This window comes from Metapseudomonas resinovorans (assembly GCF_002003485.1).
Taxonomy (GTDB): Bacteria; Pseudomonadota; Gammaproteobacteria; order Pseudomonadales; family Pseudomonadaceae; genus Metapseudomonas; species Metapseudomonas resinovorans_D.
Map to the genome: position 1 here is coordinate 1 of NZ_BDMA01000021.1, position 57,671 is coordinate 57,671.

46 protein-coding genes and 1 pseudogene (1 of these 47 running past the window's edge) are annotated in these 57,671 nt (G+C 64.4%); 33 read left to right on the forward strand and 14 right to left on the reverse strand.

The window, feature by feature from the left end; translation table 11 throughout:
- The first annotated feature begins 110 nt into the window (after positions 1-110).
- Positions 111-1,676, forward strand: coding sequence for a methyl-accepting chemotaxis protein (locus tag MnOB_RS07245; RefSeq protein ID WP_077523514.1), 1,566 nt, complete (start codon positions 111-113; stop codon positions 1,674-1,676).
- Positions 1,677-1,715: 39 nt separating this feature from the next.
- Here MnOB_RS07245 and MnOB_RS07250 read toward each other — a convergent pair whose 3' ends face one another.
- A complete protein-coding gene (locus tag MnOB_RS07250; protein WP_077523516.1) occupies positions 1,716-2,345 on the reverse strand; it encodes an alpha/beta family hydrolase in 630 nt (209 codons plus the stop codon).
- 107 nt (positions 2,346-2,452) lie between these two features.
- Here MnOB_RS07250 and ccoN (MnOB_RS07255) point away from each other — a divergent pair, with 107 nt between their 5' ends.
- The 14 genes from ccoN (MnOB_RS07255) to hemN all read left to right on the forward strand — a co-directional run bounded on the left by ccoN (MnOB_RS07255) (position 2,453) and on the right by hemN (position 16,170).
- Positions 2,453-3,889, forward strand: a complete 1,437-nt coding sequence (gene ccoN / locus MnOB_RS07255) for a cytochrome-c oxidase, cbb3-type subunit I (RefSeq protein WP_077523518.1) — start codon at positions 2,453-2,455, stop codon at positions 3,887-3,889.
- Positions 3,889-4,500: a cytochrome-c oxidase, cbb3-type subunit II gene (ccoO, locus tag MnOB_RS07260; RefSeq protein ID WP_077523520.1), complete on the forward strand. Its 612-nt coding sequence runs from the start codon at positions 3,889-3,891 to the stop codon at positions 4,498-4,500. The genes ccoN (MnOB_RS07255) and ccoO (MnOB_RS07260) overlap by 1 nt, the downstream gene beginning before the upstream one ends.
- Positions 4,501-4,504: 4 nt before the next feature.
- Positions 4,505-4,672 (forward strand): cbb3-type cytochrome oxidase subunit 3, encoded by a 168-nt coding sequence (locus tag MnOB_RS07265; RefSeq protein ID WP_077523522.1) that lies wholly within the window; start codon positions 4,505-4,507, stop codon positions 4,670-4,672.
- On the forward strand, positions 4,669-5,604 hold the full coding sequence (gene ccoP / locus MnOB_RS07270; RefSeq protein WP_077523524.1) for a cytochrome-c oxidase, cbb3-type subunit III: 936 nt from the start codon (positions 4,669-4,671) through the stop codon (positions 5,602-5,604). The genes MnOB_RS07265 and ccoP (MnOB_RS07270) overlap by 4 nt, the downstream gene beginning before the upstream one ends.
- 436 nt (positions 5,605-6,040) lie before the next feature.
- Positions 6,041-7,480 (forward strand): cytochrome-c oxidase, cbb3-type subunit I, encoded by a 1,440-nt coding sequence (ccoN, locus tag MnOB_RS07275; protein ID WP_077523526.1) that lies wholly within the window; start codon positions 6,041-6,043, stop codon positions 7,478-7,480.
- Positions 7,480-8,091: a cytochrome-c oxidase, cbb3-type subunit II gene (ccoO, locus tag MnOB_RS07280; RefSeq protein WP_077523529.1), complete on the forward strand. Its 612-nt coding sequence runs from the start codon at positions 7,480-7,482 to the stop codon at positions 8,089-8,091. Before ccoN (MnOB_RS07275) ends, ccoO (MnOB_RS07280) begins: the two co-directional genes overlap by 1 nt.
- A 6-nt stretch (positions 8,092-8,097) precedes the next feature.
- Positions 8,098-8,286 (forward strand): cbb3-type cytochrome oxidase subunit 3, encoded by a 189-nt coding sequence (locus MnOB_RS07285; protein ID WP_077523531.1) that lies wholly within the window; start codon positions 8,098-8,100, stop codon positions 8,284-8,286.
- Positions 8,283-9,257, forward strand: a complete 975-nt coding sequence (gene ccoP, locus MnOB_RS07290; RefSeq protein ID WP_077523533.1) for a cytochrome-c oxidase, cbb3-type subunit III — start codon at positions 8,283-8,285, stop codon at positions 9,255-9,257. Before MnOB_RS07285 ends, ccoP (MnOB_RS07290) begins: the two co-directional genes overlap by 4 nt.
- 135 nt (positions 9,258-9,392) lie before the next feature.
- A complete protein-coding gene (gene ccoG / locus MnOB_RS07295) occupies positions 9,393-10,808 on the forward strand; it encodes a cytochrome c oxidase accessory protein CcoG (RefSeq protein ID WP_077523535.1) in 1,416 nt (471 codons plus the stop codon).
- A gap of 14 nt (positions 10,809-10,822) precedes the next feature.
- Positions 10,823-11,320, forward strand: a complete 498-nt coding sequence (locus tag MnOB_RS07300; RefSeq protein ID WP_077523537.1) for a FixH family protein — start codon at positions 10,823-10,825, stop codon at positions 11,318-11,320.
- Between the two features lie 4 nt (positions 11,321-11,324).
- A complete protein-coding gene (locus tag MnOB_RS07305) occupies positions 11,325-13,724 on the forward strand; it encodes a heavy metal translocating P-type ATPase (RefSeq protein ID WP_077523539.1) in 2,400 nt (799 codons plus the stop codon).
- 27 nt (positions 13,725-13,751) lie between these two features.
- Positions 13,752-13,973 carry a cbb3-type cytochrome oxidase assembly protein CcoS gene (gene ccoS, locus MnOB_RS07310; RefSeq protein ID WP_077523541.1) on the forward strand — a complete coding sequence of 74 codons (222 nt, stop codon included), beginning with the start codon at positions 13,752-13,754 and terminating at the stop codon, positions 13,971-13,973.
- The gene (locus tag MnOB_RS07315; protein ID WP_077523543.1) at positions 13,966-14,706 is read left to right on the forward strand and encodes a sulfite exporter TauE/SafE family protein; all 741 of its coding nucleotides are present in this window, start codon (positions 13,966-13,968) and stop codon (positions 14,704-14,706) included. Before ccoS ends, MnOB_RS07315 begins: the two co-directional genes overlap by 8 nt.
- An 81-nt stretch (positions 14,707-14,787) precedes the next feature.
- On the forward strand, positions 14,788-16,170 hold the full coding sequence (gene hemN / locus MnOB_RS07320; RefSeq protein WP_077523545.1) for an oxygen-independent coproporphyrinogen III oxidase: 1,383 nt from the start codon (positions 14,788-14,790) through the stop codon (positions 16,168-16,170).
- Between the two features lie 4 nt (positions 16,171-16,174).
- Here hemN and MnOB_RS07325 read toward each other — a convergent pair whose 3' ends face one another.
- The gene (locus MnOB_RS07325) at positions 16,175-16,624 is read right to left on the reverse strand and encodes a hypothetical protein (RefSeq protein ID WP_234358213.1); all 450 of its coding nucleotides are present in this window, start codon (positions 16,622-16,624) and stop codon (positions 16,175-16,177) included.
- A 147-nt stretch (positions 16,625-16,771) separates the two neighbouring features.
- On the opposite strand from MnOB_RS07325, the gene fnr reads away from it, so the two are divergent.
- From fnr to MnOB_RS07340, 3 genes are all read left to right on the forward strand, one after another.
- Positions 16,772-17,506, forward strand: coding sequence for a fumarate/nitrate reduction transcriptional regulator Fnr (fnr, locus tag MnOB_RS07330; protein ID WP_077523547.1), 735 nt, complete (start codon positions 16,772-16,774; stop codon positions 17,504-17,506).
- A gap of 66 nt (positions 17,507-17,572) precedes the next feature.
- Positions 17,573-18,121 (forward strand): adenine phosphoribosyltransferase, encoded by a 549-nt coding sequence (locus tag MnOB_RS07335; protein WP_028630914.1) that lies wholly within the window; start codon positions 17,573-17,575, stop codon positions 18,119-18,121.
- Positions 18,122-18,365: 244 nt separating this feature from the next.
- Complete coding sequence (locus MnOB_RS07340; RefSeq protein ID WP_077523549.1) at positions 18,366-19,202, forward strand: metal-dependent hydrolase; 837 nt, start codon at positions 18,366-18,368, stop codon at positions 19,200-19,202.
- Positions 19,203-19,321: 119 nt separating this feature from the next.
- Here the strand turns inward: MnOB_RS07340 and MnOB_RS07345 are convergent, their stop codons facing one another.
- Complete coding sequence (locus MnOB_RS07345; RefSeq protein ID WP_077523551.1) at positions 19,322-20,026, reverse strand: DUF6901 family protein; 705 nt, start codon at positions 20,024-20,026, stop codon at positions 19,322-19,324.
- A 168-nt stretch (positions 20,027-20,194) separates the two neighbouring features.
- Between MnOB_RS07345 and MnOB_RS07350 the strand changes: the two genes are divergently transcribed.
- The 4 genes from MnOB_RS07350 to MnOB_RS29410 are packed head-to-tail and all read left to right on the forward strand — an operon-like array spanning position 20,195 to position 29,099.
- A complete protein-coding gene (locus tag MnOB_RS07350) occupies positions 20,195-21,469 on the forward strand; it encodes an ATP-binding protein (RefSeq protein ID WP_077523553.1) in 1,275 nt (424 codons plus the stop codon).
- Complete coding sequence (gene nosR / locus MnOB_RS07355) at positions 21,466-22,812, forward strand: response regulator c-di-GMP phosphodiesterase, NosR family (RefSeq protein ID WP_077523555.1); 1,347 nt, start codon at positions 21,466-21,468, stop codon at positions 22,810-22,812. The genes MnOB_RS07350 and nosR overlap by 4 nt, the downstream gene beginning before the upstream one ends.
- On the forward strand, positions 22,809-23,345 hold the full coding sequence (locus MnOB_RS07360; RefSeq protein WP_077523557.1) for a response regulator: 537 nt from the start codon (positions 22,809-22,811) through the stop codon (positions 23,343-23,345). Before nosR ends, MnOB_RS07360 begins: the two co-directional genes overlap by 4 nt.
- Positions 23,346-23,390: 45 nt before the next feature.
- Positions 23,391-29,099 (forward strand): EAL domain-containing protein, encoded by a 5,709-nt coding sequence (locus MnOB_RS29410; protein ID WP_077523559.1) that lies wholly within the window; start codon positions 23,391-23,393, stop codon positions 29,097-29,099.
- A gap of 430 nt (positions 29,100-29,529) precedes the next feature.
- On the opposite strand, the pseudogene MnOB_RS07370 reads toward MnOB_RS29410, so the two are convergent.
- The 10 genes and pseudogenes from MnOB_RS07370 to MnOB_RS07410 all read right to left on the reverse strand — a co-directional run.
- Positions 29,530-29,844 (reverse strand): annotated as a pseudogene (locus MnOB_RS07370) (type VI secretion system ImpA family N-terminal domain-containing protein); the annotation flags it as partial.
- Positions 29,841-33,185: an ImcF-related family protein gene (locus MnOB_RS07375; RefSeq protein ID WP_077523563.1), complete on the reverse strand. Its 3,345-nt coding sequence runs from the start codon at positions 33,183-33,185 to the stop codon at positions 29,841-29,843. The pseudogene MnOB_RS07370 and the gene MnOB_RS07375, both read right to left, overlap by 4 nt.
- A gap of 10 nt (positions 33,186-33,195) precedes the next feature.
- Complete coding sequence (locus MnOB_RS07380) at positions 33,196-34,449, reverse strand: hypothetical protein (RefSeq protein WP_077523565.1); 1,254 nt, start codon at positions 34,447-34,449, stop codon at positions 33,196-33,198.
- A 2-nt stretch (positions 34,450-34,451) separates the two neighbouring features.
- Positions 34,452-34,715, reverse strand: a complete 264-nt coding sequence (locus tag MnOB_RS07385) for a PAAR domain-containing protein (protein WP_077523567.1) — start codon at positions 34,713-34,715, stop codon at positions 34,452-34,454.
- Positions 34,716-34,800: 85 nt separating this feature from the next.
- Positions 34,801-35,394: a T6SS immunity protein Tli4 family protein gene (locus tag MnOB_RS28775; RefSeq protein ID WP_234358214.1), complete on the reverse strand. Its 594-nt coding sequence runs from the start codon at positions 35,392-35,394 to the stop codon at positions 34,801-34,803.
- A gap of 77 nt (positions 35,395-35,471) precedes the next feature.
- The gene (locus MnOB_RS29185) at positions 35,472-35,939 is read right to left on the reverse strand and encodes a hypothetical protein (RefSeq protein ID WP_234358215.1); all 468 of its coding nucleotides are present in this window, start codon (positions 35,937-35,939) and stop codon (positions 35,472-35,474) included.
- Complete coding sequence (locus MnOB_RS28780) at positions 35,936-37,069, reverse strand: T6SS immunity protein Tli4 family protein (protein ID WP_158713777.1); 1,134 nt, start codon at positions 37,067-37,069, stop codon at positions 35,936-35,938. The genes MnOB_RS29185 and MnOB_RS28780 overlap by 4 nt, the downstream gene beginning before the upstream one ends.
- Entirely contained in the window at positions 37,066-40,335 is a 3,270-nt protein-coding gene (locus tag MnOB_RS07400; protein WP_077523569.1) for a phospholipase D-like domain-containing protein, read from the reverse strand. Before MnOB_RS07400 ends, MnOB_RS28780 begins: the two co-directional genes overlap by 4 nt.
- Before the next feature lie 5 nt (positions 40,336-40,340).
- Positions 40,341-43,097 carry a type VI secretion system Vgr family protein gene (locus tag MnOB_RS07405; protein ID WP_077523571.1) on the reverse strand — a complete coding sequence of 919 codons (2,757 nt, stop codon included), beginning with the start codon at positions 43,095-43,097 and terminating at the stop codon, positions 40,341-40,343.
- A gap of 234 nt (positions 43,098-43,331) precedes the next feature.
- Entirely contained in the window at positions 43,332-44,039 is a 708-nt protein-coding gene (locus MnOB_RS07410) for a TetR family transcriptional regulator (protein ID WP_077523573.1), read from the reverse strand.
- Positions 44,040-44,154: 115 nt separating this feature from the next.
- On the opposite strand from MnOB_RS07410, the gene MnOB_RS07415 reads away from it, so the two are divergent.
- The 10 genes from MnOB_RS07415 to MnOB_RS07460 all read left to right on the forward strand — a co-directional run bounded on the left by MnOB_RS07415 (position 44,155) and on the right by MnOB_RS07460 (position 56,181).
- On the forward strand, positions 44,155-45,699 hold the full coding sequence (locus MnOB_RS07415; RefSeq protein WP_077523575.1) for a flavin-containing monooxygenase: 1,545 nt from the start codon (positions 44,155-44,157) through the stop codon (positions 45,697-45,699).
- Positions 45,696-46,580 (forward strand): SDR family NAD(P)-dependent oxidoreductase, encoded by an 885-nt coding sequence (locus MnOB_RS07420; protein ID WP_077523577.1) that lies wholly within the window; start codon positions 45,696-45,698, stop codon positions 46,578-46,580. The genes MnOB_RS07415 and MnOB_RS07420 overlap by 4 nt, the downstream gene beginning before the upstream one ends.
- Before the next feature lie 586 nt (positions 46,581-47,166).
- Positions 47,167-48,075: a glutamate/aspartate ABC transporter substrate-binding protein gene (locus MnOB_RS07425; RefSeq protein WP_077523579.1), complete on the forward strand. Its 909-nt coding sequence runs from the start codon at positions 47,167-47,169 to the stop codon at positions 48,073-48,075.
- 206 nt (positions 48,076-48,281) lie between these two features.
- The gene (locus MnOB_RS07430) at positions 48,282-49,028 is read left to right on the forward strand and encodes an amino acid ABC transporter permease (protein ID WP_077523581.1); all 747 of its coding nucleotides are present in this window, start codon (positions 48,282-48,284) and stop codon (positions 49,026-49,028) included.
- Positions 49,025-49,693, forward strand: a complete 669-nt coding sequence (locus MnOB_RS07435) for an amino acid ABC transporter permease (protein ID WP_199824492.1) — start codon at positions 49,025-49,027, stop codon at positions 49,691-49,693. Before MnOB_RS07430 ends, MnOB_RS07435 begins: the two co-directional genes overlap by 4 nt.
- A complete protein-coding gene (locus MnOB_RS07440; protein ID WP_077523585.1) occupies positions 49,690-50,424 on the forward strand; it encodes an amino acid ABC transporter ATP-binding protein in 735 nt (244 codons plus the stop codon). Before MnOB_RS07435 ends, MnOB_RS07440 begins: the two co-directional genes overlap by 4 nt.
- Before the next feature lie 127 nt (positions 50,425-50,551).
- Positions 50,552-52,462: a sensor histidine kinase gene (locus MnOB_RS07445; protein ID WP_077523609.1), complete on the forward strand. Its 1,911-nt coding sequence runs from the start codon at positions 50,552-50,554 to the stop codon at positions 52,460-52,462.
- Complete coding sequence (aauR, locus tag MnOB_RS07450; RefSeq protein WP_077523587.1) at positions 52,459-53,781, forward strand: two-component response regulator AauR; 1,323 nt, start codon at positions 52,459-52,461, stop codon at positions 53,779-53,781. Before MnOB_RS07445 ends, aauR begins: the two co-directional genes overlap by 4 nt.
- A 196-nt stretch (positions 53,782-53,977) precedes the next feature.
- Entirely contained in the window at positions 53,978-55,261 is a 1,284-nt protein-coding gene (locus tag MnOB_RS07455; RefSeq protein ID WP_077523588.1) for an NTP/NDP exchange transporter, read from the forward strand.
- Positions 55,258-56,181: an aldo/keto reductase gene (locus MnOB_RS07460; protein ID WP_077523589.1), complete on the forward strand. Its 924-nt coding sequence runs from the start codon at positions 55,258-55,260 to the stop codon at positions 56,179-56,181. The genes MnOB_RS07455 and MnOB_RS07460 overlap by 4 nt, the downstream gene beginning before the upstream one ends.
- Positions 56,182-56,328: 147 nt before the next feature.
- Here MnOB_RS07460 and MnOB_RS07465 read toward each other — a convergent pair whose 3' ends face one another.
- Positions 56,329-57,078: a 3-oxoacyl-ACP reductase family protein gene (locus MnOB_RS07465; RefSeq protein WP_077523590.1), complete on the reverse strand. Its 750-nt coding sequence runs from the start codon at positions 57,076-57,078 to the stop codon at positions 56,329-56,331.
- 118 nt (positions 57,079-57,196) lie between these two features.
- On the opposite strand from MnOB_RS07465, the gene MnOB_RS07470 reads away from it, so the two are divergent.
- Positions 57,197-57,671 carry the 5' portion of a LysR family transcriptional regulator gene (locus MnOB_RS07470; protein WP_077523591.1) on the forward strand. Its footprint extends 458 nt past the window's final position, so only the first 475 of its 933 coding nucleotides appear in the window; it begins with the start codon at positions 57,197-57,199; the stop codon falls past the right edge of the window.

Consider the following 57,671-nt stretch of genomic DNA (forward strand, 5'->3'; position numbering starts at 1 on the left):
ATCGCCGTTCTTTTTTCATGGCTCCCCGGAAATCCGCGAAGAACCAAAGAAAAGGCTCAACCTTAGGGCGTGGATGCCGATAGAAGCTGTAAGCCTTGCGGAAGGAAACCATGAGAAACAATCAACCCATCACCCAGCGGGAACGCAGTTTCCCCGCCGAGCAGCGCCTGATCTCCACTACGGACAGCAAGGGCGTCATCACCTATGCCAACGATGCGTTCGTCGAGATCAGCGGATACAGCCGCGACGAACTGCTTCGTTCCCCGCACAACCTGGTGCGTCACCCGGACGTTCCCCCCGCCGTATTCGCCCACATGTGGACCACCCTGAAGAAGGGTCGCCCGTGGATGGGAGTCGTGAAGAATCGCTCCAAGAACGGCGACCACTACTGGGTGAATGCTTACGTCACCCCCATATTCGAAGGCAACCAGGTCACTGGCTACGAGTCCGTGCGGATCAGGCCCACCGCCGAACAGGTGCGCCGTGCCGAAGCCCTCTACCAGCGCCTGAACACCGGCAAGGCGGCCATCCCCAGCCGCGACAAGTGGCTGCCGGTCCTCCAGGATTGGCTGCCCTTCATCCTCATCAGCCAGATCGGTTTCCTGATCGGCGCCTGGCTGGACTCCCACTGGGGCTTCGTCCTGGCCGCGCTGGTCTCGGTGCCGCTGGGCCTGGTCGGACTCGCCTGGCAGAACCGCGGCATCAAGCGCCTGTTGCACCTGGCCGAGCAGACCACCTCAGACCCGCTGATCGCTCAGATGTATACCGACAGCCGGGGCGTCCAGGCGCGCCTGGAAATGGCCATGCTCAGCCAGGAAGCCCGCCTGAAGACCTGCCTGACCCGCCTGCAGGACACCGCGGAACACCTCACCCAGCAGGCCCGCCAAGCCGACGCCCTGGCCCACAACAGCTCAGAAGGGCTGGAGCGCCAGCGCGTGGAAACCGAGCAGGTGGCTACCGCGGTGAACCAGATGGCCGCCACCACCCAGGAAGTGGCCAACAATGTGCAGCGCACCGCCGATGCCACCCAGGAAGCCAACCGCCTGACCAGCCAGGGCCGCAACATCGCCGCCGAAACCCGCGAAGCCATCCAGCGCCTCTCGCAATCGGTGGGCGAGACCGGCGAAACAGTCACGCGCCTGGCCCAGGACAGCAACGAAATCGGTGGCGTGGTGGATGTGATCAAAGGCATCGCCGACCAGACCAACCTGTTGGCCCTCAACGCCGCAATCGAGGCCGCACGGGCAGGTGAAATGGGCCGTGGCTTTGCCGTCGTCGCCGACGAAGTGCGCCAGTTGGCCCAGCGCACTGCGGAATCCACCGGACAGATCCACCAATTGATCGCCCAACTGCAGAAAACCGCCGAGGAAGCCGTGCATACCATGGAGAACGGTCGTCGCCAGGCAGATGAGGGCGTCGAGCGCGTGCTCCAGGCGGACCAGGCACTGGTGGGCATCAGCGAAGCGGTGGCCAACATCGCTGACATGGCTGACCAGATCGCCGCTGCCACCGAAGAACAGAGCGCGGTGGCCGAGCAGATCAACCAGAGCATCAGCAGCATCGCGCATCTAGCCGACCAGACCTCGGGAGAGGCCCAGCGCACGGCGTTGCTCAGCGAAGAACTCACCCATACCGCCCAGGGGCAGTACTCCCTGGTGGACAGGTTCAATCGTTGAAGCAAGGAAGAAGGGCGCCAGATGGCGCCCTTCTTCATTTCATGGTTTGCGTATCCCGGACAGGAACGCCGTGATCGCGTCCGCGGCAGTGTCCAGATGCTGTTCATGGGTCAGGCCCGAAGCCTTGAGGGGCTTCAGGTCATGGTCGGCCGCGCCCAACCAGTGCACATCGATGGCATCCGACAGGCTGTATCCCGCCACGGTCAGACGATCACCCATGGGATCACGCTCCCCCTGAAGGATCAGGGTCGGCGTCTTCAGGTCTGCCAGATGCGCGACACGGGGCTTGTCCGCCTTGCCCACGGCATGGAAGGGATAGCCCAGGCAGACCAGTGCATCCACGCCCAAGTCATCGGCCAGCAGACTCGCCATCCGCCCCCCCATGGACTTGCCGCCAATGGCCAGTGGCCCTGTGACCTGCTGTCGCACGAGGGCGTGAATCTCCCGCCAGCAGTTCAGTAACTGGGCCTGGGGATTAGGCGGGCGCCGCCGCCCATCCTCCCGCCGTGCGGCCATGTAGGGAAACTCGAATCGGGCCACCGCAACGCCACGCGCGGCGAGCCTTTGCGCCATGTCATCCATGAACGGGCTGTCCATCGGCGCCCCGGCGCCATGGGCCAGTATGAGAGTGTGCGAAGCCGGGCCATCAGGCCTGTTCCACAAGAGCATTCAGACTTCTCCGTCGATTGTGGGCGATTGATCCAGATCAATAGCCACCAAATGGGCTTTCACCATGCTTGCCGCGCAATCCAAAAACCGTGGACGGAAGCCCATAAATGAGCACAGCAAGCAGTACCGCCTATAACTACAAGGTGGTCCGCCAATTCGCCATCATGACGGTGGTTTGGGGAATAGTCGGGATGGGGCTCGGCGTTCTCATTGCCGCACAATTGGCCTGGCCGGAACTCAACTTCAACCTACCCTGGACGAGCTTCGGCCGACTGCGCCCACTACACACCAACGCAGTGATCTTCGCGTTCGGCGGATGCGCACTCTTCGCCACCAGCTACTACGCGGTGCAGCGCACCTGCCAGACCCGCCTGATCTCCGACAAACTTGCCGCCTTTACCTTCTGGGGCTGGCAGCTGGTGATCGTGCTGGCCGCCATCAGTTTGCCAATGGGCTGGACCAGCTCGAAAGAATACGCCGAGTTGGAATGGCCGATCGACATCCTGATCACCATTGTCTGGGTCAGCTACGCCATCGTCTTCTTCGGAACCGTGGTGAAGCGCAAGACCAAGCATATCTATGTGGGTAACTGGTTCTTCGGTGGATTCATCCTCACCGTGGCCATCCTCCACCTGGTGAACAACCTGGAAATCCCGGTCACCCTGACCAAGTCCTACTCCCTCTACTCCGGTGCCACCGATGCCATGATCCAGTGGTGGTACGGCCACAACGCAGTGGGCTTCTTCCTGACTGCTGGCTTCCTGGGGATGATGTACTACTTCGTGCCCAAGCAGGCCGAGCGCCCGGTGTATTCCTACCGCCTGTCCATCGTGCACTTCTGGGCATTGATCACCCTGTACATCTGGGCCGGTCCACACCACCTGCACTACACCGCCCTGCCGGACTGGGCCCAGTCCCTCGGCATGGTGATGTCCCTGGTACTGCTGGCACCGAGTTGGGGCGGCATGATCAACGGGATGATGACCCTCTCCGGCGCATGGCATAAGTTGCGCGACGATCCGATCCTGCGCTTCCTGGTGGTATCCCTGGCCTTCTACGGCATGTCCACCTTCGAAGGCCCGATGATGGCCATCAAGACCGTCAACGCGCTCTCGCACTACACCGACTGGACCATCGGCCACGTACACGCCGGCGCCCTTGGCTGGGTAGCGATGGTGTCCATCGGCTCGCTGTACCACCTGATCCCGAAGGTGTTCGGTCGCGAGCAGATGTACAGCACCGGCCTGATCAACGCGCACTTCTGGTTGGCCACCATCGGCACCGTTCTCTATATCGCCTCGATGTGGGTCAACGGCATCGCCCAAGGCCTGATGTGGCGCGCTGTCAACGAAGACGGCACCCTCACCTACTCCTTCGTTGAAGCCCTGGAAGCCAGCCATCCCGGCTTCGTGGTGCGGGTGATCGGCGGGGCCATCTTCTTCAGCGGCATGTTCCTCATGGCCTGGAACACCTGGCGCACGGTGAAGGCGTCCGAGCCAGCCGAATACGACGCCGCCGCGCAGATCCCGCAAGGAGCCCACTGATGAAACAGCACGAGAAACTCGAGAAGAACGTCGGTCTCCTGGCGCTGTTCATGGTCCTGGCCGTCAGCATCGGCGGCCTGGTGCAGATCGTGCCGCTGTTCTTCCAGGACGTGACCAACACACCGGTCGACGGCATGAAGCCCTACACCGCCCTGCAACTGGAAGGTCGCGACATCTACATCCGCGAAGGCTGCGTTGGCTGCCACTCGCAAATGATCCGCCCCTTCCGCGCCGAAACCGAGCGGTACGGCCACTACTCCGTCGCCGGCGAAAGCGTCTGGGATCACCCCTTCCTGTGGGGCTCCAAGCGTACCGGTCCGGACCTGGCCCGCGTTGGCGGCCGCTACTCCGACGACTGGCACCGTGCGCACCTGTACAACCCGCGCAACGTCGTGCCGGAGTCGAAGATGCCTGCCTACCCCTGGCTGGTGGAAAACACCCTGGACGGCAAGGACACCGGCGCCAAGCTCCGCGCCATGCAGACCCTCGGCGTGCCCTATAGCGACGAAGACGTCTCTGGCGCTCAGGCTGCGGTCAAGGGCAAGACCGAGATGGACGCTCTGGTCGCCTACCTCCAGGTACTGGGCACCAGCCTGAAGAACAAGAGGTAAGGCCATGGACATCGGAACCCTGCGTGGCATTGGCACCCTGCTGGTGCTGATCGCCACCCTTGGCGTGATCTGCTGGGCCTACAGCGGAAAGCGCAAGGCGAGCTTCGACGAGGCTGCCAACCTGCCCTTCGCCGACGATGACCGGAACGATTCTAGGAGCAATCGCGCATGACCACTTTCTGGAGCTGGTACATCTCCCTGCTCACTATCTTCACGTTGCTGGTGCTGCTGTGGCTGATCTTTGCGACCCGCAAGGGCGAGTCGAAGGGCACCACGGACAAGACCATGGGGCACGCCTTCGACGGCATCGAGGAATATGACAACCCACTGCCCAAGTGGTGGTTCATGCTGTTCGTCGGCACCCTGATCTTCGCAGCCGGCTACCTTGTGCTTTATCCGGGCCTGGGCAACTGGAAAGGCCTGTTCCCCGGTTACGCCGAAGGCTGGACCCAGGAAGGCCAATGGCAACGCGAAGTGAGCAAAGCCGAGCAACAGTACGGACCGATCTTCGCCCGCTACTCCGCCATGTCCATCGAAGAAGTGGCGCGGGACCCGCAAGCCATGAAGATGGGTGGACGCCTGTTCGCCACCTACTGTTCGATCTGCCATGGATCGGATGCCAAGGGCGCCATGGGTTTCCCCAACCTCGCCGACAGCAACTGGCGCTGGGGCGGCGAACCGGAAACCATCAAGACGTCCATCCTCCACGGCAGGATCGCCGCCATGCCGGCGTGGGGCGATGTATTGGGTGACGATGGCGTGAAGAATGTCGCTGCCTATGTGCGTCAGGACGTCGCCGGCCTGAAGCTGCCGGAAGGCACCAAAGCTGACCCGGAAGCCGGCAAGGCACTTTTCGCCACTACCTGCGTCGCCTGTCATGGCATCGAAGGCAAGGGCACTGAGGCCATGGGCGCGCCTGACCTGACTCACCCAGCCGGCTGGATCTACGGGTCGAGCCTCGCCCAACTGCAACAAACCATTCGCCACGGCCGCAACGGCCAGATGCCAGCCCAGCAGGAATACCTGGGCCAGGACAAGGTCCATGTGCTGGCTGCCTACATCTACAGCCTGTCCCGCAAAGACCAGGAGTTGGCGATCAAGTAAGAGAAAAGCTGGGGTGGCGCAAGGACGTGCCGCCCCAACCTGGCAGCCAGGCCCGAAAGCCGAACTGCATGCCGCGCAAGAAGGCGCCCTGAGCCGGGTGCCTGGGACACAGGGAAGTGCCCACCCCTTCTTTTATATAGTGCGACCCAGTGTCGCACCTCTCCGACCAGTAACACTCGCCCTTCTTTGACATCGGCTAAGCTGCTTTCCAGCCGCCACCTGTCACAACTCCAAGGCAATCCCCCCAGTCACGCAACTTACTTGGCGTCGACGACATGTCGAGAACAACCGCCAGCACAGCCGCAAAACCTTGTCCAGTGGGCTTCCCAGCCCGGATTGTGTCGGCTTGTGTCGTTGCAATGGCCACCCTCTTTCTCCATACTTGCCGCCGATTTTTTGTCCCCAAAAAAACTCCATTAACCGTGGAACCCCTAGCATGAGCACAGCAATCAGTCAGACTGCTTATAACTATAAGGTGGTCCGCCAGTTCGCCATTATGACGGTGATCTGGGGGGTCATAGGGATGGGTCTAGGCGTGTTCATCGCCGCACAACTTGTGTGGCCGGAACTCAACCTGAACCTGCCTTGGACTTCGTTCGGCCGCCTGCGTCCCCTGCATACCAACGCGGTGATCTTCGCCTTCGGCGGATGCGCACTGTTCGCCACTTCCTACTATGTGGTGCAGCGCACCTGCCAGGCCCGCCTGGTATCCGATAGTCTGGCCGCCTTCACCTTCTGGGGCTGGCAAGCTGTGATCGTGCTGGCAGTCATCACCCTGCCGCTGGGTTACACCTCCTCCAAGGAATACGCCGAGCTGGAGTGGCCGATCGACATCCTCCTGGGTATCGTCTGGATCACCTACTGCGTCGTCTTCTTCGGAACCATCATCAAGCGCAAGACCAAGCACATCTATGTGGGCAACTGGTTCTTCGGCGCTTTCATCCTGGTCACCGCCATGCTGCACATCGTCAACAGCATGGAAATGCCGGTCTACGCCTTCAAGTCGTACTCCATGTACGCCGGCGCGACCGACGCCATGATCCAGTGGTGGTACGGCCACAACGCCGTGGGCTTCTTCCTGACCACCGGCTTCCTGGGGATGATGTACTACTTCGTGCCGAAGCAGGCCGAGCGTCCGATCTACTCCTATCGCCTGTCCATCGTGCACTTCTGGGCGCTGATCACCCTGTACATCTGGGCCGGTCCGCACCACCTGCACTACACCGCTCTGCCGGACTGGGCCCAGTCCCTCGGCATGGCCATGTCCCTGATCCTGCTGGCTCCGAGCTGGGGTGGCATGATCAACGGCATGATGAGCCTGTCTGGCGCCTGGCATAAGCTGCGTTCCGACCCCATCCTGCGCTTCCTGGTGGTATCCCTGGCCTTCTACGGCATGTCCACCTTCGAAGGCCCGATGATGGCCATCAAGACCGTCAACGCCCTGTCTCACTACACCGACTGGACCATCGGCCACGTACACGCCGGCGCCCTCGGCTGGGTAGCGATGATCTCCATCGGCTCCCTGTATCACCTGATTCCGAAGGTGTTCGCTCGCGAGCAGATGCACAGCGTTGGCCTGATCAACGCCCACTTCTGGTTGGCCACCATCGGTACCGTGCTGTACATCGCCTCCATGTGGGTCAACGGCATCACCCAGGGCCTGATGTGGCGCGCTGTCAACGAAGACGGCACCCTCACCTACTCCTTCGTTGAAGCCCTGGAAGCCAGCCACCCGGGTTTCCTGGTGCGCATGATCGGCGGCGCCTTCTTCCTGACCGGCATGCTGCTGATGGCCTACAACACCTATCGCACCGTACGTGCTGCGAAGCCGGCTGAATACGACGCCGCTGCGCAGATCCCGCAAGGAGCTCACTAATGAAGCAACACGAATTAGTTGAGAAGAACATCGGCCTGCTGGCCCTGTTCATGGTGATTGCCGTGAGCATTGGCGGTCTGGTGCAGATCGTGCCGCTGTTCTTCCAGGACGTCACCAACACCCCGGTGGAAGGCATGAAGCCGCGCACTGCGCTGGAACTCGAAGGCCGCGACATCTACATCCGCGAAGGCTGCGTTGGCTGCCACTCGCAGATGGTCCGTCCGTTCCGCGCTGAAACCGAGCGTTATGGCCACTACTCCGTTGCCGGCGAAAGCGTCTGGGATCACCCCTTCCTGTGGGGCTCCAAGCGTACCGGTCCGGACCTGGCCCGCGTTGGCGGCCGCTACTCCGACGACTGGCACCGTGCGCACCTGTACAACCCGCGCAACGTAGTGCCCGAATCGAAAATGCCCTCTTACCCCTGGTTGGTTGAGAACAAGCTCGACGGCAAGCACACCGCTGACAAGATGGAAGCTCTGCGCAAGCTGGGCGTGCCCTACACCGACGAAGACATCGCCGGCGCCAAGGCGGCAGTCAAAGGCAAGACCGAGATGGACGCGCTGGTCGCGTTCCTGCAAGGCCTGGGCACCTCTATCAAGAACAAACGGTAACGCAAGATGGATATCGGGACTCTCCGCGGCATAGGCACTTTCATCGTATTCGTCGCCTTCATCGGCGTCGTGCTGTGGGCCTACAGCAGCAAGCGCAAAAGCAGCTTCGACGAGGCTGCCAACCTGCCCTTCGCGGATGAGCCGCCCAAATCTTCCGAGCGCGACGAGCAAGATTCTAGGAGTAACAAAGAATGACTTCGTTCTGGAGTTGGTATGTAACCCTGCTCACCAGCGCCACGCTGGTAGCGCTGACCTGGCTGATCTTCGCCACCCGCCGTGGCCAGCGCCAGGAAAGCACCGAAGAAACCGTCGGCCATGCTTTCGACGGTATCGAGGAATATGACAACCCGCTGCCCAAGTGGTGGTTCATGCTGTTCGTCGGCACCCTGATCTTCGCCGTCGGCTACCTGGTCATGTACCCGGGCATGGGCAACTGGAAAGGCATCTTCCCCGGTTACGGCGAAGTAACCGAAGGCAAGCCTTTCGCCAACGGCCAGACCGGCTGGACTGGCGTCCACCAGTGGGAAAAGGAGATGGACAAGGCCGATAAGGAATACGGTCCGATCTTCGCCAAGTACGCTGCCATGCCGATCGAAGAAGTGGCCCAGGACCCGAAAGCCCTGAAAATGGGCGGCCGCATGTTCGCGTCCTACTGCTCCGTATGCCACGGCTCCGACGCCAAAGGCGCCTACGGCTTCCCGAACCTGACCGACCGCGACTGGCGCTGGGGCGGCGAGTCCGCCACCATCAAGACCACCATCATGGGTGGTCGCCATGGCGTGATGCCGGCCTGGGGTGAAGTTGTCGGCGACCAGGGCGTACGCGATGTTGCCGCCTTCCTGCGCGTGACCCTCCACGGTCGCGAACTGCCGAAAGACGTGAAGGCCGATCCGGAAGCCGGTAAAGCCATCTTCGCGGCCAACTGCGTGGCGTGCCACGGTGCGGAAGCCAAGGGCACCCCGGCCATGGGCGCACCGGACCTGACCCATCCGAACGCTTTCATCTACGGCAGCAGCTACGCCCAGCTGCAACAGACCATCCGTTATGGTCGCCAAGGCACCATGCCTGCCCAGGAGCAAGTCCTCGGCAACGACAAGGTGCACCTGCTGGCTGCATACGTTTACAGCCTGTCGCAGAAACCGGCTGCAGAAACTGCATCCAAGTAATACCCTCGCCTGCCATGCGCGACGCACTGTCGCACATGGCAGGCCGCTATCAGGCGTACCATATATAGCGGATAGAAAGACTCAGACCGGCAATGCACTGGTCAGAGCGCCGACAACCGCCGTGGTATGAGAACGATGAGCGAACAGATTCCCGTCAAGAACGTCACCCCTCCCCCGGCCAAGGGCGGTGCAACCACCGACCTGTACGCCAGCCGCGAAAAGATCTACACCCGAGCCTTCACCGGACTGTTTCGCAATCTGCGGATGGCCGGCGGCGCCTTTCTCTTCCTGCTCTACTTCGGCACCGTCTGGCTCAGCTGGAACGATCGCCAGGCCGTTTGGTGGAACCTCCCCGAGCGCAAGTTCTACATCTTCGGCGCCACCTTCTGGCCACAGGATTTCGTCCTTCTCTCCTGGTTGCTGATCATCTGCGCCTTCGGCCTGTTCTTCATTACCGTATTCGCTGGACGCGTCTGGTGCGGCTACACCTGCCCCCAGAGCGTCTGGACCTGGATCTTCATGTGGTGCGAGAAAGTCACCGAGGGTGACCGCAACCAGCGCATGAAGCTCGACAAGGCCCCCATGAGCGGCCAGAAAGCCCTGCGCAAATCCGCCAAACACGGCCTCTGGCTGCTGATCGGCTTCGCCACCGGCATGACCTTCGTCGGCTACTTCACCCCCATCCGCGATCTGGTCATCGACTTCTTTACTGGCGCTTCCAGCGGCTGGGCCTACTTCTGGGTCGCATTCTTCACCCTCGCCACCTATGGCAACGCCGGCTGGCTGCGCGAGCAGGTGTGCATCTACATGTGCCCCTACGCACGCTTCCAGAGCGTGATGTTCGACAAGGACACCCTGATCGTCTCCTATGATCCGCGCCGCGGCGAATCCCGTGGTCCGCGCAAGAAGGGGCTCGACTACAAGGCCCAAGGGCTGGGGGACTGCATCGACTGCACCATGTGTGTCCAGGTCTGCCCCACCGGTATCGATATCCGTGACGGGCTGCAGGTCGAGTGCATCGGCTGCGCCGCCTGCATCGACGCCTGCGACACCATCATGGAAAAGATGAACTACCCGAAAGGGCTGATCAGCTACACGACCGAGCACAACCTGAACGGTCAGAAAACCCATCTGATGCGCCCGCGCCTGATCGGTTACGCTATCGCCCTCGTCGCCATGATCGGCCTTTTCGCCTATGCCGTAGCCATCCGCTCCCTGGTTGAACTGGACGTGATCAAGGACCGCGTATTGTTCCGCGAAAACGAGCAGGGTCGGATCGAGAACGTCTACACCCTGAAGATCATGAACAAGGCCCAGGTCGACCAGACCTTCGTCATCGACGCCGAAGGCCTTGACGGCCTGGTTTACGAAGGCAAGCGCGAAGTCCGCGCCGACGCCGGCGAAGTGCTTTCGGTACCGGTGGAACTGTCCATCGAGCCCGACCAGTTGCCTTCCAGCACCAACAAGATCCTCTTCCGCGTCCACAGCGCGGACGACCCCAGCATCAAGACCGACGCCGACAGCCGCTTCATCGGCCCAAGCGTCCGCTAGCAAACGGAAGACCCATGCAGTCCGATACTCCCAGCCCTTGGTACAAGCAGCCCTGGCCGTGGTTCATCCTCGCCATCCTCGGCACATCGGTGGTGCTCGGCACCACCATGCTGGTGATCGCCACCCGCAACCCGCCGAGCCTGGTCTCCGACAACTATTACGAAGTCGGCAAGGGCATCAACACCTCGCTGGAGCGCGAGAACCTGGCCAAGCAACTTGGCATGCAGGCCAGCTTGCAGCTCGACGAGAGCAGCGGCGAAGTCGCACTGCAGCTCGCGGGAAAAAGCCGTCCGCAGCAACTGGTACTGAGCCTGCTCTCCCCTACCCAGCCGGAGAAGGATCGTCGCGTCGTGCTGCAGCCCCAGGCTGACGGCCAATACCGTGGCCATCTTCAGGACCCGGTCAGCGGACGTCGCTTCGTCGAGTTGATCGGCCAGGAGCAGGGGCAGGATTGGCGTCTGTTCGAGGAAGAAACCCTCGACAAGGGCAGCGTTATCCGCCTCGGCGAATAAGCGCATGAGTGCACCGCTTCCCTGCTACCACTGTGGTTTGCCGGTTCCGGCCGGCAGCCGTTTCGAGGCCCGCGTGCTGGGAGAGACGCGGGCCATGTGCTGTCCGGGATGCCAGGCGGTGGCCGAAGCCATCGTCGCCGGCGGTCTGGAGAGTTACTACCATCACCGCAGCGACACCGCTCCCAATCCCGACGCCCTGCCCCGCGAGCTACCCGATGAGCTGGCCCTCTACGACCGTTCCGAAGTGCAGCAGCCCTTCGTGCAGCACCAGGGGGACCTCAGCGAGACCTGCCTGCTGATCGAAGGCATCAACTGCGCCGCCTGTGGCTGGCTGATCGAGAAGCACCTCAAGGCGCTGGGGGGTGTTGCCGAGGCCAGTCTCAACCTGTCCAACCATCGCCTGCAGGTGCGCTGGTACGACAGCCAGCTGCCACTGAGCCAGTTGCTCAAGGAGCTGCGCAAGATCGGTTACGCCGGCCATCCCTACAAGGCCGACGAGGCTGCCGAACGCCTCGCCAGTGAAAACCGACGCGCCATGCGCCAGCTCGGGGTCGCCGGCCTGCTCTGGATGCAGGTGATGATGGCCGCGATGGCGACTTGGCCGGAATTCAATATCGACCTGTCGCCCGAGCTGGACACCATCCTGCGCTGGGTCAGCCTGTTCCTCACCACGCCCATCGTCTTCTATTGCTGCGGCCAGTTCTTCCGCGGAGCCCTGCGCGATCTGCGCACCCGCCACCTGACCATGGACGTTTCCGTTTCCCTGGCCATCGGCGGTGCCTACGTCGCAGGCATCTGGTCCACGGTGACCGGCGTTGGCGAGCTGTACTTCGACGCCGTCGGCATGTTCGCCCTGTTCCTGCTGGCGGGCCGCTACCTGGAACGCCGCGCTCGGGAGCGCACCGCTGCCGCCACCGCGCAACTGGTCAACCTGCTGCCAGCCTCCTGCCTCCGCCTGGACGATAAAGGTCATAGCGAGCGCATCCTCCTCAGCGAACTGAAGATCGGTGATCGTGTCCTGGTCCCGCCGGGCGCTCTGCTGCCAGCCGATGGCCAGATTCTGTCCGGCCAGTCCAGCGTCGACGAATCCCTGCTCACCGGCGAATACCTGCCCCATCCACGCAGCGAAGGCGACGCCGTAACCGCCGGCACCCTGAACGTCGAAGGCCCGCTCACCATCGCGGTCCAGGCCCTGGGTGACGATACCCGTCTCTCGGCCATCGTCCGCCTGCTGGAGCGCGCCCAGGCGGACAAGCCTCGCCTGGCAGAAGTAGCCGACAAAGTCGCCCAGTGGTTCCTGATCTTCATCCTCGCGGCAGCTGCCATCGTCGGCATCGCCTGGTGGGAGATCGATCCCGATCGCGCCTTCTGGGTCGTGCTTTCCCTGCTGGTGGCCACCTGTCCCTGCGCCCTCGCCCTGGCCACCCCGACCGCCCTCACAACCGCGACGGGGAGCCTGCACAAACTCGGCCTGCTACTGACCCGTGGCCACGTACTGGAGGGTCTGAAGCAGATCGACACGGTGATCTTCGACAAAACCGGCACGCTGACCGAGGGCCGCTTGACCCTGCGCGCCATCCACCCGCTGGGGGCGCTGGATCGCGATACCTGCCTGGGGCTGGCCGCGGCCCTCGAGAACCGTTCGGAACACCCCATCGCCCGTGCTTTCGGTCGAGCCCCGCAAGCAGCCGATCTGGTGGAAAGTGTGCCCGGCCGTGGGTTGGAGGGTCGTGTTGGCGAACGACGCCTGCGTATTGGCCAACCCGGCTTCGTCGCCGAGCTCTGCGGCATGACGGCACCCGATATCCCTGGCGACCAGGGTCAATGGCTACTGCTGGGAGATGAACAGGGGCTCCTGGCCTGGTTCGTCCTCGACGACCGTCTGCGGGACGATGCCCCCGCGCTGCTGGATGCCTGCCGCGCACGGGGCTGGAAGATCCTGCTGCTGTCCGGCGACAGCTCGCCCATGGTGAGCGGCATCGCCCAGCAGCTAGGGATAGACGATGCCCGTGGCGGCCTGACACCGGATGCCAAGCTGGAAGTCCTGCGCCAACTCCATCAGCAGGGCCACAAGGTGCTGATGCTGGGTGACGGGGTCAACGACGTACCAGTCCTGGCCGGAGCGGACATCAGCGTCGCCATGGGCAGCGCCACCGACCTGGCCAAGACCAGCGCGGATGCCGTGCTGCTTTCCAACCGGCTCGACAGCCTGGTGCAGGCATTCGCCCTGGCTCGTCGGACGCGCCGCATCATCGTCGAGAACCTGGCCTGGGCGACCTTGTACAATGGCCTGGTGCTGCCCTTCGCCGCCCTCGGCTGGATCACTCCACTGTGGGCTGCTTTCGGCATGTCGGTCAGCTCGCTGCTGGTGGCGGTAAACGCCCTGCGCCTGGCCCGCACCTGACCCACGAATCTTCAATCGGAGCCCCTGATGCCAGCGCTATACATACTGATCCCGGTCGCCATTGGCCTGGTCGGTTTCGCCATCTGGCTGTTCTTCTGGGCAGTGGACAGCGGCCAGTACGACGATCTCGACGGCCCGGCCCACAGCATCCTCTTCGATGACGAGGACCCCAAGCACCAGGCCGGCATAGCCGAAGCCGAGGGCAGCGAGAAAGACAAAAAGGACGAGCAGGACAAGCCCCGTGGCTGAACTCGCTCCCCTGTTGCTCTCCGCGCTTATCCTCGGCCTGCTGGGTGGCGGTCATTGCCTCGGCATGTGCGGCGGCCTGATGGGCGCTCTCACACTCGCCATTCCGCCTGAACAACGCGCCCGTCGCCTGCGCCTACTGCTGGCCTACAACCTTGGGCGCATCCTCAGTTATACCTTTGCCGGCTTGCTCATCGGCCTGGCCGGGTGGGCCGTTGCCAGCAGCCCGGCAGCCATGGCCCTGCGGATCGTGGCCGCGTTGCTGCTGATTTGCATGGGGCTCTACCTGGCTGGCTGGTGGAGCGGCCTGACGCGTATCGAGGCCTTGGGGCGGGGGCTCTGGCGCCATATCCAGCCGGTAGCACGCAAGCTGCTGCCGGTGTCCAGCCTGCCTCGCGCCTTGTTGCTGGGCGGGCTCTGGGGTTGGCTGCCCTGCGGCCTGGTCTACAGCACCCTGCTCTGGTCCGCCAGCCAGGGATCGGCGGCGGATAGTGCCCTGCTGATGCTGGCCTTCGGCCTCGGTACCCTGCCGGTGCTGATTGCCACGGGCCTCGCTGCCGAGCGACTGACCGCGCTGCTGCGCAAGCGCGGCGTTCGCGTCGCGGGCGGCCTGCTGGTGATCCTCTTCGGTCTCTGGACCCTGCCCGGGCCTCATCAGGCCTGGTTGATGGGCCATGGTGAGCATGGCAGCAGTGCCGCCAGCAGCGAGCACCAGCACGGCACCCACAGCCCTTAAACGGTTTGATACAAATCAAGATGGCCCTGGTGGTGGCCTCATAGACTCCCTGGCACAGACAGCCGAACCGGGGACTCCCGCATGCTCGACAATATTCGCTGGGACGCGGGCCTGATCCGCCGCTATGACACATCAGGACCCCGCTACACCTCCTACCCCACTGCCGTTCAGTTCAACCACAAGGTGGGCTCCTTCGACCTTCTCCATGCCCTGCGCGACAGCCGCAAGGCGCGTCGCCCCCTGTCGCTGTACGTGCACGTGCCGTTCTGCGCGAACATCTGCTACTACTGCGCCTGCAACAAGGTCATCACCAAGGACCGCGGCCGCGCCCTGCCTTACCTTGAGCGCCTGGAGCGGGAAATCGAACTCATCGCGTGCCACCTCGACCCGCAACAGAAGGTCGAGCAACTGCACTTTGGCGGCGGCACACCCACCTTCCTGAGCCATGACGAACTGCGTCGGCTCATGGGCCATCTGCGCAAGCACTTCAACCTGCTGGATGACGACTCCGGCGATTACGGCATCGAGATCGACCCACGCGAAGCCGACTGGTCCACCATGGGCTTGCTCCGCGAACTGGGCTTCAACCGCGTCAGCCTTGGCGTGCAAGACCTCGACCCCGCCGTGCAACGCGCCGTCAACCGCCTGCAAAGCCTTGAAGAGACCCGTGCGATAGTCGAGGCCGCGCGCACCCTGCAGTACCGTTCGCTGAATATCGACCTAATCTATGGCCTGCCCAAGCAGACGCCAGAGAGCTTCGCCCGCACCGTGAACGAAGTGATCGCCCTGCAACCGGATCGGCTCTCGGTATTCAACTACGCCCACCTGCCGGATCGCTTCATGCCGCAACGGCGCATCCGCAGCGAAGACCTGCCCAGCCCCGTACAGAAACTGGAAATGCTGCAGCGCAGCACCGAGCAACTGAGCGCCGCCGGTTATCGCTACATCGGCATGGACCACTTCGCCCTGCCCGACGATGAACTGGCCATCGCCCAGGAAGACGGCCGCCTGCAACGTAATTTCCAGGGCTACACCACCCACGGCCACTGCGACCTGATTGGTCTTGGCGTTTCCGCCATCAGCCAGATTGGCGACCTCTATTGCCAGAACACGGCGCAACTCAACGAGTATCAGGAGGCGTTGGAGCGGAACCTGCTCGCCACCAACCGTGGCTTACTGTGCGACGAAGACGACCGAATCCGTCGAGCAGTGATCCAGCAGCTGATTTGCGATTTCGAGCTGGATTTCGCCAGCATCGAAGCCCGCTTCAACATTGAATTTCGCGGTTATTTCGCGGAAATCTGGCCGCAACTGCAGCAAATGCACCAGGATCGTTTGATCGAGCTCAGCGATAGCCGTATCGACGTACTGCCGGCCGGCCGCCTGCTGGTTCGCTCCCTCTGCATGCTCTTCGACCTTTATCTGGCCGATCACAACCAGCAGCGTTTCTCACGGGTGATTTGAGAGGTCAGGCGTTCAGCAACTTGCCGACTTCCAGCGACTGCTCATCGCTGAGGCCGGCATCGCGAATCGCCTTGGCCAGATTGAGGTTGGCGCTGCTCAACGCGCCTTGCAGGGAAGCCAGTTCGCCGCGCAGCGCTTCCAGGCGCTGCAAGCGGGTCTCCTCGTCCAGGCTCTGATCAGCCGCGATCGCCTCCAGTTCGGCCTGCCGCTCGGCAATCTGAGCCTTGAGCGCGCGGATCAGCTTCAACAACTCCTTGATGCCATCGGGCAGACTGCTCTGATCGATGTCGTCGTTCTTCTGGGCAGCACGCGTCTTGCCCAGTTCGGAAAGGCTGACACGGATTCCCTGACGCATGGCATCGAGGTCTACCGGGGCGTCTTCCTCACGTGCGACCCGTCGCCGCACTGCCTCACCCACGCGATACAGGGGGCTATTGGTCTCCAAGCGCAACATAAGGCCACTCCTTGCCCGAAACTCAGCCCTGTTATCGGCGGCCGTCGAGCAATCTTGAACGGCGAGTCAGCCAGGCTTTTCTGGCCGTTGTCCGCACCCTGCGTTAACCTTACGGGCTATGTGTGTTTGCTCTGCAAGGAATAGCTCATGTCCGAAATCATCAAGGTGCGCAACCTTCCCCAGGCCCACTGCAAGGATTGCAGCCTGGCCGCACTCTGCCTGCCGCTGTCGCTCAACATGGAAGACATGGATTCGCTGGACGAAATCGTCAAGCGCGGCCGTCCTCTGAAGAAAGGTGAGCTCCTGTTCCGACAGGGCGATGCGTTCGGCTCCGTCTTCGCCGTGCGCTCCGGTGCGCTCAAGACCTTTACCGTGACCGACACCGGCGAAGAACAGATCACCGGTTTCCACCTGCCCAGCGAGCTGGTCGGCCTCTCCGGCATGGACACGGAGCTCTACCCGGTTTCCGCCCAGGCACTGGAAACCACGTCGGTGTGCGAAATTCCCTTCGAGCGCCTCGATGAACTCTCGGTCCAGCTGCCACAACTGCGCCGCCAGTTGATGCGTGTGATGAGCCGCGAAATCCGCGACGACCAGCAGATGATGCTGCTGCTATCGAAGAAGACCGCCGACGAACGCATCGCCACCTTCCTGGTCAACCTCTCGGCCCGCTTCCGCGCTCGCGGTTTCTCCGCCAACCAGTTCCGTCTGGCCATGTCACGCAACGAAATCGGCAACTACCTGGGACTGGCGGTCGAAACCGTTTCCCGCGTCTTCACCCGTTTCCAGCAGGCGAACCTGATCTCCGCCGAGGGCAAGGAAGTGCACATCCTCGACCCAATCGAACTCTGCGCCATGGCTGGCGGGACCATCGAAAGCTGATCCTCGAGGGCCCACCATCCGGTTGGGCCCGCCCGTTCCACCCGCCCTCTCCCTCAGGCATCGACGATGATCTTCGACGACTTTTCCATCAAGACCCTGATCCGCCCAGTTCCGGACTTCCCCAAGCCCGGCGTCGTGTTCCGTGACATCACCCCGCTGTTCCAGTCCCCCCGGGCCCTGCGCCTGGTGGCCGACAGCTTCATCCAACGCTACGTCGAAGCCGACTTCAGCCACATCGGTGCGATGGACGCCCGCGGTTTCCTGATCGGTTCGATCATCGCCTACGAACTCAACAAGCCGCTGGTGCTTTTCCGCAAGCAGGGCAAGCTCCCGGCCGACGTGCTTTCCGAGCCCTACCAGACCGAATACGGCGAAGCCTTCCTCGAAGTGCACAGCGACAGCCTGTGCGACGGCGACAAGGTGCTGATCTTCGATGACCTGATCGCCACCGGCGGTACCCTGCTGGCCGCTACCCGTCTGGTACGGCGCATGGGCGCCAGCGTGTTCGAGGCCGCCGCCATCATCGATCTGCCCGAACTAGGCGGCTCCGAGCGCCTCGCCGACGCCGGCATCCCCACCTTCGCCCTTACCGCCTTCGCCCTCGACGAACGCTGATCGGGCATAGGGGCCTGCGCCGCCGGGCCCCAACCGAAGCACAGCCAGCCGTCGCGGGTTACATCGCTTCCGGCTGGCGTTACTCCTCGCCCCACTCCCCGCCGCAATCACCCGCCGAAAGTTGGCGCCCAAGCCCTCGCGCCTGCTCTCTCGATCCTCAATAGTTACATCGACTGATGGCACGGTTGCCGTGCCCACCGATAACAACAAATGGACGGCTCGCAGAGCCCGAGAGGATTCCCGCATGACAGCCAGCGCCAGTGCCCCCCTGCCCAAGGCCAACTTCCCTGTTCGCCGCATGGACTTCAGCTTCGCGTCGACGCAGAAGTACTGGTGGAGTGGCGATCCCTTCATGACGCACTTCATGAACAACCTCTCCTCGCTCTTCCCGTATGGCGAGAAGTTCTTCGTCGACAGCGTGCGCGCCGTGCGTGACCAGGTCAGCGACCCGCAGCTGCAGAAGGACATCAGCGCCTTCATCGGCCAGGAAGCCATGCACTCCAAGGAGCACGCGACCTACAACGACTACGCCGCCGAGCACGGCATCGACCTGGAGAAGCTGGAACTGCGCATCAAGGTGCTGCTGGAGTGGGTCACCCGCATCACTACCCGGAAGCAGCGCCTGGCCGCCACCTGTGCCCTGGAGCACTTCACCGCCACCATGGCCGAGCAACTGCTGCGTCGGGAAGACATCAACACCCAGATGGACGACCCGAAGATGTACAAGCTGTGGATGTGGCACGCCATCGAGGAAAACGAGCACAAGGCGGTGTGCTACGACGCCTATAACGCGATCGGCGGCGGCTACCTGATCCGTACCATCACCATGGCACTGACCACCTTCCTGTTCTTCGGCGTGATCATGACCTTCCAGGTCCACCTGATGCGCAAGGATGGTCAGCTGTTCAACTGGCGCAGCTGGGCCCGTGGCCTGAAGACCCTCCTGGGCCCGCGCAACGGCTACTTCCCGAAGATGATCAAGCCTTACCTGGATTACTACCGTCCCGGATTCCACCCGCTTGACCACGAAACCAAGGCACTGGAAACGCGCTGGAAGGAGCGCCTGGGCTTCAACGGCTGATCTCCCGTAGAGGCGCCCTATGCACTTGTAGGGGCGAATTCATTCGCCAAGGGCAACAACGTTGCCCCCTCGAATCCATCAGGGCGGGCCAATGGCCCGCTTGGCGAATGAATTCGCCCCTACACCCCCTCCTCGAAATACTCCGCAAAGAACCCGTCCAGCTCCCCTTCGTAGCTATCCAGCGAATACAGGGTGTCGGCTGCAAGCAGGTCCAGCAGGATCAACCCGTTTAGACTGGAATCCTCCTCCGCGGCGGCGCGCAGGCGCCCGGCCATGCCCAGATTGACCAGTCGCAGGTTGCGGTACTGCTCGCGCAAACCGTCCATGTCCCAGTCCGGTTCCAGGCCGCGCTGCCTGCGCAGGTGCTGGCCCAGCAAATAGGTGCCCAGGGCGCGATAAAGCGTCTCCGCCGAATTGCTGAACGGCCAGTGGAACCAGGCCATCGCCCGCAACATGCGCGTGTGCGGACAACCGCTGGTCGCCCCGAGCAGCCCGAGCAGCGAGCCGAGCGCACGTTGCAAGGTGGTCTGCTGGCGAATTTCCCGTCCCCGCCAGAACACGGTCACCCGCACTTCCTCGTAAGACGGTGAATGCGCCAGCACCGCGACCGGCTGCGCCAACGCCTTCGCGAAGGGGCAGTGCTGCACCTCAGTCACCCTCAGCGGGCAATGGCTGCACTGCCGGAAGCCCAGCCGCGCCCACTCCGGCAGGTTGTCCGAGCTCGCGCCCTGGCCCGCCAGGTCCACCTCATGCACCCACAGGCGGCCGTCGGGGAAACCGATCTCGTAGCGAACCTGTGCCTCAGCCCTTGGCTCCAGCCCCATGGTCTAACCTTGCTTTCCAGTTGAAAGGATTCCCTGGCGCCATCAAAGCGCAATCACCGACAGGATTCAGACGCCTGAAATCTGTCATACACTTCGTACAACAAAGTCGGACAAGCGAAAGAATTCAACCCTGCCAACCGTTCCACAGCGAAAAAAGCGGGCGACATCATGGAAAGCAGCCCTTTTGACCTTGCCGGAGCCCTGGTTGAACAGATCGAGGTGGGTGTCATCATCCTCGACCAGGAGCTGCGCATCCTTCACTGGAACGAATTCGTCAGCCAGCGCAGCGGAAAAGTCCTGGCCCAGGCCCTGCGACAACCGCTGACCACTGTCTTCCCGGAAACAGAAACGCCGCGCCTCGGCAAGATGGTGGCCAGAGCCCGCGACCAGGGCCTGCACGCCTACACCCATTGGCGCGAAGATCCCTACCTGATCCAGCTCCCCTACAGCCCTGAAGGCCAGGTCACTCCGCTGCGCCTGCAGAGCACCCTGCTGTTTCCCTTCGACTACGGCGGCGAACGCTGCCTGGGCCTGCTGCTCTACGACACCACTGAATTCGCCCGCTCCAACGAACAGCTGGCCGCCGCCCTCAATGCCTTGGGCAGCAAGCAGCTGGAACAGGAGCAATTGGTGCACAAGCTGGAAAAGGCCAACGCCCAGTTGCTGCAGTCAGAGAAGCTCGCCGCCATCGGCCAGTTGGCCGCCGGCGTAGCCCATGAGATCAACAACCCGATCGGCTACGTGTTTTCCAACCTCAAGACCCTCACCGGCTACGTCAACGACCTGTTGCGCATCGTCGACGCAGTGGACGGCGTCGGTAGCCTGGAAGAGCTCCAGCAGCTCAAGCGCAGCCTGGAATACGACTACATCCGCAACGACGTCGAAGCCCTGATCCACGAATCCGAGGACGGCATCGAGCGGGTCAAGAAAATCATCACCGCCCTCAAGGACTTCTCCCACATCGAAGAGGAGGCGTTCCGCGCCGCCGACCTGCACAAGGGCTTCGACAGCACCCTCAACCTGGTCAACAACGAACTCAAGTACAAGGCCAAAGTGATGCGCGATTACGGCGAACTGCCGCTGGTGGAATGCATTCCTTCGCAGATCAACCAGGTGGTGATGAACCTCCTGATCAACGCCGCCCACGCCATCGAGGGCTTCGGTCGTATCACCCTGCGCAGCGGCCAGCAGGGCGACTGGGTCTGGCTGGAAGTGGAAGACGACGGCAAGGGCATCGACCCGGCCATTCTCAACCGCATCTACGAGCCCTTCTTCACCACCAAGCCGGTGGGTAAAGGCACCGGACTGGGCCTCGCGCTTTCCTACAACATCGTGCAGAAACACAACGGCCGCATCGAAGTGGTGAGCCAGCCCGGCCACGGCACGCGCTTCCGCGTCTGGCTGCCCCGGCAGCAACCCCAGCCCGGCGGGGTGCAGGCATGAGTGAAGCCCAGCGCCGCCCCACCCTGCTACTGGTGGATGACGAGGAACACATCCTCAGCGCCCTGCGTCGCGTCCTGCGAGGCGAACCCTACGAGCTGCTCACCGCCAACGGCGGCATGGAGGCCCTCGGCCTGCTGGCGGCGAACGAGGTCGACCTGGTGGTTTCCGATGCCCGCATGCCCGGACTCGATGGGCCCGCCCTGCTTGCAGAAATACAGAAGCGCTGGCCGGGCACGCTGCGACTGATGCTCACCGGCGCCACCGATCTGGACACGAGCATTCGCGCCATCAACCAGGGACAGATCTACCGCTACCTCGGCAAACCCTGGAATGACGACGAGCTGCGCTTCACCCTGCGCCAGGCCCTCGCCCACCAGCATGCCGAACGCGAGCACCAGCGCCTGGAAAGCCTCACCCTGGAACAGAACCAGCGCCTGCAGGAACTCAACGCCAGCCTGGAGCAGCGGGTCCGCGACCGTACCGCCGAGTTGCAGCAGACCGCCGACATGCTCGACCTGGCCTATGACGAACTGCGGCGCAGCTACGTGACCGCCACGGAAGTCTTCTCCTCCCTGCTCACCCAGCGCCTGCCCGGCGACAAGCAATGCAACGCCCAGGTCATCGCCCTGGTGCGCGCCTTCGCCAACGAGCATCAGCTACCGGAGGCGGATACCCGCGACCTGGCCATGGCCGCCGCCCTCTACAACCTCGGCAAGCTGACCTGGGACGACCACCTGCTCAACCGGCCCAGCGACCTGTTGCACCGCGAGGAGCGGGAGCGCTACTGCCGCTACCCGCAGCTGGGTGAAAGCCTGCTCATGGCGCTGGAGCCACTGCACGACGCCGGTCGGCTGATCCGCCACCACCAGGAGCGCTGGAACGGCACCGGTTTCCCGGATCAACTGCACGGCGAAGACATTCCCTACGGTGCCCGCCTGCTCAAGTTGGCGGTGGATTTCGTCGAGCTGCAACGCGGGCTGGTGCTGCAGCGCCCGTTGCCCCGGCCGGAAGCCCTGCAACTACTCGCCCGATACGCCGGACGCCTCTACGACCCGACGCTCTGCCGGCAATTCATCGACTTCTGCACGCTTCATGCGCCGGACCTGCTGGAGGCCGATCCCGGCATCCTCGCGGTCGACACGCGCCGCCTGGAACCCGGCATGGTGCTGGCCCGCAACCTCCAGGCCGACAGCGGCATGCTGCTGCTCAATGCGGGCAAACAGCTCAGCCGCGCCCTGATCGACAAGCTCATCGCCTTCGAGGCCAGCGAAGGCACGCGCTACACCCTTCACGTCCGCCTGCCGGAAGCAGACGCGACCCCGGCAAAGGAGCAGCCACGATGATCAAGATCCAGTTGGTGGACGACGAACCGCATATCCTCAGCGCCCTGCAACGCCTGTTGCGACCGCAGGGCTGGGTCCTGCACGCTTTCGACAATCCCGAAACCGCATTGTCGGCGCTGGCCGAACACCAGTACGCCGCCATCATCTGCGACCTCAACATGCCGCAACTGGACGGACTGACCTACCTGCAGTTCGCCCGCCAGCGCCAGCCCCATGCCCTGCGCATGCTGCTCAGCGCCCATGGCGACCGCACCACGCTGATGCAGGCGATCAACCGTGCCGAGGTCTATCGCTTCCTCTCCAAGCCCTGGGAGAACTACGACATCGAAAGCGCCCTGCAAGCCGCCGTCGACCTCTTCCTGCTGCGCGACGAGAACCGCCGCCTGCTGGAACAGGTTCGCGGCCAGCAGGACACCCTCGAACGCCAGCACCGCGAGCTGCTGCGTCTGGAAAGCGAGCACCCCGGGCTGACGCGTGTGCGCCGTGACGCCGATGGCGCCGTGCTGCTCGAGGACTACGACCTGGATGACTGAGTCTGGTCAGCCAGTACCGCCCCGCCACCGGAACGGCACACCCCCATGGCCAAGCACAACCGCAACCTCGGCTACCAGGCCTACCTGCACTGCCTTGCCTTTGCCCTGCTCGCCCTGGGCGTCATCAGCCTGGTCGCCTTCTCGGGCAGGGTCCATCCGGCGCGCTACGAACTGGTCCTGCTGCCCGACAGCGCGCTGATCACCCTCTTCGCCGGCAGCGCCCTGCTGTGTGCCACCCGCGCCTGGCGCCGGGCCTCGTGGCTGACGGGCCTGGCACTGATCGTCCTGGCCGGCTACAGCCTCGGTCACAACGTCCTGTCCGGTGGCAGCGACCAGGGCCGCTCGCTGATCAGCGGCTACTGGCGGATTCGCAGCGAGCTGGCGATCGTCGCCTGCCTGTTCGGCCTGGCGATGCTCCTGGCCGTCACCCGCCAGGGTGGCCGCTGGCTCAGCCAGCTCTGCGGCATCACCCTGATCGGCCTGGCCCTGCTGTCGGAACTGTCGCTGCTGGGTGCCGGCCACGGCCTGCCACGCTTCGCCTTCCGCCCGGAAACCGGTCACGTCACCAACCTCCTCATCGCCCTGCTCGGCAGCGCCATCCTGATGCTCTGCGCGCTGCCCCAGGACCAGCCCAGCCTGCTTAACCGCCGAGCCGTGGTCACCGGCATCCTGGGCGCGCTGGCCACCTGCATTGGCTGGTTCCTCCTCAGCCTGAACGAGATTTCCACCCTCAACGCCCACAGCCATCAGCTGCTGCTGCGCGCCCAATCCACCATCGAGAACACCGTTACCGTGCGCCGGCAGCTCGTCCAGCGCATGGCCGAGCGCTGGCAGACCCTGGAAGGGATGCCGCCGGACAGGCTCTGGCAGCAGGAAGCCGACAGCTACCTGAGGGACTTTCCCAACCTCAACCTGATCGCGGTACTCGACGCTGACCTCAAGCCGATCCTGCAACAGGGTCGCAGCCGCGTGGCGAACGACTGGCTGACGCGCTTCCTCGCCCAGGCCGAACTGCGCGACTGGCTGCAGCAGGTGCGCCAGGGCCCGGCCGCTCAAATGAGCCCGGCGCAGAGCTTCAGCGCCGCCGACAACAGCACCCTGGTGGCCACGCCCCTGCAAATCGCGGGTCGCCCCCGGTCGCTGCTGGTGGCCAGCCTGGACATCAGCGCCACCCTGGACCGTCATCTGGGACGGGAGCTGGATGGCTTCGTCCTGGAAGTCTTCGAGGGCTCCAGGCGCATTTACGAATCCGGCCTCGGCCGCGATGGCCGCAGCCTGTTCCCGGTGGGCCAGCAGTTCACCGACCTCGGCCCGGAAGGACGCTGGCACATGCGCACCTACCAGGCGCTGCCCCGCAGCGATTACGCCTCGGTCTACCTGCCACCGCTGTTCATGCTGTTCGGCCTGGGCTTCACCTTCCTGTTGATGGTCAGCCAGAGCTTTTCCCGGCTGGCCATCGAACGCAGCCAGCGCCTACGCGAAAGCAACCGCGAACTGGAGCTGAGCCTTCAGCACCAGGCCCGCCTGCAGACGCAGAACCAGCGGATCATGGATCACTCCATGGATGTGCTCTGCTCCATCGACACCTCCGAGCGCTTCACCCAGGTCAGCCCCTCCTGCCACAGCGTGCTGGGTTACCGGCCCGAGGAAATGATCGACCGTCACTACACCGACTTCATCCTCAGCGAAGACCGCGAGCGTACCCGCGGCGAGATCGAGGCCATCATCCAGGGCGAGTCCTGGGACGCCGTGCGCAACCGCTGTAAGCGCAAGGACGGCAGTGTGGTGCACCTGCTCTGGTCCGCCGGCTGGTCCGAAAGCGAGCGCACCCTGTTCGCCGTGGCCCACGACATCACCAGCCTGGTGCGTCACGAGGCCTATGCCGAGGACCAGCGCGACATCCTCAGCATGATCTCCACCGACCAGCCGCTGGCGGAAATCCTCAAGGCCATCTGCCTGATGAGCGAGACCCTCGACCCCGCCGCCCTGTGCTCGGTCCACCTCGTGGACGGCGATCACAAGCGCCTGCGCCAGGGCGCCGCGCCAAGCCTGCCGGATGCCTTCAACCAGGCCCTCGACGGCCAGTCCATCGGCCCGCTGGCCGGCGCCTGCGGAACCGCTGTGTTCCGCCGGCAGATGGTGGTCAGCGAAGACATCAGCGAAGACCCGATCTGGCACGAGCATCGCGACCAGGCACTGCGACATGGCCTGCGGGCCTGCTGGGCGATCCCGCTGATCTCCCACCATGGCGACGTGCTCGGCACCTTCGCCGTCTATCTGCGCCAGCCGTGCTCCCCGGACGACGAATCCCTGCAGTTGATCGGCACCGCCGGACAACTCGCAGCCATCGCCATCGAGCGCCAGAACGATCGCCTGCGGCTCCTGGAAAGCGAGCAGCGCTACCGCTCCCTGTTCATCTTCAACCCCGACCCAGTGTTCTCCCTCGACCGCAACGGGCGCTTCCTCAGCCTCAACCAGGCGGGCTGCGAGCTGATCGACTTCAAGGCTGAGGAACTACTCGGCGAGTCGTTTTCCCGGCTGGTGCTCGACGCGGACGTCGAACACGTCCGCGAGCATTTCCGCGCCGCCCTGAAGGGCAAGGCACAGCGTTTCGAGGTGCGCTGCCATGACCGTGCAGGCGGCTTGCTGGAGCTGGACATCACCCACCTGCCCATCGTCGTCGAAGGGCAGATCGTCGGGGTTTTCGGCATTGCCAAGAACATCGGCGAACGCAACCGCATGACCCGCGCCCTGCAGGACACCCTGGTCCAGTCGGAGCGCAAGGCGTTGCTCCTGCACGGTCTAAGCGACACCGCGCTGCGCATCGGCGGCATCCTCGACACCCGCACCCTGCTGGACTTCATGTGCGAGCAACTGCGCCTGCTGGTGGGCGCCCACCAGTCCCTGATCGATCTCGGCGACGGCCAGGGTCCGGGCGCCTTCTCGCTATCGCCCAAGTACCAGGCCTGGCAGACGCCGCAGCTGCCCGCCGAAGGCGTCGCGCTCTATGCCCGGACCTGCGTCGGCAACCAGCCGGTGCTGCTGACGCGCGCCGAACTGGATACGGCCGGCGACGCGGGCAGCGGCCAGCTGCCACTGCAGGGCTGGCTGGCGGTGCCGCTGATCGACCACGGTGGCCGCCATCTGGGCCTGATCCAGCTGTCCGACAAGTTCGACGGCGACTTCAACCAGGACGACCTGGCGATCGCCCAGCAATTCGCCCAGATGGCTGTGGCGGCGCTGGAAAACATCCGCCTGGTACAACAGGTGCTTTCCGGCGAACAACGCCTGCAGGAGCAACTGGACTTCACCTCGGCCATCACCAACAGCGTCGGCGAGGGCCTGCTGGCGGTGGATCGCCAAGGGCGGCTGAACTTCGTCAACCCGGCCGCCGCCGACCTGCTCGGCCAAAGTCCGGATGCCCTGCTCGGCCAGGCCCTGATCGACCACCTGCCACTGGACCTCTACAGCGCCCCGGCCACCAGCGGCCGCCATGGCGAAGTCAGCCTGGGCGGCGAGCGCCATATCGCCTACGACTGTGCACCGCTCCTGCACGCGCAGGCCCTCGGCGGCTGGGTCATCGCCTTCCGCGACATCAGCCGCGCCAAGGAGTCTGAGAAACAGCTGCGAATCCTCCAGCGCAGCATCGAGGCCAGCTACAACGGCGCGATGATCTGCGATGCCACCGACGAAAACCTGCCGGTGGTCTACGTCAACCCGGCCTTCGAACGCATCACCGGCTACACCGCAGCCGAAGCCATGGGGCGCAACTGCCGCTTCCTCCAGGGCGCGGACCACGAGCAGGCCGGCATCGCCGAGATCCGCCACGCGTTGGCGGAGAAGCGTGAAGTCCACGTGGTGCTGCGCAACTTCCGCAAGGACGGCACGCCCTTCTGGAACGACCTCTATATCGCCCCCGTGCCCGACGAGCACGGCGAGATCACCCACTTCATCGGGGTGCAGAACGACATCTCCGAACAGAAGCGGGTGGAGTCCGAACTGGCCTACAACGCCAGCCATGACGTGCTCACCGGCCTGCCCAACCGTTCCCTGCTGGAAGACCGCCTGCGCCAGGGCTGCCAGATCAGCCAGCGCTACCAGCGCAAGCTGGCGGTGATGTTCATCGACCTGGATGGCTTCAAGCCGATCAACGACTCCATGGGCCACGGCATTGGCGACCAGATACTGGTGGAAGTGGCGCGACGGCTGACCCAGCAGGTTCGCCCCGGCGACACCGTGGCGCGCCTGGGTGGCGACGAGTTCATCCTCATCCTGCCGGACCTGGCCCGCGAGGAAGACGTGCTGCAAGTGGCCGAGCGGGTCATCGACTGCATCGCCCGTCCCTACCCCATCGCCGGCAGTGAAATCCACATCACTGCCAGCCTGGGCATCGCCGTGAGCGAGAAAGGCATGCAGCAGCCCATGCAACTGATCCAGCAGGCGGACCTGGCGATGTACAAGGCCAAGCAGCAGGGGCGCAACTGCTACCAGTGGTACACCACCGACCTGGAACAGAAGGTCAGCGAACGCGTGACCCTGCGCAACGAATTGCAGAAGGCCCTGGAAGCCAATGCCTTCATGCTCTACTACCAGCCGCAGATCGACGGCCGCAACGGCCGCGTCACCGGCTTCGAAGCCCTGCTGCGCTGGCAGCACCCGCTGCTTGGCTTCATCTCGCCGTCGCAGTTCGTACCAGTGGCCGAAGACACCGGGCAGATCATTCCGCTGAGCGAATGGGTGCTCGCCACCGCCTGCCGCGACTGTCGCGAACTGCTGGACCGGGGCATGACCGGCACGGTGGTAGCGGTGAACATCTCGGCGGTGCACTTCCAGCGCAACATCTTCGTCGACAGCGTGCGGCGCGTCCTCGAAGAAACCCGCTTGCCGGCCGAACTGCTGGAACTGGAGATCACCGAAACCGTGCTGCTGGACAACGCCGAGCGCGCCATCGCCACCCTGCAGGCGCTAAAGGCCCTTGGCGTGCGCCTGTCGATCGACGACTTCGGCACCGGCTTCTCCAGCCTCAACTACCTCAAGCGCCTGCCCATCGACAAAGTGAAGATCGACCGCGCCTTCGTCCAGGAAATCATCAGTGACCGGCATGATGCGGCCATCACCCAGGGCATCATCTCCATGGCCCACCACCTGCGCCTGCGGGTGATCGCAGAAGGGGTGGAAAGCGAGTCCCAATTCGCCTTCCTGAAGAAGAGCCACTGCGACGAGTTCCAGGGCTACTACTTCGCCCGCCCCATGCCCTTCGAGCAACTCGACCAGTTCCTCCACGAGCACCACAAGAGCCCGGCGTCCTACCTGGATACCCGCTCCGGCACCAGCAACACGCAGACCCTGCTGCTGCTGGACGACGAGGAAAACATCCTCCGCGCACTGACCCGCGTGCTACGCCGCGACGGCTACCAGATACTCACCGCCACCCGCGCCCAGGACGCCTTCGCGCAACTGGCCAAGCACGACATCCAGGTAATCCTTTCTGACCAACGCATGCCGGAAATGAACGGCACCGAGTTCCTCAGCCGGGTCAAGGACCTCTATCCCGACACCATTCGCATCGTGCTGTCCGGCTATACCGACCTGAAGTCCGTCACCGATGCCATCAACCAGGGCGCCATCTACAAGTTCCTCACCAAGCCCTGGGACGACGACCAACTCCGCGCGGTAATCGCCCAGGCCTTCCTCCACCACAGCCTGGCCAAGGCCAAGGAAGAGAGCGCGACGGTGGAGGAAGACGGGGAATGAGGAAGTACAACTACGCGGACAGGGTTGACCGCTGTGGCAGATTGGAGGCGGGATCGTCGACCGCAGTAAACATCCACGTTCGTAGAACGTGGACTTGCTCTTGGCCCCCTGGAAGGGAGCATCTCGGTGCCGCTTGGCAAATCGGAGCCTAGAGAAAATCCGGGAGTACTGGCGGGACTTCTCCCCAAGCTCCGCTGCGACGAGACTGACCACGACGACGTAGCAACGTAGGATGGGTCGGGCGGCGTTCCGCGAGCCTGCGATACCCACGCCGTTTGGGGCCGATGGTATCGCTTCGCTCCACCACATCCTACGAACGTCGTCCAGATTCCCGGGCAGCCCAATCGTCCAGGCAAAGCCGATGACTCATGACCACGTCCTCAGGACGTGGTTTCCCAAGTTCAAATGACGTGCGGCGAGGTCGGCAGCGGCCGTCCGGTGACGGGATCGAGTTGCCTGGCTGCAAACGCGCCCACAGGTAATAGGTCGCCACCCGCAGGTCCTTGCAACGCTGGGTAAGCAGCTTCTCCGCCAACTGCGCCACCAACTCGGCGTCGGCGCCCGAGAGCCGATTGACCTCATCGCGCATGCGTTGGAAGTCATCGTCGTAACCGGGGTCCTCGCCGACCGCCGACTGCTCGCCGATGGGTTGCAGCCAGGTCTCCCAATCGGGCGCCCGGCGCCGCGCCAGTACCAGCGCGTCCTGCGGTCCAAGGCAACTGGTGGTGAGTGCCGACAGGCTCATGGCAGGTCTCCTGACTGCGCCAGTGGTAACGAGACCGCATTGGCGTCGAGAAAGATTTGCGCCGGCAGCTGGAAGCCACGCAGTTTCAGCAATGCCAGAGGGCCAGGACCCAGGTCGCTGCGCAGGTGCCAGGTCAGCCCGAGGCCGTCGGGGGCATCGAGCGTCAGGCGGTAGTGGGTTTCGCCATCGTCCAACGCGGTGACCCGGGCTCGCTCCAGCAGCCGGATCAGCCCCCAGGTGCCGGGGTAATCTCCGAATAGTCGCTCGCCGGTCTGGACGCTGGTCCAACTGAGGCGTGCGCCGGGGTGATCGTTCGCACTGGGCCAGTCGAAGCGTTGCCAGCGCTCCCGCTGGTTGAAGTACTCCAGGCGACGGCCATCGAGGACGAGGGTCGTCTGCACCACGTTGCGCACCGGCTTGGCCCGCAGGTCGAAGCCGATGCCCATGCCACCGTCGGTGTAGAGCACGTCGGCCAGGTCGGTGAGCCGATTGACCGCATCGAGGAACTCGGGGTTGAAGCGCAACCCCGGGCTGTGGGTGCTCTCGGGCACCCAGCGGTTGCCCTCCTTGCGCAGCACACCGCCCAGTTGCCGGGCGAGGAACTGGTCGATGCGCCCGCTATCGGCGCGGATCATTTGCCCGAGCATCGGCAGGGAGGCATCGCTGCCGCCGGCGGCGAAGGGGTAGCGGCCGGCGAAGGCGCCGTCCCAGGGGGCGACGATCGCCCGTTGCCAGTGTGCGTTGAGGCCGGCGGCCGAGGGTTGCAGGATGCGCCGCCAGGCCTGGTCCAGCGGCTGGACGAAGAGCGTCTGGCCGAAACCTCTCCACTGGCTGCCGAGGCTGGCGGCGATCAGGCTGCCGTAGGACTGGGTGTCGGTAAGGTCGACACTGCGCCCTTGGAATACGGTCTGTGCCAAGGCCTGGATCATCGCCTGGGGATCGGCGGCGGTGCTCACCTGCTGCAACTTCAGGCGCACGCGGGTGACCCGGGTGAGGAAGGCCTGCAGGCTCAGGCGAGCCTCGCCGGCCAGGGGATCCCCGCCCTTGCCGAGCAGGGCCAGCAGCGGACCGAAGCTGTCGTCCAGCGGGCCCTCCGGAGCCAGGGCCTGCTGGTCGATGACCGAGGTCTGGTCCTGGCCGATGAGCTTCTGCGCGGACTGCACCAGCGAACCGCCCAGGGCCTGCCGGCGGACGCCGGCCTGGCCCTGGTAGGCCAGGGTGTTGATCAGGGCGATGAGCGGGGACTGGCGCACATCGGCCATCAGGGTGAGCTGGTCGATGGCGTCGGCGAGGCTGTCGGCGGGCTGCCAGCGCAGGCTGTTGAGCATACCCAGCCAGGCGTTGCCGTAGTCCTGGAAGTAGCGCGCGGTGAGCCGTTCGCGCAGGGCCTCGGGGGTCAGGTCGGCGGCGACCTGACTGTGGTCGTCGCTCAGTACCCAATCGATCTCTTCCCGGCGCGCGGAGGCCGCCTCGTCGATGGCCTGGCGCACCTGGCCTTCCCAAGCCTGGCGGGTGAAGACACCGGCCACCTCGGCGGCGGTGGAGAACAGCATCTGGGCGTCGGTATCGCCGACCAGCTGCTGCAGGCCCAACGGCGGGTACTGGTTGGCCGCGGCCTCGAGTATCGCTTCGTAGAGACTGGCTTCGGCATTGTGCCGGCCGAGCTGGCCGAGCAGCACCTGGCGGGCCTGGGCGATCAGTGCGGCGTCGGCCTCGATGCGCCAGTCGGGATGCGCCGCCAGTTGCTCGGCGTAGAAGCGCCAGAGGTTGGGCGCGATGCCCTGCCAGACGCCGTCGCCGATGCCGGCGCGCTCGGGCTCCAGGACGGCGAGGGTCTTGCCGAGGAAGGCCGCGTCGGTCTTTTCCGGCCGGGCCAGCATCAGGTAGGCCTTGAGCGAGGCATGGGCACCCTGGACATGGAGAGCGCGCTCGGGGCTGCCCGGCGGCAGGGCGAGCAGCTCGCGCAACCCGCTTTCCAGCCTGGCCGCCGCCGGGTCGCGCAGCAGACGGTGGTTGGCCGCCTGGTAGCGCGGCCAGAGCGCGGCGAGCAGGGCGTCGTTCTGGTTCAGGCCGAAACTTTGGTACCAAGGCACGCCGTGCCGAGCGCGGTGGTCGAGGCGGTCGAGTTCGTGGACCAGTTCGTTAAGGGCGAGCAGTTGCTCGTCGCCTTCGTGGGGCTGGTCGAGCACCGCCAGGGTGTTCTGCAATTCGGCGATCTGCGCCCGGTTGCCGACGAAGGAAAGCAGCAGGCCCAGGCCCCAGAGCGCGGCCAGGCCAAGCGCCACGGCGGCGCCGACGCGCGGCCAGGTCCAGCCCTGCACCCGTCCACCGGGATGCCAACGCCCCAGTACGCCTTGCCAAGCGGGGTGGACTATCCATGAGTGGTCCGGCGCGGCGGCGGGCGCGGGTAACGGCTGGCTGAACCAGAGGCCGCGCAGCATCAGCCCGGGGCCACGCCGCAGTTGCGCCCAAGCCTGCTTCCAGCGGGCGATCCCCTCGACCTGCAGGTCATGGGCGAGCCGCAGCAGTGCATCATGGCGATTGTCCACCTGCATCCGCGCCAGCCCCTGCTCGCGCAGGGACGGCAGCAGGCCGTGCAGGTGTCGCTCGAGCTCGCCGACGCGGGCCCCCGGCGGCAGCGCGCAACCCACCGGCGTATCAATGGCCGGCTGCGCCCAGTCGCTGTCGTGCACCTCCCAGAGGTGCACCGGCGCCTCCCAGTGCAGGTGCCGCGCCAGCGCCTGCAAGCGGCGCTGATAGCGATCCAGGTACGCGGGGTCGGTGCATTGCGCCGGGCTCAGGGCCCAGACGATGCCGTCCAGAGGGCGACTTCGGCGTAAGGACAGCAAGAGATCAGGCATGGCGGTCTGGCCGCCGGAGAAGCTTTCGCTCAGCAACAGCGTGCCCTGGTCCTCAACCCAGCCCGCGTGCATCAGCAGGGGCGCAATGGCCTCGACTTCGCGCACATGCCCCACCACCAGGTAGATGCCGACACGACGCTTCCAGAAGTGGCCGTGGCGCTCTCTGAGCGACTCCGTCAATCCATCCAGGGCATGCCGGTGCCCGGAGGCCTCCTGCGCAGCGCCGGAAGACGTCTCGATATCGTCCGCCAGCACCTGCCGGTAGGACACCGCTCCGACCCGCTGCCCCAATACGTGCTGAGCGACCAGCAGCACCAGGAGCAACACGGTCGTCGCGGCCGTGACGACCATCCAGGTGAATTGCATGCCAGACCCGTCATCCACCCCCACCAGCTCCGGAAAACGCCAGAAGACAAGTTCGAGCGACAGCCCAATCGCCAGGACCAGCACCATCAGCATCCACATTCGACGAGACAACATCGATACATCCTTATTCCGATTCCAACATCGCGACCGGTGTCACGACCGAACACCACAGCCCAGCCTCAACAGCACCACCACTCACAATGAGCTGCGGCCTCTCCCGTGTACGCGCACTCTCCGCTGCTGCAGCAATGGCGACCCAAGGCGTAGCGGAGCCGCACGCCCCCAACGAAGCCTGCAGGTCATGCAGACCCTGGCCGAGCTGCAGCGGCACCGACAATTCAAGAAAGGCCTGGACGACCCCGGCCTGACGCGATTGGCCGATACCCGTCAGCCAGGCATCCCCAAGGGCATCGGCATCCATGGGCACCCATTCCAATGCCTGATGGATTGAGCGCCGCAGCGAGTCGGCAGTCGTTTCGCGTTCCTGCTCGGGACGATGCAGATAGGCCACGGGATGGAGAAGCGACCGTGTTCTTCGGTTGCCTAGCAGCAGGCCCACCGCGACCTCTGCCGTGTCATCAGGGGGAGACGGGGCAATCCGGGCCGATACCACAAGCAGCAGCGACGGATCCTGGCTGCAGGTGTCCAGCCAAAGATCGATGGCCGAGAGCCCGTGATGACTGAACGGCGTCAGCCTCTGTCGAAGCCCCTGCTCGGTCCACACCTCTTGCCACAGGGAGAATGTCCGTTGCGGAGCGACCGGGCTGTCGATATCCAGCACTAGCGCCACAAGTTGCTCGGGAGGCAGTGCCCAGATCGCCTCGGCCAGGTCAGCCAGCACCATCCGGTAAACCTGCTCCAGCAACCTCTCATGGTCGAGCGACCCCACCTGCGTGCCCCGCTCGAGCGACAACCGGCTGTGTCGGCAAGCCTGCTCCGGCAGGTCCCGCAGAGGCTGGGTCTTCAAGGCGCTTTGATCGCCGAGAAGCGCCTGGTGCTGCTCCCGCCCGGAGCTATCCGCAGGCCCGCGCAGCGCAGTATGGAGGCTGGTCGCAAGAATCTGCTGGGAACGCCTTCCCCGCCGCAACCTTGCGCGCCAATCCTCTTCGCGTGCCCTGTCCCAGCCATCGGCGGCGCTTACGACGCCCACGTGCACCAGGCACCTCAGGGCGATCGAGACGGACCACAGGGCAAACGGCAGCCCCAGCGCTTGCCGCCAGAAACGCTGAGCATCCTGGCGCAGGAGTTCGTCAGCGAACGCCAGCGTTACAAGAAATCCGGCCAGCAGGGCAATCACCAACAACCCCAGCCATAGCCAGGGACGAGGTGAACGCGGGCGCACGGCCAATGGCGGGATATTGTCCAGTCGGACCGGCATGGCTAGCTCGCGGTGGCTTCGGGCAACGATGTCAACAGCACGCAGCCACAGGCACAGTGGTGACCGTGGAACGCCACGGGAAGGCCATGGTCCTTGAATACGGGGTGTCCCTCTGCGACCACCGTCGCCCCATGTCCGGGGAGCGGGCACATGACGGGGTCGCCGACCCGCGCGGCGCCAATCCCCCGGAACTTCATCGTGGGGGAGCCGGCCAGAACGACACCCCCGCCCGTATTCTTGTCGCCAACTCGAATGACTCCCTTCATGGGCAAGCTCCTGAAGACTCAGCGTTATAGGTCTGTGCATAAGTGGGAAAGGCGGCGTTGCGGCCCGCAGGACCAGGCACAAGGATCATCGGGGCACGCCCTCGCGGTAGTGCATCGAACGGGTCAGGGCCTGGATGCGCGGCATCACCGTTTCCGGTGGCGGGGTGTGCTCGGTGAGGTCGTCGATGCCCTTCTCGAAGGTCTGCACCTGGATGGCCAGCATCGGCATGGAGGTGCCCGGCCCGCCGATATGGGCATGGCCGAACCAGGCTCGCTCCTGTTCGCCGCCTTCCGGGGTGGGCGTAAGGTGCCAGCCGGTGAAGGTGGACAACCACTTGCCGAAATAGACCTGCTCGATCAGGTTGACCCGCCGCCATTTGCGGCGGTCGAAACCGGGGTAGTAGTCGGTGTCGTAGAGCCCCATGGTCGGCTCGGTGGGATCACCCGCGGAGGCGGTGAGCAGACTGACGATCACATTGGGCGTGCGGGTGAAACGCAGGCTGTTGCGCAGCTCGTAGGGGACCTTGCCGTCGTCGGCGATAAAGCCATAAGGGAAGCAGATGCCCGGCTCCTGCGGCACCTCGTACAGCGCCCGGGTGCGAAAGCGCCGGGTCAGGTCCTGCATATAGGCGGCAGTCCCGGCATCGGGACGGCTGAAGACGAAGTAGTAAACCCGCAAGTCCCGCCACAGCAGCAGTCGAAATGGAATTTCTTTACCACCCAGGGCATAGGCATCTGGAATGCCCAGGTCGTGATCTAGATTTTGGCCAGGGGAATATCGGCTTCGACTTCGCGAATTTCTTCCTCGACATTCTTGATGAACTGGCTGGTATCACCCGGGTCCTGCTTGAACATTTCGATGCGGAACTTCTTAATCTCGATTTTCTTCCTTAACTCCTCCTGATAACGCTTTCCTTTCCCTCGGATATAGTTCACAGCGCTGTCAAACTCCTCGCGCGTGGTTGGGGCCGTGACGTAGAAAATTGCACGCTGCCCATCCACGCCATGAGTGCCCCGCTCCCAACGGCCCGCGACCTTGTCGGTAAAACCATGTCCTCCCCCTTTCGCATTGGATATCTGGGTCACATCACCGGCGGGAAACACCGCCCACTCGATCTCTTCCTGCACATCAAAGGCCACTCGCCCCAGGCATTCCTGGCGGGCGGAAGCGGCCTGGGCTAGGGGCGCAAACAGCAGAGGCAGCAGCAGAATCAGCCGAGTCATCGGGGCACGCCCTCGCGGTAGTGCAATGAACGGGTCAGAGCCTGGATACGCGGCATCACCGTTTCCGGTGGCGGGGTGTGCTCGGTAAGGTCGTCGATGCCCTTCTCGAAGGTCTGCACCTGGATGGCCAGCATCGGCATGGAGGTGCCCGGACCGCCGATATGGGCATGGCCGAACCAGGCTCGCTCCTGCTCGCCGCCTTCCGGGGTGGGCGTGAGGTGCCAGCCGGTGAAGGTGGACAGCCACTTGCCGAAATAGACCTGCTCGATCAGGTTGACCCGCCGCCACTTGCGCCGGTCGAAACCGGGGTAGAAGTCGGTGTCGTAGAGCCCCATGGTCGGCTCGGTGGGATCGCCGGCGGAGGCGGTGAGCAGGCTGAGGATCACATTGGGCGTGCGGGTGAAGCGCAGGCTGTTACGCAGCTCGTAAGCAGTCTTGCCGTCGTCGGCGATAAAGCCATAGGGGAAGCAGATGCCCGGCTCGGGCGGCACCTCGTACAGCGCCCGGGTGCGAAAGCGCCGGGCCAGGTCCTGCATATAGGCGGCTGTGCCCGGGTAGGGCTTAAAGGCGAAGTAGTAGACCCGCGAGTCCCGCCAGAGCAGCAGGTGGAACGGAATCTCCTGACTGCCCAGGGCATAGGCATCCGGAATGCCCAGATCGTGGTCGTAGATCTTGGCCAGGGGAATCTCGACTTCGGTTTTACGGATTTCTCCCTCGATGCTTTTGATGTCCTCCAGGGTGCTGTAACTACCGGCTTGCATTCGTTCAATTCGATACTTGTCGATCTCGATCCTCTTCCTTAACTCCTCCTGATAGATCTTCAGGCGCCCCCGGATATAGTTCGCAGCGCCGTCGAATTTTTCACGCGTAGTAGGAGCGGTAACGTAAAGGACAGCATCGTGCTCGGTGCCATAGCTACCCCGCTCCCAACGGCCCGCGACCTTGTCGGTGAAGCGGTGCCCCCCGCCTCTCGCATCGGCAAGGCGCGTAACGCGCTTGTTGCTAAACACCGCCCACTCGATCTCTTCCTGCACGTCAAAGGCCACTCGCCCCAGGCATTCCTGGCGAGGTGAACTGGCCTGGGCCAGGGGAGCGAACAAGAGGGGCAGCAGCAGGATCAGCCTGATCATGTAGTGGTGTCCTCTGGAGTGTTTGCCTGAGCCATGCGCTGCTGCGGGGAATCGTCGAGCTTGTTGGCCAGGATGCCGAGGTGGATGCCGGAGTGGTTGCGCTCGCCCAAGGTCCAGCGGGTGGGCAGTGCGGTGATAAAGCCCTCAATACCTCTGGGGGGATCGAAAGTGCGCGCCTGTTGCAGGGTGTCCGAGCGCCAGAAGGCGTACTCATGGGGCAGTGGCCGTAACTGCTGACCGCCCAAGTTTCGCCTCAGTACATCCCGATAGGCCCAGGTCGGCCAGACCGAAGCGGGAAAGCCTTTATCGTAGGGCGGCGGCAATTCCGGGGTCAGTTGGGTCTGCACCGGGCTGATGTTCTGGGGAATGAAATCAAAGGCCTGCTCGTAAGCACGGCTATTGGCCTGGGCCACCCGCTGGATCGCCTCCCAGGTGCTGGGCGCCGCCGGCTTGTCCAGCACGCTTTCCAGGGCGCTGGCCGGCTGCACCGCGTCGGGGCGGCTCTGGGCCAGGCCGAAGTGCTTCTTCCACAGGTCCACCCGCAGCTGATGGATGGCCTTGCTCACAGCCTGGGGCTGCTGGCAATCCAGCGACACCGTTGTGGGGGTGCTGTCGCGGACGATGACGGCCAGCTCCGAGTCGCGCTCGCCCAGCAGGCTGCGGTCGTTGATATTGGCGCTGCCAAGGATGGCCATCCGGTCATCGGCGATCAGCAGCTTGCTGTGCACATAGATCTGCTCCGTCACCACCCGGTCGTCGAGCGTGGCCCAGGTGCGCAGGTTGAGCAGGGTGAGATAGCGCCGCCAGTCCTGCTGGGCGTAGAAAGGCACACCTTGGTCATCTTCGCGTTCGATGGCGGCCATGGCCTCCAGGTGCTCGACCTTGTCCTCGAGCAGGGCTGTGAGGGCCATTTGCCGCTGGATGTTCCGCACCAGGCTGTGCTCGCCGAAGAACAGGCTCTGCTGGGTCAGGTGGATCTGGTTCATGATGTTGAGGGTGTCCAGCGTGCCCTCCGGGTGCACGGGCAGGACGAGGTAGACATGAAAGGGCTTCCTCTCGTGAATGGCGCGTCCGATGCGCGAGGCAAGATCCACGCCGAGGGTGTTGAGCACGTTGTCCTGGAGCGGGCCCAGGCGGCTGGTGATCCAGCCCTGGCCATTGTTGGCCAGTACGCGTTTCAGCCCCTCGACAAAGGCTCGGGCCTCCTTGCCCGGCTTGCGGGCGATCTTGTCCAGTTCGGCCCAGTTCAGTTTCCAGATGTCCTTCTGGTCCAGGGCCTCGTCGAGGCGCACGCGCGCGACCAGCTCCTGGTTCAGGCTGCGGTGGTCACGCAGGGTGGCCATGGGGCCGGAGAACGCATCGATCTGGTCGTCACCCAACTCCCCTTCATCGCCAAAGTCGCTCTGAAAAAACTGGTTCTCGATATAGAGAAACTGCTGGGCGCTGGAGATGGCTTGCCGCATGGCCTGCAGGCAGTTGTCCTGCACACCATGCTCGGCCAGGCCCGGGGGCAACACATGGCGAACGTCCGCCAGTTGGCGCCCCCTGGCCTCTTGCTCGGTGAGCCTGGCGGAGGCGCTGCGCAGCACCTGCACGCTCATGCCGCCGCTGGCCGGCGCAGGCGCCTGGGGCACCAGGCTGGCGTTGATCCATTGGGGCTTGGGTTTGGGCGGAATGATGTGGCAGAGGGCAATTGGCGGCAGCCGCGTCTCGACACTGATGTAGTCGGCCACGTCGTTCAGCCAGGTCATCACCGCCGCCACCGCCTTGCATGCCTTGCGCCCGATGACGCTGTCCTGCACGGCGGGGGTGTCTGCCAGGTAGGCCTGCTGGCTGTTCCAACGGTCGATGAAGTTGCGGCTGAGATCATAAACCGAGGGCCCCTCGATGCGGCTGTGCACGTCTTGCCAGGGCATGCGCGGCTGGTCGGCCGCCAGGGTTCCATAGTCGGGCGATGCCAGGGGTTGCGGCTTGGTGTCGAGGAACGGGTAGGGCTGCTTGTGTTCGCCGACCGCTTCCCGCAACAGACCGTGCAACAGCCAGAAGCTGCCGATGGCCAATTCGGATACGGGCTTCACGAAGCGCTCGGGCAGGTCGCTGAAGCTCTTGCCGCCGATCAGGGCGAAGACCTGCCCCAGTTCGGTTTCGTTCATCCAGCGTTCGATCAACAGCAGGCTGCGGTAGTAGAGGCTTTCACCCAGGTTGTGGGTGGTGCGGCGCAGGGTGTCGACCCACTGCTTGAGGTCATCTCTGAACTGCTTGTCCGCCACCTCGTCCAGGTGGTTGACGATCAGGCTGGCCAGGGCGCGGATCAGGTTGATTTGCACCCTGAGCCGGGCATCCGTAATGGCGCCGCCGGCCTCGCCGACTGCCTCGCCCAGGCTGTTGCTGGCGCGGCGCAGGTAATCCAGGGGCTCCAGCATGGGGCTGGAGAAAAAGTCCGCCACCTTTGCGGCGCCATTGAGGGCGGTCGCGCGGCTGGGCAGCAAGGGAACCATAAGCGGGGGGCGATTCCGATGCTTGTCGTACTTCCGAACCTGCACGCTTAGCGAGGGCTTGGACAGGTCGAAGAGCGTGGCCATGACCAGCCCCCTGGCGCTGACATGCTGGTCCATGGCCATCCGGCCAAGCTTGGGCAGGCCGGGGTTGTAGGCGTCGTTGCCGAGCCGGGTGCTGGCATCGAGGCTGAAGTCGTTGTCGTCACGACGGCCATAGGCCAGGTCGATACCGCCGACGTAACCGATGCGGTTGTCGATCACCACGGACTTCTGGTGATGGGAGAACGCTACGCCCAGCCCCTGCATATCACTCTGCTGCACCGCCGACGTACAGAAGGCCCGGGGCGCGCCCGGCAAACCGGCATTGAGATGGAGCATGGCCAGGAGGGTTTCGAAGTCATAGGTGCCCAGGCTGCCGTTGGGGCTGAGCCAGGGCATGACATAGACCTTGAGGCTGGTCTCGCGCACCAGTGCCTGACGCAGGCACTGCCAGAGGCTGCGCTTGCCGTCGAGCAGTACGTCGTAGTTGATCTGCCAGCCGGTGATGAAGATGCACTGGGCGGCACCGTCGATGGCCTTGGCCAGGTCCTGGTAGTAATCCTCGCCCGTGGTGAAGAAGCGCACCTGGTTGCCGGATCGCTTGGGCGCGAAGGCCGACTGGGTGATGAAGAAGTCGGGGGCCGAGCAGGCAGCGTAGGCTTTGCCTTCTTCAGTGTTGATCTGGTTGAGTTCTTTTTCACGAATGCCGTTGTAGGGTGTCCGCTCCATGGCGCTCACTCCTTGCTCTGCAAAAGGGTGTGGAGGGAGCCGGAGATCAGGCTGTCGAGCTGCGCGCGATGGCCTTCAAGTGGATGGCCCTGCTGGGCGGCCGGTTGCTGGGCCTGGTAATCCAGGGCCGCCCGTGCATATGCCTCGCTATCCCAGTCGTTCTGTTCGGTGTGCAGGCGAATCCGTATCTGCTGGCCCGGGTAGCTGAGCCAAAGATCGGAGGACCTGTAGAGGTCGAACAGCTGGCTCTGCTGTTCGTCGTCCAGCAGGACCTTGCCCTGGGCGTCGCTCTCTCCCTGCATCAACGGCTCGGCGGCATTGCCCCGATGAATGACCCATGGCGTGTGAGCCAGCGCGAATCCCTCCTCGCCCGGGACGTCCTGCAAGCGCATGTTGAAAGTCGGGCGGGCCGGGAATGTGGGTGGAGCAATCGTCAGGGGGAGCACAGGCATCGTCAGCGGCTGTGTGGCCGGCCCCTGGTAGTCGAAGTGCGCCGCCTTGATGAGGTAGTCACCCTGGGTACCCGACTCGATGCCGCACGGATCGAGGCTGATGTAGCTGCTGCCGGCGTTGAGGACGATCTTTTTCTTCGCCGTGATGCGGATTTCGTCCTCGCTGCTGGCGATGTCCAGGCCATGGCGGGCGAGCAGTTCCAGACGGTCGTTCTGCGCCTGGATCTGCACCGCGCCCTGGTTGGCGATGAGTTTCAATCCCAGCTTGCGCACGAACAGGCTGACGCCCTCCCCCACCCCGATGAACAAGCGCTTGACCACGCTGACGGCCGCGTCGTTGCCGGCGTTGGCGATGAGGTTGCGCTCGGCGGCCAACTGCAGATGCTGGCCGCTGGTCAGGGCGATGCCCCGCGGAGCACTGAGCAACGCCACGGCGCCTTTCAACTGGTCGAGCTGCTCACTCAGCAGGGCCAGTTGGGCGTGCACGTCGGCCGGGCCGGCTTGGGCGGTTTCGGCATCGTCGGATAGCTTGCGCATCTCGCTGCCGGCCTGTTCGAGGCGGGCCACGGCCTCCTGCATGGCCAGCACCTGGCCCTGCGCACGGGGTTGTTCATCGGCGCTGATGAAGACGCCCTTGCCCGCGCGCATCGCTCCCCAACCGTCGGTGCGCAGCTCGAAGCCTTCGCCGCGCTTCTGCCGCTGCCCATCCACCAGGTGGCCGAGGTTGAGCTGGCTCTTGCCGCTGTGTTCGGTGCTGAGTTTGATGTGCTCCTGGCCACGGGTGTCGTCCAGGCGCAACTTGTTGTTGGCCGGGGTGCGCAGGACGTTGCGCTTGTAGTTCTGCAGGGTGACGTGGTCGGGGTGGCGACTGTCGTGCAGGGCGAAGGCGATGAAGCCCTTGTCGGGGTCGCCGTGCTCGAAGGCGATGGCCACTTCGGTGCCCTGGATCAGCGGCAGGTGCAGGCCATGGGTGTCCCCGGCGTAGGGGCGGGCCAGGCGCAGCCACAGGCTTTCCTGGCCGGCGGGCCAGGTGTCGCGGTCGAAGAGGAAGTTGACCTTGTAGCGGCCTTCCAGGTCGATGTGGCTGTAGAGGTCGTCGGGTTGCGGGCTGGTGACCCGCGCCGGGATGGTGCCGACGATCAGCGGTTTTTCCCCCGGCGGCGGGCGAAAACAGATGTGCTCGACGTAGGGGATGGCCTCGAAGCGAGCCTCGAAGCTGCGGTCCCGCGCCGCGGCGGTGGTCAGGTGGGTGATCACGGCACCGGCACCGAAGGCGTCCGGTGCGCCGCCGTCGATCTTCAGGACCTGTCCGGGGGCCAGCAGCGCACTGCTGGCGGTGCCGGCGAGGCAGGTGCGGGCATTGAGGTAGCGCTCGTGCCGCAGGCGGGCGAAGAAGTAGCCGCTCTCGCTTTGCAGGTCTTCGTCCTGGGCGTAGGCGTCGCCCAGTTCGGTGTAGGGCTCGGCGTAGTGGTAGGCCTCACCGTAGGTGGTGGGGTCGCCCCGGCTCTGGTCGACGTCACCGTCGAGCCGGGCGACGGCATCGCGCGGGTCGTAGGCGCGGATGTGGATGTCCCGCTCCACCACGCCATGCTGCGATTGCAGCGCCCAGACGGCGTCCTGCCCCGTGGCGCTGGTGCCGGACGGCGGGCGGTACGGCAAGCGGACATCGAACTGGTAGTGGCGCTGGTCGTCGTGGAACTGGACGACGTCGATGCTCAGCCGCTCGTCGGCGGTGAAGCGGTACCAGATGCCGACTTCGGCCAGCAGGCGGGTGATGAAGGCCAGGTCGCTCTCGCCGTATTGCATCACCTGTTCGCGCTTGGGGTACTCGCGCTTGAGGTCGAAGAAGAAGTCCTGTCCGGCCCATTGGTGGCGGTCACTGCGCAGGATCTGCTCGACGATCTCCGGCACCGACAGGTGCTGGTAGATACGGTACTGGCGGCCACGCCCGAGCAAGGCCAGGCGCGGTTGCAGGGTGATCGCATAGCGGGCTTCATCGTTGGAGCCGGAGAGGCGCCGAAAGCCGGTGACCACGCCATGCAGGGTGCGCAAGGGCTTGGCAGGCGGCAGGCTCAGGCCGGCGAAGGGCAGCGCGGGGGGCGGCGGATGCAGGCTGAAGCGGGCGCGCTGGCCCAGCAGTTGGTCGGCGGGGAGGTCGCACTCGCGGGAGGTGAATTCCACCTGGTAGCTGAACGGCTGGCTGAGGGCTTCCGTGCCCTCGAAGGCGAGCACGTCGAGGGCGGCGTCGAGCCCACGGACCTGGAGCTTGTGGCGGCTGTGGTCGAAGAAGGGACGGCGTTCGGCGAGCATGAGGACGGGCTTTCCTGCGTTGACTGCGAACGCAGAAGACTGCCGCTTACCCTCGCCCCCCACTATCGGACCGTTTCAAAACGAACGCTTGAAAAGGAGCTTCTTCGTGCAGGGAGACAGGTAGACGCCAGAAAGGCATTTCCGACGGACGCCGGAAAACCCATCGAACGGCGCTGATGGGTATCGCTCCGCTCAAGCGAAACGCCGCCCGCCACATCCTACAAAAGAGCGAACCTATACCGCACCGATCGCCTGCAATACGCTGGCCCCGGTAAAGAGAAACAACACCTGCTCCACCGCCTCCGCACGAATCGCTTCGCGGCGCTCCGGCTCACCGATGTAGTCCAGTGACATCTGGAACAGGTTGCGACTGACCAGCCGCGACACGCGCCGCACCACCGGCTCGGCCACCAGCGTCGGCAGCAGCTTGTACTCGCGAACGTCTTCGGCCATGTCGGCGGCGAAGTCTTCCATCACTTCGCGCAGGGCCTCCCGCAGTACCGGGGAAGCGCCATGCAGCTCGCGCACGCCAATGACGAACGCCTCGGCGTTGTCGTCGACGAAGTCGAAGAACAGATGCACCGTCTCATGGCAGACACGCCGCCCACGGCCCAGGTCGATCCCCATCAGCTTCGGCAACAGCCCGCCATCGCCCTGCACGGCGCGGGCAGCCGCCTCGCGTCGCAGGTCGCGCAGCGGCTGGCGCAGCTGGGTGGCGATGTTGCGGATGATGGCCAGACCCAGGTCTTCCACATCCTTGAAGTGGCGGTAGAAGGTATTCGGGTTCAGCCCAGCCTCCCGCGCCAGCTCGCGCAACCCCACGCTGGCGAGGCTGCGACTCTGGGAACCCAGGCGCAGCGCCGCTTCCATGAGCAGGCGCTTGCCAGGGGCATCGGGCGTTCGTTCTGGCGACTGGGGCTCGTCACCGCTGACGGATTTCATCTCGGGCCCTACCTAAGGTTGGTTGTGACGACGTTGGATTGCCGACGAGTATACAGATGTCTACCTTGGTATACAGCTGTATACGCCGCAATTAATAAGAACAGGAGCCCGGCCAATGACTGCGTCACCCCGACCCTCTGCCCGCCATTGCAAGATCGCCATCATAGGTTCCGGTTTCTCCGGCCTCGGCATGGCAATCCGCCTGAAGCAGAAAGGCGAGAACGATTTCCTCGTATTCGAAAAGGAGCCCGGCATCGGCGGCACCTGGCGAGTGAACAACTACCCGGGTTGCGGCTGCGACGTGCAATCGCACCTGTATTCCTTCTCTTTCGAGCCGAACCCGAACTGGACGCGCATGTTCGCCAAACAGGAGGAGATCAAGACCTACCTGGAAGGCTGCTGGGAAAAGTACCGGCTGCAGGACAAGACCCTGCTCGGCACCGAGATCACCCGCCTGGCCTGGAACGACGTGGACGAGCTGTGGCAGATAGAGGATGCCGCCGGCAATCACTACAGCGCGCAGTTCGTGGTATCCGGTATGGGCGCGCTGTCCACCCCTGCCACCCCGGCACTGAAGGGCCTGGAGAAATTCAAGGGCGCGCGCTTCCACTCCCAGCAGTGGAACCATGACTACGACCTGACCGGCAAACGCGTGGCGGTAGTCGGCACCGGCGCCTCCAGCATCCAGTTCGTGCCGCAGATCCAGAAGCAGGTCGCCCAGCTCGACCTCTATCAGCGCACCGCGCCCTGGATCATGCCCAAGCCCGACCGCGCCATCAGCGAAGGCGAGCGCTCCCGCTTCAAGCGCTTCCCCTTCCTGCAAAAGCTCTGGCGCGGCGGCATCTACGCCATCCTAGAAAGCCGCGTGGTGGGCTTCGCCCTGACGCCGAAGGTGATGAAACTCGCCGAACTGGTCGCCAAGGGCTACATCAAGCGCAAGATCAAGGACCCGGTGCTGCGCGCCAAGGTCACCCCGGACTACACCATGGGCTGCAAGCGGGTGCTGATCTCCAATGACTACTACCCGGCCCTGACCCAACCCAACGTCGACGTGATTACCGACGGCATTCGCGAAATCCGCGCGAACAGCATCGTCACCGCCGACGGCACTGAACGCCAGGTCGACGCCATCATCTTCGGCACCGGCTTCACCCCCAGCGATCCGCTGCCCCGTGGCGTGGTATTCGGCCGCAACGGCGTCGATCTGCTGGACAACTGGTCGCAGGGCCCCGAAGCCTACAAAGGCACCCTCACGGCCGGTTTCCCGAACCTGTTCTTCCTCATGGGGCCGAACACGGGCCTTGGCCATAACTCCATGGTCTACATGATCGAATCGCAGATCCATTACGTGCTCGGCGCCCTCCGTCTGCTGGACGAACGCCGCCTGCGCAGCCTGGAAGTCAAACGCGACGTGCAGGACAGGTTCAACGGCAAGCTCCAGGGCAGCCTGGGCAACACCGTGTGGAATGCCGGCGGTTGCAAGAGCTGGTACCTGCACCCGGTGACCGGACGCAACTGCACCGTATGGCCCGGCTTCACTTGGCGCTACCGCCTGCTGACCCGCAACTTCGACCCCGCGGCCTACCATTTCAGCCGCAGTGTGCCGGTGCACGCCGCCCAAGGCGCGCTGCTGATGGCTAATCAAGAGGTACCAGCATGAAATCCTTCGAGAACAAAGTCGCCGCTGTCACCGGTGCCGGTTCCGGCATCGGCCGCGCCCTGGCCTGCGCCCTCGCCCGCCAGGGCTGCCACCTGGCACTCGCCGACGTGAACGCCGACGGCCTGGCCGACACCGCCGCCATGGCACGCAAGCTGGGCGTGCAGGTCACCGAGACCCGCGTCGATGTCGCCAACCGCGATGCCGTACACGCCTGGGCCGAACAAGTGGTGCTGGACCATGGCCGCGTCAACCTGATCTTCAACAACGCCGGTGTGGCCCACGCTGGCACCGTGGACGGCAGTGACTACTCGGAATACGAGTGGATCATGAACATCAACTTCTGGGGCGTGGTGTACGGCACCAAGGCCTTCCTGCCGCACCTCAAGGCCAGCGGCGAAGGTCATGTGGTCAACGTCTCCAGCGTGTTCGGGCTGTTCGCCCAGCCGGGCATGAGCGCCTACAACGCCACCAAGTTCGCGGTGCGCGGCTTCACCGAATCACTGCGCCAGGAGCTGGACATGGAAGGCTGCGGGGTATCCGCCAGTTGCGTGCACCCCGGCGGCATCCGCACCAACATCGCCAAGACGGCGCGGATGAACGACAGCCTGGCCAAGGTCACCGGCCAGGAATCCAGCCGCGCCCGCCAGCAGTTCAACGACCAGTTGCTGCGGACCAGTCCGGACAAGGCAGCGGAAGTGATCCTGCGCGGCGTGCTGCGCGACAGTCGACGTATTCTCATCGGCGCCGATGCCTGGGCGCTGGATGGCATGCAGCGCCTGCTGCCGACCCTCTACCAGCGCCTGGTCACCACCTCCATGCGCCTGGCCGCGAAATTCGCGCCGAAGCCGAGGGCGAGCGAGGTGTCCAAGGCGGTTGATTGATCGGACCGCTTTTACTTGTGGGGGCGATTTCAATCGCAAAGCAGTCCGGAGGACTGCCCTGCTAATTATCAAGGGCAGCTGCGCTGCCCTCAGCGAATGAATTCGCCCCCACAAAACACGGACCTGCCTTTCCTTGTAGGGGCGAATTCATTCGCCAAGCAGGCCGAAGGTCTGCCCTGGAACGTCCAGCGAGCTGCCGCCACCCTCACCCCAGCCCCGCTCTGCGCCCCAGCCTGAGTGCTTCGCGCTCAGGCGTTCATCGGCAACGGAAGCAGTGCTTCCGAAAGCATGCCGATTCACCCCAGAGGGAGAGGGGGCTTTTTGTGCCTCGGCACCACCCCCTCCAAACATGACCGCAAAGTCACCCGTTCGGAAACCCGAACGACATTCGGAGTGCATATTCGGAAGCCCGGACAAGGCACAAATCCAGATAGCCACCTATCGATATAAAACCCTTTAATTTCAACAACTTGACCAAATAATCGAACCGCCATACAGCTGGCACGCATTCTGCCAATACAGATCCCCGACGGACGCGAATTCCTACCGCGCCGATAAGAACAAACAACATCGAGGACTGTCGTTCATGCGTATGCTCCCCAAGGTTCTGGCCACCGCTATCGCAGCAACCCTGATCAGTGCTCCGGCGTTCGCCGCCGAGCTGACCGGTACCCTGAAGAAGATCAAGGAGACCGGCACCATCACCCTCGGTCACCGTGACGCTTCCATCCCCTTCTCCTACCTCGGCACCGAGCCGGGCAAGCCCATCGGCTACTCCCATGACCTCCAGCTGAAAGTGGTCGAGGCCATCAAGCAGGAACTGGGCATGCCGGAACTGAAGGTCCGCTACAACCTGGTGACCTCCCAGACCCGTATCCCGCTGGTGCAGAACGGCACCGTCGACATCGAGTGCGGCTCCACCACCAACAATCTCGAGCGCCAGAAGCAGGTCGGCTTCTCCGTGGGCATCTTCGAAGTGGGCACCCGCCTGCTGTCCAAGAAGAGCGCCAGCATCAACGAGTTCGACGACCTGAAAGGCAAGAACGTGGTGACCACCGCCGGCACCACGTCCGAGCGCCTGATCAAGTCCATGAACGCCGAAAAGCAGATGGGCATGAACATCATCTCGGCCAAGGACCACGGCGAGTCCTTCCTGATGCTCGAATCCGGTCGCGCCGTGGCCTTCATGATGGACGACGCCCTGCTCTACGGCGAAATGGCCAAGGCCAAGAAGCCCGATGACTGGGTCGTGACCGGCAAGCCGCAGTCCTTCGAAATCTACGGCTGCATGGTTCGCAAGGACGACGAAGCCTTCAAGAAAGTCGTCGACAAGGCCATCGCCGATACCTTCGCTTCCGGCGAAATCAACGGCATCTACGACAAATGGTTCACCCAGCCCATCCCGCCGAAGGGCCTGAACCTGAACTTCCCCATGAGCGAAGAGCTGAAAAAGCTGGTCGCCAACCCCTCCGACAAGTCGGCTGAAGAAATCTGACGCCTTGCTCCCCTCTCCCAGGAGGAGAGGGGCCGGGGGTGAGGGGTGTTGGAGAACGCACGCAGTCAGGCCTCCCTCACCCCAACCCTCTTCCAGAGGGAGAAGGAGCTGTCCGGGGTCGGTCTGAATCATCGCCGTACTCCTGACAGCCACACCCTCCCACTGCCTTCACCGCAGAACGATCGACCTGATAGGGGAAAACCCTGATGAATTACAACTGGGACTGGAGCGTGTTCTTCAAGTCCACCGGGATCGGCAGCGAAATCTACCTGGACTGGTTCGTAACCGGCCTGGGCTGGACCATCGCCATCGCCCTGGCGGCCTGGATCATTGCCTTGCTGCTGGGCGCGCTGCTCGGCGTGATGCGCACCGTGCCGAACCGCTGGGTTTCCGGCATAGCCACCGTCTACGTGGAAATCTTCCGCAACGTGCCGCTGCTGGTGCAGCTGTTCCTCTGGTACTTCCTGGTACCGGACCTGCTGCCCGAACCGCTGGAAATCTGGTTCAAACAGGACCTCAACCCAGCCACTTCGGCCTACCTCAGCGTCGTGGTCTGCCTCGGCCTGTTCACCGCCGCCCGCGTCTGCGAGCAGGTGCGCACCGGTATCCAGGCACTGCCCAAGGGCCAGCTGGGCGCCGCCCGCGCCATGGGTTTCCGCCTGCCGCAGATCTACCGCTACGTGCTGCTGCCCCAGGCCTTCCGCATCATCATCCCGCCGCTCACCAGCGAGTTCCTCAACATCTTCAAGAACTCTTCGGTGGCGTCGCTGATCGGTCTGATGGAGCTGCTGGCGCAGACCAAGCAGACCGCCGAGTTCTCCGCGAACCTGTTCGAAGCCTTCACCCTGGCCACCCTGATCTACTTCACCCTGAATATGAGCCTGATGCTGATCATGCGCACCGTGGAGCGGAAAGTGGCGGTGCCCGGCCTGATTTCCGTAGGGGGTAAATGATGGATTTCTCCGCGATCATCCCTGCCCTGCCGGGCCTTGCCGACGGCCTGCTGATGACCCTCAAGCTGATGGTGCTGGGCGTCTTCGGCGGTGTAGCGCTGGGCACCCTCCTGGCCCTCATGCGCCTGTCGCACAACCCGATGATGTCGAAGATTGCCGGGCTGTACGTCAACTACTTCCGATCCATCCCGCTGCTGCTGGTGATCACCTGGTTCTACTTCGCGGTGCCCTTCCTGCTGCGCGCCATCACCGGTGAAGACACGCCCGTGGGTGCGTTCACCTCGTGCCTGGTGGCCTTCATGATGTTCGAGGCGGCGTACTTCTGCGAAATCGTCCGCGCCGGCATCCAGGCCATCCCGAAAGGCCAGATGGGGGCGGCCTCGGCCCTGGGCATGACCTACAGCCAGAGCATGCGCCTGATCATCCTGCCCCAGGCCTTCCGCAAGATGACCCCGCTGCTGCTGCAGCAGAGCATCATCCTGTTCCAGGACACCTCGCTGGTTTACACCGTGGGCCTGATGGACTTCCTCAACGCCGCCCGTTCCCGTGGCGACATCATCGGCCAGCCGCACGAGTTCCTGATCTTCGCCGGCCTGGTCTACTTCAGCGTCAGCTTCATCGCTTCCCAGCTGGTCAAACTCCTGCAGAAAAGGTTAGCCGTATGATTTCCATCAAGAACGTCAACAAGTGGTACGGGGACTTCCAGGTGCTGACCGACTGCAGCACCAACGTGAAGAAAGGTGAAGTGGTGGTGGTGTGCGGCCCCTCCGGCTCGGGCAAATCCACCCTGATCAAGTGCGTGAACGCCCTGGAGCCTTTCCAGAAAGGCGACATCGTGGTCGACGGCACGTCCATCGCCGACAAGGCCACCAACCTGCCCAAGCTGCGTTCCCGCGTCGGCATGGTGTTCCAGCACTTCGAGCTGTTCCCGCACCTGTCCATCACCGAGAACCTGACCATCGCCCAGACCCGGGTGCTCGGCCGCAACAAGGACGAGGCCCTGGAGAAAGGCCTCAAGCTGCTCGACCGCGTCGGCCTCAAGGCCCATGCCCACAAGCACCCCGGCCAGCTCTCCGGTGGCCAGCAGCAGCGCGTCGCCATCGCCCGCGCCCTGGCCATGGACCCGGTGGTGATGCTGTTCGACGAACCCACCTCGGCGCTGGACCCGGAAATGGTCAACGAAGTGCTGGACGTGATGGTCGAGCTGGCCCAGGAAGGCATGACCATGATGTGCGTGACCCACGAAATGGGCTTCGCCCGCAAGGTCGCCGACCGGGTGATCTTCATGGACCGCGGCCAGATCGTCGAAGACTGCGCCAAGGACGAGTTCTTCGGTGACGTCAGCGCCCGTTCCGACCGCGCCCAGCAGTTCCTCGCAAAGATCCTGCAACACTGATGCACCTGTAGGAGCGAGCTTGCTCGCGAATGGCCTGAGCACTTCGCCAGCAAGCTGGCTCCTACAGCCCCACTCCACCACTCGGCGCCCGTCCGTGGCGCCGACTGGAACGGCCCGGATGTCTATGATGCAATGCCCTACCGCCAGCCTCCGCGCCGTGCCGCCCGCATTGACCGTGAAACCGCGCCTGTTCCGCCATTTCCTGCTGTTCCTGCTGCTGCTCCTGTGCATGCTGGGCTTCGGCTACATCGGCTATCACCTCAGCGAAGTGTCCGGCATCCGCCAGCTGCGGGATAACGGCGAGCGCCAGCTGGAACTCCACGCCCGCGCCGTGGAAAGCGAGATCAACCGCTACACCTACCTGCCCAGCCTGCTGGAGCTGGAGTCCAGCGTCAGCCACTTGCTGCTGAACCCCACCCCGTACCGGCGCAACCTGGTCAACGACTACCTCGAAGGCCTGAACCGCCGCAGCGGCGCCCGCGCCATCTACCTGCTGGACACCAACGGCCGCGTGCTGGCCACCAGCAACTGGCGCGATGCCGACAGCTACCTAGGCGAAGACCTGGCCTTCCGCGCCTACTTCCAGGAGGCGGTGCAAGGCCGACCCGGCCGCTTCTATGGCATCGGCAGCACCACTGGCGAGGCCGGTTACTACCTGGCCCACGGCTTGCGCTACCAGGGCCGGATCATCGGCGTGGCGGTGGTCAAGGTGAAGCTCGAAGCCCTGCAGGAACGCTGGGAAAAGGCCCGCCTGCAAGCCTTCGTCAGCGACGAGAACGGCATCATCATCCTCTCCAGCGACCCGGCCCTGCGCATGAAGGCCGTGCGCCCGCTCTCGGCCGAGGACAAGGAACGCCTGGCCCGCAGCCTGCAGTACTACTGGTGGGCGCTGAACGAATGGGAACCGCGCTCACGCGAAGTGCTGGGCGAAGGCCTGGAAGCCATCAGCTTCGCCGCCAGCGGTCACCAGGGCGAGCAAGAAGGCGAAGTCGCCTACCTCGCGCAGACCCGCACCCTGAATGACACGCCCTGGCATTTCACCCTGCTCTCGCCACTCGCCGATCTGCGCCGCGAAGCGGTGATCCAGGGCATGCTCGCCGCCGTCGGTTTCGCCCTGCTGGCCTTCCTGCTGATTGCCTGGAACGAGCGACGCAAGGTTATCGCCACGCGTCTTGCGGCCCGCGAGGCGCTGCTGGCGGCCAACAACGAGCTGGAGCGCAAGATCGCCGAACGCACCCAGGACCTGCGCGCCAGCAACAGCCGCCTGCTGGCGGAAATCCGCGAACGCAAACAGACCGAAGACAACCTGCGCAAGGCCCAGGACGGGTTGGTGCAGGCCGGCAAGCTGGCGGTGATCGGGCAGATGTCCACCAGCATCGCCCACGAACTCAACCAGCCCCTGGCCGCGCTGCGCACCCTCTCCGGCAACACCGTGCGCTTCCTGGCGCGCGGTGCCCTGGAAACTGCCAGCACCAACCTCGCGGCGATCAACGAGCTGGTGGACCGCATGGGCCGCATCACCGCCAGCCTGCGCGCCTTCGCCCGGCGCTCCGACGACCACGGTGTGGCGCACCTGGGCAAGGCGGTGGATGCCGCCCTGTTCCTCCTGCACACCCGTCTGGAACGTAAGCCGCTCACGCTGCACCGCGACTTCGCCGACGTGCTGCTGGCCATCGACCAGACCCGCCTGGAGCAGATCCTGGTCAACCTCATCGCCAACGCCCTGGACGCCATGTCCGGCCAGCCCGACTGCCAGCTCTGGCTCAGCGGCGCGGCCGACGGCGGTAACTATCGACTACAGGTACGCGACAACGGCCCCGGCATCGACCCGGCCAACCGCCAGCACCTGTTCGAACCCTTCTTCACCACCAAGCCCGGCGAACACGGCCTGGGCCTCGGCCTGACCCTTTCCGCCAGCCTGGCCACGGCCGCTGGCGGGAGCCTGGCGGCCCATCACCCGGAAAGCGGCGGCACCGCCTTCGAGCTCTGCCTGCCGCTGCTGGAACGCCCCGACGAATCCGTGAGCCCAGCCCCATGACCGAGCCCCTCAGCGTCCTCATCGTCGAAGACGACCCCCACGTCCTGATGGGTTGCCAGCAGGCGCTGGCCCTGGAAGACATTCCCAGCATCGGCGTCGGCAGCGCCGAAGAAGCCATGGCGCAGGTGGGCGAGGACTTCGCCGGCATCGTCATCAGCGACATCCGCCTGCCCGGCATGGATGGCCTGACATTGCTGGAACGCCTGAAGTCCCGCGACCGCAGCCTGCCGGTGGTGCTGATCACCGGCCACGGCGACATCACCATGGCGGTGCAGGCCATGCGCGACGGCGCCTACGACTTCATGGAGAAACCCTTCTCCCCCGAGCGTCTGGTAGACGTGGCGCGCCGCGCCCTGGAGCAGCGCGCGCTGGCCCGCGAAGTGTCGAGCCTGCGCCGGCAGCTGGCCGGTCGGCAGTCCCTGGAGCAACGCATCATCGGCCGCTCGCCGGCCATCCAGGCCCTGCGCGAGCTGATCGCCAACGTCGCCGACACCTCCGCCAATGTGCTGATCGAAGGCGAGACCGGCACCGGCAAGGAACTGGTTGCCCGGTGCCTGCACGACTTCAGCCGGCGCCAGTCGAAGCAGTTCGTCGCGCTCAACTGCGGCGGCCTGCCGGAGAACCTGTTCGACAGCGAAATTTTCGGCCACGAGGCCCACGCCTTCACCGGCGCCGGCAAGCGCCGCATCGGTAAGATCGAGCATGCCCACCAGGGCACGCTGTTCCTCGATGAAATCGAGAGCATGCCGATCAACCTGCAGATCAAGTTCCTCCGCGTGCTGCAGGAACAGACCCTGGAACGACTGGGCTCCAACCAATCGATCCCGGTGGACTGCCGGGTGATCGCCGCCACCAAGTTCGACCTGGACGAAGAAGGCCGCGCCGGCCGTTTCCGCAGCGACCTCTACTACCGTCTCAACGTGGTCACCCTGGAACTGCCGCCGCTACGTGACCGCCGCGAAGACATCCTGTTGCTGTTCGAGCACTTCCTGCAGCTCTCCACCCTGCGCTTCGATCGCGCCGCCCCCGAGCTGGACAACGCCACCGTCTCCGCGCTGATGGCCCACGACTGGCCCGGCAATGTGCGCGAACTACGCAACGTCGCCGAACGCTTCGCCCTCGGGCTGCCGGTGTTCAAAAAAAGCGGCCAGACGCCGGACGGCAACGAACCGCGTTTCGCCGAAGCGGTGGAAGCCTTCGAGAAGAGCCTGCTCAGCGCCGCCCTCGAACGTCACGGTGGCAACCTCAGCCAGGCCTGCATCGCCCTCGGCATGGCCAAGACCACGCTGTTCGACAAGGTGAAGAAGTACGGGCTTTAAAAGGGCGGAAACGACCTTGTAGGGGCGAATTCATTCGCCAAGCAGGCCGAAGGTCTGCCCATCAATGTCTGAGGGGGCAGCTGCGCTGCCCTTGGCGAATGAATTCGCCCCTACATTGAAATCGCCCCCACGAGAAAAGCGACTCCCGCCTCCCCATGGTCTAAACCCTCCAGACCACCCCACACAAACCACCGCCATGTCCCCGCTCCACCGCGCCATCCACGCCAGGGCCGGTGAACTGGCCCCGGCCCTTGCCGCCTTCGCCCTGCTGCTGTGCCTGTTCGGCGGCTACTTCATGCTGCGGCCGGTGCGCGAAACCATGGGCATCGCCGGCGGCGTGGAGAACCTGCAATGGCTGTTCAGCGCCACCTTCGTCACGATGCTGCTGGCGGTCCCGGCCTATGGCTGGCTGAATGCGCGGGTCCCGCGGCGGATCTTCCTCGACTGCGTCTACCTGTTCTTCGCCAGCAACCTGTTGGGTTTCGCCTGGCTGTTATGGCGCACGCCGGACCCGCTGTGGGCGGCGCGCGCCTTCTACGTCTGGTTGTCGGTCTACAACCTGTTCGTGGTGTCCCTGGCCTGGAGCCTGCTGGCCGACGTGTTCGACCGTCGGCAATCCAAACGGCTGTTCCCGTCCATCGCCGCGGGTGCCAGCCTGGGTGGCCTGATCGGTCCGCTGCTGGGAGGACTGCTGGTCAGTCACGCGGGTACTGCCGGTTTGCTGGTACTCGCCGCGCTTTTCCTTCTGCCCACACTGGCCCTGCGCCGCTACCTGATGACCTGGCGCGCGAGGGGTGGTGCCGGGCGACCCGGTGCGGAAAACGAACCCCCGGAACACCCGGTGCCCGGCAACCCCTTCGCCGGCATCAGCCTGGTGCTGGGCTCGCCCTATCTGCTGGGCATCTGTGTTTTCGTCCTGCTGCTGTCCTGCACCAGCACCTTCCTATACTTCGAGCAGGCCCGTCTGGTGGCCGCGCTGTTCCCCGATAGCCAGCAGCAGATGCGCGTCTTCGCGCTGATCGACTTCACCGTGCAGGCCCTCTCTCTCACCTGCCAGTTGTTCATCGCCGGGCGCGTGGCCCAGCGCTTCGGCGTCGGCGCGCTGCTGGCGGTAGTGCCCCTGTTGGTGACGCTGGGTTTCCTCGCCCTGGCGCTGCTGCCTCAGTTCGCCATGCTGGCGGCGGTGATGGTGCTGCGCCGGGTAGGCGAGTACGCCTTCGTGCGGCCGGGGCGGGAAATGCTCTTCGTGCCGCTCGGCGCCCAGCAGAAATATCGGGCGAAGAACTTCATCGACACCGTGGTCTATCGCGGAGGCGATGCTGTCAGCGCCTGGCTCAAGGCCCTGCTCGACGCCGTCGGCCTCGGCGCCGCGCTGGTGGCCCTGGTGGGCGCCGGCGTGGCCCTCGCCTGGAGCGCAGTGGGCTGGCGCCTCGGCCGCCACCATGAACAGACAGCCACCCCGCAGGAGGTCCAACCATGAGAACCGGCATCACCCGCGCCGAATTCCTCCGCCTCAGCGCCGGCACCGCGCTCCTGGCCATGAGCCCCTTCAGCCTGGCTGCGGACATGGGCCAGCAGCCCCTGCGCCGCCGCACCATTCCCTCCAGCGGTGAGCAGTTGCCGGTGATCGGCATCGGCACCTACCGAGGCTTCGACATCTCCCGTAATGCCACCGAAGCCTGGGCCGACTGCCGCAAGGTGCTGGAAGAACTTTTCGCAGGCGGGGGCTCGGTGATCGACAGTTCGCCCATGTACGGGCAAGCGGAAGAAGTGGTCGGCGGCCTGCTCAACGAGCTCAAGGCACACGACCGCGCCTTCGTCGCCACCAAGGTCTGGACCCAGGGTCGCCAGCACGGCGTGGAGCAGATGCAACACTCGATGCGCCTGTTGCAGCGCCAGCGCATCGACCTGATGCAGGTGCACAACCTGGTGGACTGGCAAGAGCACCTGAAGACCCTGCGCCAGTGGAAAGAGGAAGGCCGCATCCGCTACCTGGGCGTCACCCACTACACCTCGAGCGCCTACGACCAACTGGAGAAAGTGCTGCGCGCCGAGCAGTTGGACTTCCTGCAGGTCGACTACGCCCTCGACGACCGCGACGCCGAGGAGCGCATCCTGCCCCTGGCCCGGGAACGCGGCACGGCGGTGTTGATCAACCGTCCCTTTGGCGGCGGCAATCTGCTGCGCAACCTGTTGCAACAGCCCGTACCGGAGTGGGCCGCCGAGTACGACTGCACGAGCTGGTCGCAACTCCTGCTGAAGTTCTGCCTCAGCCACCCGGCGGTGACCTGCGTCATCCCCGGAACGGGAAACCCCCGCCACATGCTGGACAACCTCCATGCTGGGCGGGGGAAGGAAGCGGATCAGGCACTGCGGGACAGGTTGATCCGCCTTTTGTAGGGTGGAAATCGCTCTTCATTTCCACCATCGGTTCCAACCCGGACTCCGCGCTTTCGTAGGATGGGTAGAGCCCGCGAAACCCATCGACCATCGCTGATGGGTTTCACTTCGCTCTACGCCATCCTACGGGCAACCATCTGCCCGCCGTCAGGCCGAGAACCCACCATCGATCATCAGGTTCGCACCGGTGATGTACCCGGCTTCCGGGCCCGCCAGGTAAGCCACGAAGCTGGCGATTTCCTCCGCCTGGCCGTAGCGCGGCAAAGCCATCAGTTGCTTGAGGGAGGTGGCGAACTCGCCGTTATCGGGGTTCATCTCGGTGTCCACCGGGCCCGGCTGCACGTTGTTGACGGTGATGCCACGCGGGCCCAGGTCGCGGGCCAGGCCCTTGGTGAAACCGGCCACCGCCGCCTTGCTCAGGGCGTAGACCGAGCCACCGGCAAAGGGCATGCGCTCGGCATTGGTACTGCCGATGGTGATGATGCGACCGCCCTCGCCCATCACGCGGGCGGCTTCCTGGCTGGCGATCACCACGCTGCGAACGTTCACATCCAGGGTCCGGTCGAGGTCGTCGATGCTGAACTCTTCGATGGGCGCCACGGCCAACACGCCGGCGTTGTTCACCAGGATGTCGAGTCGTCCGTAGGTTTCCACCGTGTGGCGGATGGCGGCACGGATCGCCTGTTCGTCGCGGCTGTCGGCCTTGATCGCGATGGCGCGGCCGCCGGCGGCTTCGATGGCCTGGACCACTTCAAGGGCGCTGCTGGCGGAAGCGGCGTAGGTCAGCGCTACTGCGGCGCCGTCATTGGCCAGGCGCTTGGCGATGGCAGCGCCGATACCGCGGGAACCGCCCTGGATGAATGCGACTTTGCCTTCGAGGGTTTTCAGAGTGCTCATTTGGAATCTCCTGGAACTGGGTTGGTGTGGAAGACGGCCCCAGTATTCACCCGGCATTCACAACCGATAAGCTGGCAATCACTATATTCAGTCGATACCAATGGTTTATGGAGGCGCCATGGAAACCCTCAGCAGCATCGAGTGCTTCGTCCGCGCCGCCGAGGCCGGCAGCTTCGCCGAAGCCGCGCGGCGCCTGGGCCTGACGCCCGCAGCGGTGGGCAAGAACGTGGCGCGGCTGGAGTCCAACCTCGGCGTGCGACTGTTCCTGCGCAGCACGCGTCGCCTGACGCTGACCGAAGCCGGTGAGCGTTTTCTCGCGGAGGTGAGTGGCGGGTTGGCGAGCATTCAGGGCGCAGTGGCGAACCTCGCCAGTAGCCAAGGCCAACCGGCAGGCACCCTGAAGGTGAGCATGGGCGTGTCGTTCGGCCGGGATTACATCCTGCCGCACCTCGGCGAGTTCCTCGCGCGCTACCCGGCGATCATCCCCGACTGGCACTTCGACAACCGCCCGGTGGACCTTATCGGCGAAGGCTTCGACGCGGCCATCGGCGGCGGTTTCGAACTGCCGCCCGGCGTCATCGCGCGTCAGCTGG

Coding starts and splice junctions, on each gene's coding strand:
- MnOB_RS07465 (WP_077523590.1), bottom strand. CDS start 57,078: ATGAGCACTCTGAAAACCCTCGAAGGCAAAGTCGCATTCATCCAGGGC.
- MnOB_RS07410 (WP_077523573.1), bottom strand. CDS start 44,039: ATGAAATCCGTCAGCGGTGACGAGCCCCAGTCGCCAGAACGAACGCCC.
- MnOB_RS07285 (WP_077523531.1), top strand. CDS start 8,098: ATGGATATCGGGACTCTCCGCGGCATAGGCACTTTCATCGTATTCGTC.
- MnOB_RS07440 (WP_077523585.1), top strand. CDS start 49,690: ATGATTTCCATCAAGAACGTCAACAAGTGGTACGGGGACTTCCAGGTG.
- MnOB_RS28780 (WP_158713777.1), bottom strand. CDS start 37,069: ATGATCAGGCTGATCCTGCTGCTGCCCCTCTTGTTCGCTCCCCTGGCC.
- MnOB_RS07245 (WP_077523514.1), top strand. CDS start 111: ATGAGAAACAATCAACCCATCACCCAGCGGGAACGCAGTTTCCCCGCC.
- MnOB_RS07455 (WP_077523588.1), top strand. CDS start 53,978: ATGTCCCCGCTCCACCGCGCCATCCACGCCAGGGCCGGTGAACTGGCC.
- MnOB_RS07360 (WP_077523557.1), top strand. CDS start 22,809: ATGATCAAGATCCAGTTGGTGGACGACGAACCGCATATCCTCAGCGCC.
- MnOB_RS29185 (WP_234358215.1), bottom strand. CDS start 35,939: ATGACTCGGCTGATTCTGCTGCTGCCTCTGCTGTTTGCGCCCCTAGCC.
- MnOB_RS07385 (WP_077523567.1), bottom strand. CDS start 34,715: ATGAAGGGAGTCATTCGAGTTGGCGACAAGAATACGGGCGGGGGTGTC.
- MnOB_RS07375 (WP_077523563.1), bottom strand. CDS start 33,185: ATGTTGTCTCGTCGAATGTGGATGCTGATGGTGCTGGTCCTGGCGATT.
- MnOB_RS29410 (WP_077523559.1), top strand. CDS start 23,391: ATGGCCAAGCACAACCGCAACCTCGGCTACCAGGCCTACCTGCACTGC.
- ccoO (WP_077523520.1), top strand. CDS start 3,889: ATGAAACAGCACGAGAAACTCGAGAAGAACGTCGGTCTCCTGGCGCTG.
- MnOB_RS07300 (WP_077523537.1), top strand. CDS start 10,823: ATGCAGTCCGATACTCCCAGCCCTTGGTACAAGCAGCCCTGGCCGTGG.
- ccoN (WP_077523518.1), top strand. CDS start 2,453: ATGAGCACAGCAAGCAGTACCGCCTATAACTACAAGGTGGTCCGCCAA.
- MnOB_RS07425 (WP_077523579.1), top strand. CDS start 47,167: ATGCGTATGCTCCCCAAGGTTCTGGCCACCGCTATCGCAGCAACCCTG.
- MnOB_RS07265 (WP_077523522.1), top strand. CDS start 4,505: ATGGACATCGGAACCCTGCGTGGCATTGGCACCCTGCTGGTGCTGATC.
- MnOB_RS07350 (WP_077523553.1), top strand. CDS start 20,195: ATGGAAAGCAGCCCTTTTGACCTTGCCGGAGCCCTGGTTGAACAGATC.
- MnOB_RS07415 (WP_077523575.1), top strand. CDS start 44,155: ATGACTGCGTCACCCCGACCCTCTGCCCGCCATTGCAAGATCGCCATC.
- fnr (WP_077523547.1), top strand. CDS start 16,772: ATGTCCGAAATCATCAAGGTGCGCAACCTTCCCCAGGCCCACTGCAAG.
- MnOB_RS07420 (WP_077523577.1), top strand. CDS start 45,696: ATGAAATCCTTCGAGAACAAAGTCGCCGCTGTCACCGGTGCCGGTTCC.
- MnOB_RS07460 (WP_077523589.1), top strand. CDS start 55,258: ATGAGAACCGGCATCACCCGCGCCGAATTCCTCCGCCTCAGCGCCGGC.
- MnOB_RS07335 (WP_028630914.1), top strand. CDS start 17,573: ATGATCTTCGACGACTTTTCCATCAAGACCCTGATCCGCCCAGTTCCG.
- MnOB_RS07405 (WP_077523571.1), bottom strand. CDS start 43,097: ATGCTCGCCGAACGCCGTCCCTTCTTCGACCACAGCCGCCACAAGCTC.
- ccoN (WP_077523526.1), top strand. CDS start 6,041: ATGAGCACAGCAATCAGTCAGACTGCTTATAACTATAAGGTGGTCCGC.
- ccoS (WP_077523541.1), top strand. CDS start 13,752: ATGCCAGCGCTATACATACTGATCCCGGTCGCCATTGGCCTGGTCGGT.
- MnOB_RS07250 (WP_077523516.1), bottom strand. CDS start 2,345: ATGCTCTTGTGGAACAGGCCTGATGGCCCGGCTTCGCACACTCTCATA.
- MnOB_RS07305 (WP_077523539.1), top strand. CDS start 11,325: ATGAGTGCACCGCTTCCCTGCTACCACTGTGGTTTGCCGGTTCCGGCC.
- MnOB_RS07345 (WP_077523551.1), bottom strand. CDS start 20,026: ATGGGGCTGGAGCCAAGGGCTGAGGCACAGGTTCGCTACGAGATCGGT.
- ccoP (WP_077523524.1), top strand. CDS start 4,669: ATGACCACTTTCTGGAGCTGGTACATCTCCCTGCTCACTATCTTCACG.
- MnOB_RS07430 (WP_077523581.1), top strand. CDS start 48,282: ATGAATTACAACTGGGACTGGAGCGTGTTCTTCAAGTCCACCGGGATC.
- ccoG (WP_077523535.1), top strand. CDS start 9,393: ATGAGCGAACAGATTCCCGTCAAGAACGTCACCCCTCCCCCGGCCAAG.
- ccoP (WP_077523533.1), top strand. CDS start 8,283: ATGACTTCGTTCTGGAGTTGGTATGTAACCCTGCTCACCAGCGCCACG.
- ccoO (WP_077523529.1), top strand. CDS start 7,480: ATGAAGCAACACGAATTAGTTGAGAAGAACATCGGCCTGCTGGCCCTG.
- MnOB_RS07340 (WP_077523549.1), top strand. CDS start 18,366: ATGACAGCCAGCGCCAGTGCCCCCCTGCCCAAGGCCAACTTCCCTGTT.
- MnOB_RS07325 (WP_234358213.1), bottom strand. CDS start 16,624: ATGTTGCGCTTGGAGACCAATAGCCCCCTGTATCGCGTGGGTGAGGCA.
- nosR (WP_077523555.1), top strand. CDS start 21,466: ATGAGTGAAGCCCAGCGCCGCCCCACCCTGCTACTGGTGGATGACGAG.
- hemN (WP_077523545.1), top strand. CDS start 14,788: ATGCTCGACAATATTCGCTGGGACGCGGGCCTGATCCGCCGCTATGAC.
- MnOB_RS07380 (WP_077523565.1), bottom strand. CDS start 34,449: ATGCCGGTCCGACTGGACAATATCCCGCCATTGGCCGTGCGCCCGCGT.
- aauR (WP_077523587.1), top strand. CDS start 52,459: ATGACCGAGCCCCTCAGCGTCCTCATCGTCGAAGACGACCCCCACGTC.
- MnOB_RS07400 (WP_077523569.1), bottom strand. CDS start 40,335: ATGGAGCGGACACCCTACAACGGCATTCGTGAAAAAGAACTCAACCAG.
- MnOB_RS07435 (WP_199824492.1), top strand. CDS start 49,025: ATGATGGATTTCTCCGCGATCATCCCTGCCCTGCCGGGCCTTGCCGAC.
- MnOB_RS07445 (WP_077523609.1), top strand. CDS start 50,552: ATGCAATGCCCTACCGCCAGCCTCCGCGCCGTGCCGCCCGCATTGACC.